This window comes from Glycomyces sp. NPDC050141 (genome assembly GCF_055586545.1).
Window position 1 is genome coordinate 1 of sequence record NZ_JBVJHZ010000046.1, and the last position, 44180, is coordinate 44180.

Below are 44180 nucleotides of genomic sequence, written 5' to 3' on the forward strand. Positions count from 1 at the left end.
AGAGGGGGAGGGGACGGAGGCCGTCCCCGCGCTGGGGGGGGGGGGAGGGGGGGCGGGGGGGGGGGGGGGGGGCCCCCCCCCCCCCCCCCCCCCCCCCCCCCCCCCCCCCCCGCTTCCACCCCCTGTGGTCATGCTTCCCAAGGACTCCCTGTCCGGGTCAGGCCTTGATGGAGCTCAGGACCTCGCCGGTGGCCGTTTCCGGCATCCGGTTGGCGATGTCCGCGAGCGTGATGATGCCGACGAGACGGTGGTTGTCGATCACCGGCAGCCGGGAGATGTGGTGCTCCTTCATCTTGGCCATCGTGATGTCGACGTCCTCGTTCGCGTTGGCGAGGATCAGGTGGCGCTGCGGCAGCTGGTCCACCGTGTAGGTCTCGGCGTCGTGGCCTTTCGCCATGACATGCAGGACCAGGTCCCTGTCGGTGACCATGCCGTGGAGCTTGTCGTCGTCCGCGCCGCAGATCGGCATCGAGCCGACGTCCATCTCGGCCATCATCCGGGCCGCGTTCGCGGCCGTGTCGTTGCTTTTGACGCAGGTGCATCCGGTGTGCATGAGATCGCGTGCGGTTGCCATGCTGGTCGTCTCCGTTCGTTGAGCCGTTGACACGAGTATCGTTCGCGTCGCTGTCCGATGCGGCGTTTTGCGGGTTCTCCGGATTTGTCAGGCCACGAGCCGCTGCGCGGCCCGCACGATCGCCGCCGCGTCGATCCCCGCCGCCGCCAGCTGCTCGGCCGGCCCCGCCGAACCGGGCATGCCGCGCACCGCCAGTTTGTGGAACCGCACGTCAGGGATCTGCCCCGCCACCGCGTCCAAGACCGCGTCCCCCAGGCCCCCGACCGGCCAGTGGTCCTCGACCGTGAGCACCCGGCCCGTATCCGCGGCCGCCTGCCGGATCGCCGCCGCATCCAGCGGCTTCACCGAGTACGCGTCGATCACCCGCACCGGGATGCCCTCGTCGGCCAGCCGCTCGGCCGCACTCAGGCTCTCCGACACGGTGATACCGGCCGCGACGATCACCGCCCTGTCATGCGGCGAAGCGACCAGGGTCCGGCTGCCGCCCACCGGGAACAACTCGTCACTGCGGTAGATCACCGGCGTCGCCGCGCGCGTCGTCCGCAGGTAGCTGATGCCCGGCAGGTCCGCCATCGTCGCCGTCAGATGCGCGCACTGGTTCGCGTCGCACGGGTACAGCACCACGCTGCGCCACAGCGCCCGGAACATCGCCATGTCCTCCAAGCCCATCTGGCTCGGCCCGTCCGCCCCGATCGACACGCCCGCGTGCGAACCGACCACGCGCAGGTCCGCGCCGCCGATCGCGGCCATCCGCAGGAAGTCGTGCGCGCGCGTCAGGAACGCCGCGAACGTCGACGCGTACGGAATCCACCCCTGCGACTGCAGCCCCACCGCCGCACCGATCATCAGCTGCTCCGCGATATAGCACTCGAAGAACCGGTTCGGGAACGCCTTCCTGAACGCCGCCGTCCGCGTCGAATCGGCCACCTCGCCGTCGACGACCACCACGTCCGGGTTCGCCTCCCCCAAAGCCACCAGCGCCGCACCGAAACCGTCCCTCGTCGCCACCGCGCCCCCCACCGGGAACGACGGCCGCACGAGCTGCCGCGACGGCACCGACCGCCTCGGCTCCGACGACCGCGGCGGATGCACGCTCACACGCGCCTCCCGCACGCCCCCGAGCTCCACCACCGCCTTCTCCGACTCGTCGAGCGGCCTCCCGTGCAGCCCCTCCTTGTCCTCCGCGGCCGCGACCCCCTTGCCCTTGCGGGTCCGCGCGAGGATCGCCGTCGGCCGGTCCTGGTGCTCCGCCTCCGCGTACGCCCGGTCGATCGCCGCCGGATCGTGCCCGTCGATCTCCACCGTGTGCCAGCCGAACCCGCCGATCTGCGCCGCATAAGCCCCCGTGTCCCACCCGTACCGGGTCGGCCCCGTCTGACCCAGCCGGTTCACGTCCACGATCGCGCACAGGTTCCCCAACCCGAAATCCGCGGCCGCCGCGAACGCCTCCCACATCGAGCCCTCCGCGACCTCCCCGTCACCGCACAGCACCCACACGCGCGCAGGCGAACCCGACAGGCGCGCACCCAGCGCCATCCCCACCCCGATCGGCAGCCCCTGCCCCAGCGACCCCGTCGCCACGTCCACCCACGGCAGCCGCGGCGTCGGATGCCCCTCCAGATCCGAACCGAGCCGCCGGTACGTCAGCAGATGCTCCTCGTCGATCACGCCCGCCGCGTGCAGCATCGCGTACAGCAGCGGCGACGCATGCCCCTTCGAGAACACCAGCCGGTCGTTCCCCGGCAGGTGCGGATGCTCGAAGTCGTAGCGCAGATGCCCCGCCAACAGCCCCGCCATCAGATCCGCCGCCGACATCGACGACGTCGGATGCCCCGAACCCGCCCGGGCCGACGCGCGCACCGCGTCCACCCGCAACTGCTGGCCGAGCTCGGCGATATCCCCGGTACGGGCCTCGACGACGCCCACGGCTCCTCCTCGTGTCGGCGGCCTGGAAGCTCAGGACTACCCGCGTCCACCCGCCCGAAACCGGGTGTCGCAGCGGCCCTCCCGGGTACCCGAACCATGCGGGTCCGCAAGGACTCCGCGGCGCGCCGCTCCGCCTGAGGATGCCCATAGGCGGGCGGGCGGCGCGCTCGAGTGAAGGGGGAGGAACGATGAACTCGCACTCGATGCCCGCCAGCGGACACCACTGGTGGGCGGCCGAACGCCGCCGCACCACCGCCATCCAGGACGGTGCGGCAGGAGTGGGCCTCGTGTTCGTGCTCGTCGGCGTACTCGGATTCCTGCCGGGCATCACCACGGACTTCGACAGCATGACCTTCTCAGGGTCCGACTCGGGGGCCGAACTCCTCGGCATCTTCCAAGTCTCCGTGCTGCACAACCTGGTCCACCTCGCCTTCGGCGTGCTCGGCCTCTTCCTGGCCTGGACCGTCCGGACCGCCCGCTGGTACCTCATCGGCGGCGGCGTCGTGTACCTGCTGCTCGGCATGTACGGCTTCCCCGTCGGCGACCAGCACGCGGGCAACTTCCTGCCCGCCAACACCGCCGACGACTGGCTGCACCTGGCGCTCGGCCTCGGCATGATCGTCCTCGGACTGTTCCTGCACGCCAAGCTCCCCAAGCAGAGCGAAGCGCGCGGCGAAGGCGACTTCGGCGAGACGGGCCGCGGCGCGGCCTGACCGCGCCCGGCAGAACGGCACTGCGGGACGGATTCCCGCAGCGCCGTCCAGGTGCGCCGCCGACCCGGCGCGGAGCCCTCTACGAACCGCGCCAGGCGGCGGGTGTCCCCGCAAGCCCGGCTTGCCGGAGAGGGCTACCCCGGCGCCGCCGAAGTATGCGCCGCCCCCGCCAGCCGCACCCCCGGGTTTCCCCCGACCCGAACAGGGAACCCGAACCCCACCCCACCCGGTCGAAACCGGACACCGACCCGAGACGGAGAGAGGTGAGGACATGGAGGTCCGACACGACCCCGAGGCCCGGGCCCGCGCCGCCGCGCGGGAACACGCCGAACGGGCCGACACCGACCACGGCGCCCATGAGCGGACCCGCCGCGGCAGGGGCCGCCACGACTGGGACGAACAGGACCGCTCGGTCGGCCAGATCGTCGGCGACCTGACGTCCCAGGTGGCGCACCTGGCGCGCGTCGAAGCCGCACTGGCCGCACGCGAGATCGGCGACAAGGCCAAACGCGGCGCGGTCGGCGGCGGCATGTTCGCGGTCGCCGGCGTCATCGCGTTCTACGGCGGGGCGGCGCTGGCCCTCGCGGCGGGCATCGCGCTCGCGCTGGTGTGGCCGGCGTGGCTGGCCGCGATCGCGACCGGCGTGGCGCTCTTCGCGGTTGCGGGAATCTTTGCGCTGGTGGGGCGCGCCAAGCTGCGCTCGGCCCTGCCGCCGGTGCCCGACGAGACGATGGAGCACGCCCGGGAGGACGTCCGGGCCCTGCGAGGGAGGATGGAGCGATGACCGGTTGGACGGTGCCGCCGAGTGCGGCCCTCCCGCCCGGCGCCGGGCTCGCGCCGCCCCCGGCGGTGGGGATGCCCTACCGGCCGGAGGACGAGCGGCCCGAGGTCGAGGAGAACCTTGCGCGGCAGCGCGAGTGGGCGAAGCAGGACGCCGAGGCGGACCGGCACAAGTCCACTGCGGACTTGGAGCGGGACGCCGCGCGGACCCGAGAGCGGGTCAACGACGCGGTGCTGGAGCTGCGGGCGAAGCTCGGGCTCGATCCCGATGCGGCGCATGCGCACGGGCCGTTCGCGCCGGTGCGGCGCCACCCGCTGACGGTGGCGATCGCGGCGGCTGGCGCGACGACGGCGGCGGTCTTCGGGGCGCACCTCATCCGCGACCAGCGCCGGTCGTCGAAGGCCGCGCGCGACGCGGCGCGGGAGGCGATCAAGGCGACCGAGCGGCGCCGCAAGGCGACGCGCAAGGCCGCGCGCAAGCGCTGGAGGGCGGCGAAGCACGCCTTCGGCGCGGCGGCGTTCGTCGTAGAGAAGCGTCGCAGGAAGGCGATGCGGCGACTCACGCATCGTTGAGTCTCACGCGCGACTGAGGCGACGGGAGCGGCGGGCCACGCCCCGCCGCGAAACGTGAGCGGAGAGTCTTCGCAAAACGGACAATGATGGGCCCCCGGTCTAAACCCTGACGCATGGGTACGACATTTCTGTGCGGTGGCGATGTCGGTCACATTCGGGGGTGGGGTTGCGGTTGGGAGGCGCCGGAATCGATCCGGTATTTCCGGTTCGGGGTCCCGATCGTCGGACCACTGCTGGTACCGAACGTGTGAATGCGTTAGGTTGTTGGGGATCCAACTCTGTGCATACGCCGCCCTCCAGGGGCGGAGCAGCAGGATGTGAGCGATCACTTTTTACTTGAGCACCTCGACGAACGAGTCGAAAACGAGCACCCCCAAGGAGGCGCAATGACTGGCAGCGACAACGGTGCCGTTGCTATCGGGATCGACTTCGGCACCCTGTCAGGCCGGGTCGTCGTCGCTTCGGTAGCCGACGGCCGCGAGCTGGCCAGTGCCGAGCACGTGTACGAGCACGGCGCCATCGAGGAGGCCTTGCCGGGCTCCGGCGTCCGCCTCGGCCGCAGCTGGGCGCTCCAGTCGCCCAAGGACTGGGTCGACGTGCTCCGCAACGCCGTGCCCGCCGCGATTGCCGCCGCCGGTGTGAGCCCCGACCAGGTCGTGGGCATCGCGACCGACTTCACCGCGTGCACGATCCTCCCGACCACCGCCGACGGCACGCCGCTGTGCGAGCTGGACGAGTTCAGCGACCGCCCGCACGCGTGGCCGAAGCTGTGGAAGCACCACGCCGCGCAGGGCCAGGCCGACCGCATCAACGCCGTCGCCGCCGAGCGCGGCGAGTCCTGGCTGCCCCGCTACGGCGGCAAGATCTCCTCGGAGTGGGCCTACGCCAAGGGCCTCCAGCTCCTGGAGGAGGACCGCGAGGTCTACGACCGCGCCGAGCGCTGGATCGAAGCGGCCGACTGGATCGTGTGGCAGCTGTGCGGCCAGGAGACCCGCAACTCCTGCACCGCCGGTTACAAGGGCATCGTGCAGGACGGCGAGCGTCCCTCCCGCGAGTACCTGGCCGCGCTCAACCCCGACTTCGCCGACTTCAACGCCAAGATGGAGCACCCGCTGCTTCCCCTGGGCGACAAGGCGGGCGAGCTCACCGCGCAGGCCGCCGAGTGGACGGGCCTGAACGCGGGCACTGTGATCGCCGCCGGGAACGTCGACGCGCACGTCACCGCCGCCTCCGCGAAGGCCGTCGGCCCCGGCCAGATGGTCGCCATCATGGGCACCAGCACCTGCCACGTCGTCAACGGCGAGAACCTGACCGAGGCCCCGGGCATGTGCGGCGTGGTCCGCGACGGCATCACCAAGGGCCTGTGGGGCTACGAGGCCGGGCAGTCCGGTGTGGGCGACATCTTCGCGTGGTTCACCAAGAACGGCGTCCCCGGCGAGTACACCGCCGAGGCCGACAAGCGCGGCATCTCGATCCACCAGTACCTGACCGAGCTCGCCGAGGGCCAGGCCGTCGGCCAGCACGGCCTCGTCGCGCTCGACTGGCACTCGGGGAACCGCTCCGTCCTGGTCGACCACGACCTGCACGGCGTCATCCTCGGCCTGGGCCTGCAGTCCAAGCCCGAGGACATCTACCGGGCGCTGGTCGAGGCGACCGCGTTCGGCACCCGCATGATCGTCCAGACCCTCGTCAAGGCGGGCGTCCCGATCAACGAGTTCGTCGCCGCGGGCGGCCTGCTGAAGAACAAGTGGCTCATGCAGACCTACTCGGACGTGCTGCGCATGCCGATCACGGTCCTCACCTCCCAGCAGGGCCCGGCCCTGGGCTCGGCGATCCACGCCGCCGTCGCGGCGGGCGCCTACCCGGACATCGTCGCGGCCGCCGAGGCCATGGGCAAGGTCGAGCGCAACGCCTACGTCCCCGACGAGGCCCGCGCCGACGCCTACGACGAGCTGTACGCCGTCTACGAGGAGCTGCACGACCACTTCGGCCGCGGCGGCTCCCGCGCACTGCACACGCTGCACAAGATCGCCACGGAGGCAACGAAATGACGTTCAAGACGACTGCGGCCGTCGAGGAGATGAAGGTCAAGGTGTGCAACCTGCACGCCGAACTCCTGCGCTGGGGCCTGGTGACCTGGACGAGCGGGAACGTCTCGGGCCGCGTCCCGGGCACCGACCTCATCGTCATCAAGCCGAGCGGCGTCTCCTACGACGACATGAAGCCCGAGCTCATGGTCGTGACCGACCTGGAGGGCAACATCCTCGACGGCGACCTCGCGCCCTCCTCGGACGCTGAGAGCCACAACGTGGTCTACCAGGAGATGCCCGAGGTCGGCGGCGTGGTCCACACGCACAGCCCGTACGCGACCGCGTGGGCCGCGCGCGCCGAGCCGATCCCGTGCGTCATCACGGCGATGGCCGACGAGTTCGGCGGGGAGATCCCGCTGGGCCCGTTCGCGCGCATCGGCTCCGACGCGATCGGCAAGGGCATCGTCGAGACCCTGCGGGGGCACCGCTCCCCGGCCGTGATCATGCAGAACCACGGCGTGTTCACGATCGGCAAGGACCCGAAGTCCGCCGTGAAGGCCGCCGTCATGGCCGAGGACGTGGCGCGCACCGTCCACATCTCGCGCCAGCTCGGCGAGCCGGTCCCGATCCCGCAGGCGGACATCGACAAGCTCTACGACCGCTACCAGAACGTCTACGGCCAGCAGCCGTCCTCCAAGGAGCAGTAAAGCAATGACTAAAGAACTCTGGTTCGTCACCGGCAGCCAGCACCTGTACGGCCCCGAGGCCATCGAGCAGGTCGCCCAGAACTCGGCCGACATCGTCGCCGGGCTCGACGGTGCGGCCGCGATCCCGGTCAAGGTCGTCGCGAAGCCGGTGCTGACCACCCCGGACGAGATCCGGAAGGTGCTGCTGGAGGCCAACGCCTCGGACTCGTGCATCGGCGTGATCGCGTGGATGCACACGTTCTCGCCCTCGAAGATGTGGATCTCCGGGCTCGGCGTGCTCCAGAAGCCGCTGCTGCACCTGCACACGCAGCACAACCGCGACCTGCCGTGGGCCGACATCGACATGGACTTCATGAACCTGAACCAGGCCGCCCACGGCGACCGCGAGTTCGGGTACATGCTCACCCGCATGCGCCACCGCCGCAAGACCGTCGTGGGCCACTGGGCCGACCCGCAGGTCCAGGAGCGCGTGGGCAACTGGTCCCGCGCCGCGCTGGGCTGGAACGAGGCCCAGAACCTCAAGCTGGTCCGCTTCGGCGACAACATGCGCTACGTCGGCGTCACCGAGGGCGACAAGACCGAGGCGCAGATCAAGCTTGGCGTCGAGGTCAACACGTACGGCGTGAACGAGCTCGTCGAGCGCGTCGCGTCCATCGAGGACAAGGCCGTCGACGACCTCGTCAAGGTCTACGAGGCCGACTACGACGTGGTGCCGGAGCTGCGCGAGGGCGGCGACCGCCACGAGTCGCTGCGCGACGCGGCCCGCATCGAGCTGGCCCTGCGCTCGGTCCTGGAGGAGCACGGCGCGAAGGCGTTCACGGACACCTTCGAGGACCTGGGCGCGCTCAAGCAGCTCCCGGGCATCGCGGTGCAGCGCCTCATGGCCGACGGCTACGGCTTCGGCGGTGAGGGCGACTGGAAGACCTCGATCCTGGTGCGCCTCATGAAGGTCATGGCCACGGGCCTGGAGGGCGGCACGTCCTTCATGGAGGACTACACCTACAACCTGGGCGCGGAGTCGCCGCAGATCCTCGGCGCGCACATGCTCGAGGTCTGCCCGACGATCGCCTCTGAGAAGCCGAAGGCGGAGATCCACCCGCTCGGCATCGGCGGCAAGGAGGACCCGGTCCGCCTGGTCTTCACCGCCCCGCCCGGCCCGGCGATCTGCGTGGGCATGATGGACCTCGGCACGCGCCTCCGCTTGGTGGCCAACGAGGTCAACACGGTCGAGCCCGACGAGGACCTGCCGAACCTGCCGGTGGCGCGGGCCGTGTGGGAGCCCCTGCCGGACCTCCAGACCTCGGCCGAGTCCTGGCTCACCGCGGGCGGGCCGCACCACACCTCGTTCACGCAGGCGTTCGGCCGCGAGGTCCTGGAGGACTTCGCCGAGATCTCCGGCCTCGAACTGGTCGTGATCGGCGAGGGCACCAACGCCCGCGAGTTCAAGCAGGAACTCCGCTGGAACCAGGTCTACCACCACCTCGAGGGCGGCATCTAGCAAGCGCAGCAAGCGAATCGGTCGGCGATCCGCTAGCAGACCGTAGAGGGCGGGACGGGCCTACCGTTCCGCCCTTGCGGTTCTGTCGACTCGGTCAGCGCCGCCGCAGCATTGACGGCAGCGTTGCGATCGCCAGCCAGATGAACGAGAGCAGCGGCAACACCACTACCGCGAGGATTGCGGCTCCCGGCACGATGAAGCAGAGGATGGCTTCGCCCTTGGCATCACTCAGCTGTTCGTCGAGGGAGACTTCGCGTCCGTATTGTCCGCCAGCTGAAACCTCATGACACGAGACCTGCTCGGAGGGGACGCAATCAACCTTGGGGTGCTCGAAGTGGTAGAGGCCGGCCAAGAGGAGGATAGTTCCGATCCCGGCGAGGGCAAGCCAGACAACGACGAACCGGACCATTGTTCTCGAGTTCTCTGCTCGCTTGGTCATGTTCGTCTCCCGCTCTGCGCCCCAACGGCTTCAGAGTACGAAGTTTCCTGAAAAGAGCAAGTGATGAGCTGAGACTTCTTCGGTCTCGGAAGGCTGCCCGCACCCCCGGCGTTTCGCGCGGCCTCGAGTCAGCCCAGCCTTCGTGCCCCGCTCAGCTTCGGCTTCCCAGGCGGTCCTTCACCCACTCCGCTCGCACGATCGCGTCCCAGGCGATCTCGGCGGCGCCCGTCAGCGGACCCGCTTCGCCCACGGTGCCCGGCACGATCTTCGGCGGCTCGTCGCGGCGGAACGCCATCAGGCCTTCGCGGCAATGATCCTCGATCAGCCCGCGCCGCAACCGGATCAGGTCCACGCCCATCCCCGACAGGCTGATCGCCTCCGGGTCGAGGGCGTTCGCGAGCGCCCCGAGGCCTTTGCCGAGCGCGGCCGCGTTGTCGTCCAGGGCCGCCGCCGCCTCAGGTTCCCCGGCTTCCGCGCGGCGCAGTATCTCTTGCGCCAGTTCGCGTCCGGTGCCGAAACCCGGCTCCTTCCCGAACCGCCGCACGAGCGCGTTCGCGCCCACGTCGAGGCTCCAGCAGCCGCGCACCCCGCACATGCACTCCAGTGCGGACCCGGTGAGCGGCATGTGCCCGAACTCCCCGGCGATGTTGTGCCCGCCGCGCTGCGCGTCGCCCGCAAGGAGGAGGGTGCCGCCGATGTCGAAGTCGATGTGGAAGTGCAGCGCGGTTCCCATGCCGCGCAACGCGCCCCGCCGGGATTCGGCGAGCCCGGCGAGTCGTGCGTCGTTGTCGATCACCGTGGGGGGCCAGTCGTCGCCGATGACGTCGTTGAGTTCCACCTCGCCCCAGCCGAGGTGCGAGATGTGCAGCCGGTGGCCGTCGCGGATCGGGCCGGAGGTCGCGAAACCGAGCATCGCCAGGCGCGGCGTCTCGTGCCGCGCGACGGCGGCGCGGATCTGCGTGAAGACGTTCGGGGTGCGGTCGTGCTCGCCGGTCTCGAGCTCGGTGATCGCGCCGCCGAGCCCGACTGAGGCGAGCGTCCACGTGTCCTCCCGAAAGTCCACCGCAAACGCCACGGGCCCTTCGGGATGCGGGACGAGGAGGGTCGTGGGCCGCCCGCGTGCGCCGCTTTCGGCGGGGACCTCGTGGAGGAGGCGGACCTGTTCGAGTTCGCCGACGAGCGCGGCGGCGGTGTTGCGGCCGATGCCGAGCAGCCGGGCGGCCTCGGCCCTGGTGAACGGCTCTGCGGCGTCGTGGACGGCGCGCAGCAGCCGGACCTGGTTGTGGACGCGGAGGTCGGCGCTGGTCATCGTCTGGGGCATGCAGGGATTATGCCAGCCGCCCGGAAATGTTTGTGCACAGCTTGAACATAATCCTTGACGATCACGCCTGAGCCTTGTTATGTTCTTATCGAGAACAAAAGAGCCGCCCCCGACCGCGAGGACCCCGCTGTGCCCACCGCAACGAAACCCCAGTACCCGCCCGCCCTGCGCCGCGCCCGCATCGGGCTGCACGGCGCCTTCGCCACCTCCGGCTTCGTCATGGGCGCCTGGGCCGCCTCGCTGCCCGGCATCGACGCCCGCCTCGGCCTCGGCGAAGCGAGGCTCGGCACCGCGCTCCTGCTCATCCAGCTCGTCGGCCTCGGCTCGATGGTCCTCGCGGGCCGCATCGCCGACCGCGTGACCAGCCGGAAACTGCTCCTGTGGACCGCGCCCGCCACGCAGCTCGTGCTCATCGCCCCCGCACTCGCCCCGAACTACACGTCGCTCCTCGCCTGCGCGGCCCTCTACGGCGTCGGCGTCGGCTTCATCGAGGTCGGCATCAACGCCCACTCGGTCGAGCTCGAACAGCGCTACGGGCGCCCCATCATCTCCGCTTTCCACGGCCTGTGGAGCCTCGGCAGCGCCCTCGCGGGCGCCGCCACCGCCGTCGCCCTCGGCATCGGCTTCGGCGGCCAGACCGTCCTCATCGCCCTGGCCCTCATCAGCGCGGTCGCCATGGCCGCCTTCACACGTCCGCTGCTGCCGCCCCCGGGTCGAGACAACTCCGGCGGCAGCAGCGGAGCCCCCGTCCGCCGCATCGGCGCGCTGCTCCTCGCCGCGCTGTTCGTGCTCGGCCTCGGTGGGCACCTCATCGAGTCCGGCGCGATCGACTGGGCGAACCTCCACGCCGCCAACGTCCTCGAAGCGGACGACGCCCTCGCGCCCCTCTCCTACACCGTCTTCGCTGTCGCCATGACCGTCTTCCGGCTCTTCGGCGACCCCATCCGCGCGAAGCTCGGCCCCGGCACCACGCTCCTGTGGGCCGGAACCACGGCCACCGCCGGATACGTCCTCGTCCTTGTCTCGGGCACGTCTTTCGGAGGCGCAGTCGGCGGTCTCCCCCTCGCCTGGGCCGGCTGGCTCCTCGCCGGGAGCGGCATCGCCATCATCGTCCCGGTCCTGTTCAGCGCCATCGGCGAAGCCGGAGGGACGCCCTCGAACGTCGCCCTCATCTCCATGTCCGGCTCGACCGGGCTCCTCATCGGCCCGGCTGCGATCGGCTACATCGCCGAGGCCACGAGCATCACGGCCGGGCTCCTCGTCCCCACGGTCCTGGCAGCGTTCGCCGCCTTCGCCGGGCCGCTCACCCTCCGCCGTCTCTTCAAGGACCGGGAGCCGCAGGCCGCCAAGGAGACCGCCTCGCTCGCATCGTGACTTTGCTCCAACACCGGCCGGACCCGTCGTGAACACGACGGGTCCGCGCGTATAGTTGCCAGCGCAGAAGGGGAGTAGCTCCCAACGCTGCGGTCGACATACTGGCTCTCGAGCCCGGCCGCACGGCCTCGGCTTCCGGGGCGAGCGAGACCTTCGACCAAGGCCGTACGGCCGGGTCGAGGTTCGCGACTGCCCTCCTCCCGGCGTGAACACTGGGAGGATCACCCTCAATGGACGCATTGCTCATCGCCGCAGGCATCGCCTTCGGCGCCGTCTTCGTCGGCGAGATGGGGGACAAGAGCCAGCTCATGGCCCTGACGTTCGCCACGAAGTACCGGATGCGCACGGTCATCCTCGGCCTCCTCATCGCCATCGGCGCGCTCATCGGCCTCTCCGTGGGCGTCGGCGCCGCCGCCGGGAACCTCCTGCCCACCGACTGGATCCGCCTCGCCGCGGCCGTCATGTTCATCGGCTTCGGCCTGTGGGGCCTCAAACCCGAGAGCGGCGGCGACGAGGAAGAGGGCCCGATCAAGGAGCGCCGCACCGGCCTGCTCACCGTCGTCACCGCCATGTTCCTCGCCGAGTTCGGCGACAAGACCATGATCATCGCGATGGGCATGGGCTCCAGCTACAACCCGTGGGGCGTGTGGATCGGCGGCACCGCCGGGATGCTCGCCGCCGACCTCCTCGCCGTGTTCGCGGGGGCCTGGGTCGCCAAGCGCATCCCCGAGAAGGTGATCCGCTACGTCTCCTCCGGGCTGTTCCTCGTGATCGGCGTCCTGCTGGCCATCGAGGCCGTGACGGCGCTCGCCGACTAAGCTGGCGGGCATGCCGAAACCGGACGCGAACGCGGACACCGCCGTCATCTACACCGACGGGGCGTGCTCCGGCAACCCCGGCCCGGGGGGCTGGGGGGTCTACTACCAGTGGGGCGGGCACGAGAAGGAGCTGTACGGCTCCGAGAAGGGCACCACGAACAACCGCATGGAGCTCATGGCCGCCATCCAGGCCCTGGAGACCCTCAAGCGCCCCATGGACGTCGTGCTCTACACCGACTCCTCGTACGTGCGCAACGGCATCACGTCGTGGATGAACGGCTGGAAGCGCAACGGCTGGATCAACTCCAAGAAGGAGCCGGTGAAGAACGCCGACCTGTGGCGCCGCCTCGACGAGGCGGCCGCCCGCCACACGGTCGACTGGCGCTGGGTCAAGGGCCACGCGGGCGACCCGGGCAACGAGCGCGCCGACCGCCTCGCCTGCAAGGGCCGCGACGAGGCCGCCGGGCGCCGCTGAGCCCGCTTATTCCCCTCGGGGGTGGCTGCGGGCTCCCGACGGCCGCTATCCGGCCCGTTTGCCCGCTCGCTGCGTTGTCGGCCCTCCCGATACAACACCGGTATCGGGAGGGCCTTCCGCCTTGCGAGCGAACAAACGGACTCGGATACCGACTCGCCGGGAGCCCGCAGCCACCCCCGCGCCGCGAACTCCACACCGCACCCGGCCCCCGCTCCCCGGCCACGATGAGAATGGAACAATCAGCACCATGAGCGACCAGGTACCGTCACGATTCTCCGGAGGCGTCGACCTCAGCACCCTCGCGGCCGCCGCCCAGCAGCAGGCCGCGCAGGCCCAGCAGGGCGGCCTCCCCAGCGGGGGCGTCCTCGCGATCGACGTCACCGACGCGACCGTCCAGACCGAGGTGCTCGAACGCTCCCTCGACGCGCTGGTCGTCGTCGCGTTCTGGGCCGACCAGGTGCCCGAGAGCCTCCAGGTGCGGGACGTCCTGCAGCGCCTCGCGGCCGAGGCCGGGGGCGCGTGGGTGCTCGCGAAGGCCGACGTGCTGCAGAACCAGCAGCTCGCCGCCGCCCTCCAGCTGCAGTCGCTGCCCGCGGTCGTCGCGCTCGCGCAGGGCCGCCCGCTCGACCTGCTCCAAGGCCCGCAGTCCGAGCAGGGCCTGCGCCAGTGGATCGGCCGCGTCACCCAGGCCGCCGGGCTCGACGTGCCGCAGCCGGTCGACCCCGAGCTCGCCAACGCCGAGAACCTCATGGTCGACGGCGACCTGGACGCCGCCGAGGCCGCGTACGACAAGTACCTGAAGAACCACCCGGCGTCCGGCGAGGCCGAGGCCGGGCTCGCGCAGGTGCGGATGCTGCGGCGCGTGGGGGCACTGCCCGACAACGCCGTCGCCATCGCCGACGCCGACCCGAACAGCATCGACGCGGCCCTCGCCGCCGCCGACCTCCAACTGCTCTCCGGGCAGGCCGAGGCCGCCTACGAGCGGCTGATCGCGCTCGTCGCCAAGAACTTCGGCGACGACCGCGAGCGCCTGCGCAAGCGCCTCGTCGAGCTGTTCACCGTCGCCGGGACCGACGACCCTGCGGTCGCCAAGGCCCGCCGCAAACTCAGCGCCGTCCTCTTCTAAGACCAAGCGCCGCAAGACGAAACGGACCTCCGCGCCACACCGTGGCGCGGAGGTCCGGCCGTTCGGTGGACCTCCGGAACTGGTGCCGGGGCGGTCGGCTGTGACAAGCTGGTGTGCAGTGTGGGAGGTGAGCGTTGCCAGCGACTCGGACGAGACGCATCGCGGTCCTCGACGCGCCCTCCAACCTCGGGCTGCGCCCGCCCACCCCCAGCACCGTGCCCGGCTGCGCGAAAGCCCCCGGCGCCCTGCGCGACCACCGGCTCCTCGCGCGGCTCAACGCCGTCGACGCCGGATGCCTCACCCCGCCCCGCTTCGACGCGTCCCAGTGGCGGCCCGGCGACGGCGTCGGCCAGGCGAAGGCCATCGCCGAGTACACCCGCCGCCTCGCCGACCGGGTCGAGCGGCTGTGGCAGGAGCGGCGCTTCCCGCTCGTCCTCGGCGGCGACTGCTCGATCCTCCTCGGCACGGTGCTCGCGGCCCGGCGCCGCACCGAACGCGACCGGCAGGACCGCGGCCTGGTCTTCATCGACGCCCACTCCGACTTCCGGCACCCCGGCAACTCGCAGTACGTGGGCGCGGCCGCCGCCGAGGAGCTGGCGCTCGCCACCGGCCGCGGCCAACCGGACCTGACCGACATCGGCGGCCTGCGCCCGTACGTCGACACCGACCACCTCGTGGTGCTCGGCCTGCGCGCGGACGACCCGCACCGCGTCGAGCTCGAAGCCTCCGGCGTCGCCATGCGCACCGTGCCCGCGCTGCGCGCCAACGGCGTCGGCCGCTCCGCCGAGTGGGCCCTGGACTCCCTCGGCGACGTGGCGACGTTCTGGCTCCACGTCGACACCGACGTCCTCGACCCCTCCGTGATGCCCGCCGTCGACGGCCCCGCGCCCGGCGGGATCTCGCTCGGCGAACTGAGCCAGATCATCACCACGTGCGCCGCCGACGACCGGTGCGCAGGCATGGACCTCACCGTCTTCGACCCCGACTACGACCCCGACGGCGAGTACGCGAAGGCCCTCACCGACCTCCTCGTGGAAGCCCTCCAGTAACCGCGGGAAGAACCCGAAACCGCTGAACCGCCGCGCCGATTCCAGTACTGCTATTGGGAGCACCTGGAGGAGGAGCGCACATGGCATCGAGACCGGCGGACGCGGCGGCACGCCGCAACCGGGTGTTCGCGCTGCTTCTCGCCGCGTGCCTGCTCGCGCTCGGCGCGGTCGCGTTCGCGCTGCTCAGCCGCGGCACCGGGACCGACCCGGTCTACATCGCCGTCGCCGGGAACATCGACGACTCGGGCCAGAACAGCCACGTCGAATCCGACCTCCTCCCCGGCGTGCGCATCGCCGTCGACAAGGTCAACGCCGCAGGCGGGATCGACGGCCGCCACGTCGAACTCCTCGCCTACGCCGACGGCGACGACCCCCTGCGCGCCAAGGCCAACGCCGAGACCATCGCCGCCGACGACCGGATCGCCGCCGTCATCGGCCACACCAGCACCGCCGCCTCGATGGCCGCCTACCGCGCCTACGCCAACGCCGGCCTCCCCGTGATCAGCCCCGTCGTCACCAGCGACGCCCTCACCGCCGACCGGCCCTGGTACTTCCAGGGGATCTTCGACGACAGCCAGCAGGGCATGTTCCTCGCCGCCTACATCGCGAGCGTCCTCGACCTCGACCGCGCGACGGTCGTCTGGGGCGACGACGGCTACGGCAGCGACGTACGCGCGGGCTTCACCTCCGCCTACCGGGGCCAGGTCACCGACCTGCCGCTCACCCTCGACAGCGCCAGTCTCAACACCCCCGGTCTCAGCAGCGGCACCGCGGCCGCGATCGACACGCTCGTCGCCCAGATCGCCGCGAACCCCGACCACGGCGCCATCGTCCTCGGCCTGCGCCCCGACGCGGCCGAGCGGATCATCCCCGACCTGCGCGCCGCGGGCGTCACCGAACCGATCATCGGCGGCAACAAGCTCAGCTCCGAGGCGTTCACCGCCGATATCCACCAGGCCCTCGTCGACCAGGACGCCACCGAAACCGAACGCGCCGCGCCCGTCTACGCCACCGCGCCCATGCTCACCGACTCCCTCACCGGCGCCGCCCTCGAATTCGTGCAGACCTTCGTGAGCCGCTACGGCTACGTCCCCGACTGGCCGGCCATCACCGGCAGCGACGCCGTCACCCTCATCGCCACCGGGCTCGCCGGAACCGACCCCGACGACACCCCCGCCGCCCGCGACGGCCTCCGCGCCGCCTGGGAGGCCATGACCCTCCCCGAGACCGCCGCAGAAGGCCTCACCGGCCCCCTCTACTTCGAGGACCGCACCCTGGTCCGCCCGGTCCGCATTGGCGTCTACAACGGCACCAGGCCCGTCTCCGCGCCCGTCCAGCTCGTCCCCTACGACCCCGCCTCCGGCCAGGACCTCGCCGCCGAACTCGCCGCGGGCGAAGCCGTCGAGTTCGAACAGGAAGTCCTCATCCCCACCCAGATCGTCAGCACCGGCTTCAACATCAACGAGATCCGCGACCTCAACACCCAGTCCGGGACGTTCACCGCCGACCTCTTCCTGTGGTTCACCTACACCGGCGGCGACGAGGTCACCGACGTCTGGTTCCCCAACGCCGCCGACAAGAACCTCGGCCTCGGCGAACCCCTGGAGTCCAAACAGGTCGGCGACACCAAATACCGGCTCTACCACGTCGAAGGCGTCTTCGAAGCACAGCTCGAGTTCCGCTCCTTCCCCTTCGACCGGCAGCACCTGCCGATCGTGCTCCAGCACCGCACCCTGCCCGACAGCGCCGTCGTCTACGTCCTCGACGCCACCGTGCGCGAGCAGACGCAGGAGGAGCGGCTCACCAGCGCCGGCGACTCCAGCAGCACCATCGACCGCATCCCCAACTGGCATGTGGACACCCTGTTCTTCCACTCCGAGACCGTCGGCACCACCGCGAACCTCGGCGACCCCGAACTGGACAGCTCCGGCATCCACTACAGCCAGTTCGTCGCGGAGATGGAGGTCAGCCGCGACGTGGGCGGCTTCCTCGTCAAGAACCTCCTGCCGCTGTGCCTGCTCGTGATGGCCACGTACGTGTCCCTCTTCCTCGGCTACGACGCCGTCACCTCGCGCGTGTCGATGGCCATCACCGGCATCCTCAGCTCCGCCGTCATGCTCAACTCGGTGACGAGCGTGCTCCCCGCGATCAGCTACACCGTCGCCATCGAGTGGCTCTACTACCTCTTCATCCTGATCTGCGTGGGCCTCCTCGTCGTCGACCTCGTCGGCTCCTCCTGGGCCGCCAAGGGCCGCAAACGCCGCCTGCGCTGGCTCACCATGGGCTCCCGAATCGCCTACCCGGTCGTAGTCCTCAGCGCCGCCGCAACCTACTGGATCGTCTTCTCCTAGAGCACTTCCAATAAATGCGTTGATCTTTCACGTTCCGACGTAGGACTATTGACCCCGCAACTCGGCGCCGGTTGTCCACAATGCCCCCTCTGAGAGGAGCCCTTCCATGTCTTTCACCGACCTCAAGTCCAAAGCGGCTCCGATCCGCCTGTGGGGCGACGTCGACGCGGTCGAACCGCAGGCGCTCGGCCAGCTCCACAACATCGCGAAGCTGCCGTGGGTCCACGGTGTCGCCGTCATGCCCGATGTGCATTACGGCATCGGCGCGACCGTCGGTTCCGTCATCGCCATGCGCGGTGCGGTCTCTCCGGCGGCGGTCGGCGTCGACATCGGCTGCGGCATGACCGCGCAGCGGACCTCGCTCACCGCCGAGGACCTGCCCGACGATCTCGGGCGGCTGCGCTCGGCGATCGAGGCGGCCATCCCGGTCGGCCAGGCCATGCACAAGAGCTCGGTCGACACCGGTCACGTCAAGACGGGCCTGCACGGCTGGCACGAGTTCTGGGCGGGCTTCGGCGAACTGGCGCCGCAGGTGGCGCGCCGGACCGAGGCGAAGGCCATGAAGCAGCTCGGCACGCTAGGTGGCGGAAATCACTTCATTGAAGTATGTCTATCTAATGACGGTGCGGTCTGGCTGATGCTCCACTCCGGTTCCCGGTACGTCGGCAACGCCCTCGCGCAGCACCACATCGAGAAGGCGAAGGGACTGCCGCACAACGCGAACCTGCCCGACCCCGACCTGGCGGTGTTCGTTTCGGACACCCCGCAGATGGAGGCCTACCGGCGGGACCTGTTCTGGGCGCAGGAGTACGCGCGGCGCAACCGGGCGATCATGATGGCGCTGTTCCGACAGGTCGTCAAGAAGAAGTTCGCGAAGGTCCGCTTCGAGCCCGAGATCTCGGTGCACCACAACTACGTGGCCGAGGAGACCCACGACGGCCAGGACCTGCTGGTCACCCGCAAGGGCGCGATCCGGGCGGGCCTGGGGGACATGGGGATCATCCCCGGTTCGATGGGCGCTTCGAGCTTCATCGTGCGCGGGCTGGGGAACGGGGACGCGTACGAGTCGGCCTCGCACGGCGCGGGGCGGAAGATGAGCCGGAACGCGGCGAAGAAGCGCTTCACGGCCGAGGACCTCATCGCCCAGACCGAAGGCGTGGAGTGCCGCAAGGACACCGGGGTTCTCGACGAGATCCCGGGCGCCTACAAGGACATCGAGGAAGTCATGGCGGCGCAGACCGACCTCGTGGAGGTCGTGGCGCGGCTGCGTCAGGTCGTCTGCGTCAAGGGCTGACCTTCGACTGGTGAAGGGCCGGACGGGAAACCGTCCGGCCCTTCGGCTTGCGCTGCGCGCATGGTCTGCTTCGTCAGCTCGCCGTCTGCTCTGCTTCGGCCGGCTCGCCGGTACGGCGCTTGCGCAGGGCGGTCCAGGCGGCTTGGAGGGCTGCGGCCACGGCGCCGACGGCGAGCACGCCGGGCGCGAATATCTCGATCCCCATGAACCCGGGCGGGACGGCGTCCGGGTCGTCGCTGTAGAACAGCCAGGGGCTGCCGATCGCGATGGCGGCGAGCAGCACTGCGCCGAATCCGTACGCGATCCGTCGGGCGGGCCGCCGCCAGGCCGCGAGCGCCAGCAGGGCGGCCGCGGCGGTGTAGACGAGCGCGAGCCATCCGGCGGGGGACTCGGGGTCGACGGCGCCGCTGATGTAGAGCGTCAGGACGAACAGCGACATCGCCAGGACCACGAGCGCGCCGGCCTCGGCGAGGAACGAGCCCGAGCCGGTGCGGGGGCGCTTCCAGACGGCCAACAGGAGCCATGCCGGGGGCATCGCCAAGAGCGTGATGAAGATCGGGGTCACGAGCGCTTCGCCGAGAGACCAGTCCGAGCCGGTCCAGATGTACCCGAACCAGGCGTAGAAGGTGAGCACCCAGCAGACCGGCGCCATGATCCACGCGGTCCGCTTCAGGACGCGGTTCCCGGCGCACAGCGCGGTGGCGACGGCCGCCCAGAGCGCGGCGAAGCAGGCGATGACGCCGAAGGCCGCGTCCATCGGCGCGACGTAGTCGTTGAAGACGCTCATTGCGACTAGTGCGACGGCGAGCGGCCCGGTGATCCAGGCGATGCGGTGCTTGGCGGCGCCGCCGGTGGTGTTCGGTGCGGTGGTCATGGGGCCAGTCTCCGGGGCCTCCACCACCGCCGGTTCGGCGAATCGGACACTGATTGTCGGTTCCCTACAACGGATCTCGGGCCTTCGCCCGGTTTGGGACCGGAATTTTCTAGGTTTCCTCCAACCGGGCGGCGGCGATGAGCGGCATGACGACCTGGTCGAGGATCTCGTCGATCACCGTCTCGGGAGCCGGGCGGCCCTTCATGAGGAAGTGCTGGGTGAGCAGGCTCGGCGCGAGGTTCACGATGCGGGGGTGGAGTGCCTCGGGCCGTACGGTGCCGTTCGCGATGCCGGTCTCGAGAATCTTGGCGAAGACCCGGATGCGGGGCTGCTCGATGGCTTCGCGCAGCCGCTCGTCCTCCTGCTCGGCGGTGGCGCGCAGTTCGCCCACCCAGCCGCGCATGGCCTCGCCTCCGGGACCGGCCTGGTTCTCGGTGATGCGGCGCATGACGTGTGCCATGTCGGCCCTGACGTCGCCGCTGGGTTCGAAGACCGTGTCGACCTCGGTGGCCTTGTAGCGGGCGGCGGCGCGGACGAGGTGCGCGCGGTCGGGCCAGCGCTTGTACAGGGACGCCTTGCCGGCCTTGGCGCGGGCGGCGATGGCCTCCATGCGCAGGTTGGCGTAGCCGACCTCGGCCAACTCCTCGAGCGCGGCCTCGAAGATGGCGCGTTCGAGGTCGCCGCCGCGTCGGCGGCTCGCTGTGGAATCGGTCACCGGGCATCCCTTCGGTAGTGAACGATGCGTTCACTAAATGCTAGCGTCAGATAAGAGACGCAGCGTTCACTCCACTGCGTCGCTCACGTCTCCGGCCGCCGGGCCCTTCGACCCCCGGCCCTCCTCCAGCAACACCCTAGGAGGCCGTCTCTTGACCGCCGCAACCGCCGCTCCGGCGCCGATGACCCACCGCGAAGTCCTCCGGGCGCTCTCGGGCCTGCTCATGGTCCTGTTCGCAGCCATGGTCTCCTCCACTGTGGTCTCCGTCGCGCTCCCGCAGATCGTGGGCGACCTCGAAGGCACGCAGTCCCAGTACACGTGGGTCGTCACGGCGACCCTCCTGGCGAGCACCGCCTCGACGCCGGTGTGGGGCAAGCTCGCCGACCTGTTCGACAAGAAGCGCCTGCTGCAGGTGGCGATCGGCATCTTCGCGACCGCCTCGCTCCTGTGCGGCCTGGTCGAGAACACGGGCCAGCTCATCGCCCTCCGCGCCGTCCAGGGCCTGGGCATGGGCGCGCTGCAGGTGCTCGTGCAGGTCATCATCGGCGCGATGGTGAGCCCGAAGGAACGCGGCCGCTACAACGGCTACCTCGGCGGCGTCATGGCCGTCTCCACTGTGGGCGGTCCGCTGCTGGGCGGCGCGATCACCGACACCGACTGGCTCGGCTGGCAGTGGTGCTTCTTCCTGGCTGTCCCGATCTGCGTTGCCGCGTTCGCGATGCTCTCGCGGACCCTGCACCTCGCCGAGGCCAAGCGCACCGACGCCAAAGTGGACTACCTCGGCGCGACCCTCATTGCGGCGGGCGTCAGCCTGCTGCTCCTGTGGGTCACGTTCGTGGGCAACGACTTCGACTGGATCTCCTGGCAGACGGCCGCCATGGTCGCCGGTTCGGCGGTCCTGCTCGGCGCGGCCGTGGTCGTCGAGACAAAAGTGGGAGAACCGGTCGTCCCGGTGCACGTCCTCAAGCGCCGCGACCCGGCCCTAGCCACCGTGGCGAGCCTCGCGGTGGGCATGGCCATGTTCGGCGGCGCGGTCTTCCTCGGCCAGTACTTCCAGATCTCGCGCGGCTTCTCGCCCACCGAGGCGGGCCTGCTGACGATCCCGATGATGTTCGGCGTCATGGTCGCCTCGGCCGTCGCCGGATGCCTGGTCTCCCAGACCGGGCGGGTGAAGCCGTACATCATCGCCGGGACCCTGGTCCTGACCGGCGGGTTCGCGATGCTCGCGACGATCGACCACGAGACGAACCTGGTGTTCATGGGCGCCGGCATGTTCCTCGTCGGCACCGGCGTCGGCATGTCCATGCAGAACCTCGTGCTCGTGGTCCAGAACTCGGTCCCGCTGCGCGAGCTCGGCGCCGCCTCCGGCGCGATCACGTTCTTCCGCTCGCTCGGCGGCACGGTCGGCGTCTCGGTCCTCGGCGCGGTCCTCGCCAACCAGGTCGCCGACAAGATCGCCGACGGCCTTGCCGCCCTGGGCATCCAGGCGACCGGCGGCAGCGCCAGCCTGAACCTGGACGCCATGCCCGAACCGGTCGCCGAGATCGTGCGGGCCGCCTACGGGGACGCGACCGGGCACCTGTTCCTGATCTCGGCCTGCATCGCCGCCGCCGGGTTCGTGGCCGCGCTGTTCCTCAGCCCGGTCCAGCTCCGCGAGACCGTCGACCTCGCCGAGGAGGAACCCGCCCTCGCCGGCAGCTGACCGGAACGAACACGGGCCGGGCCTGGGCATCGCGCTCAGGCCCGGCCTTCGTTTACGCCGTACACATTCTTGTGTATGGTGTAAACATGAGTTCGACTTCCGACCGGATCGCCGTCGTCGCAAAGGAACTGGTCACCGAAGGCGGCAGCGCCGCCGTCAGCATGCGCAAGATCGGCGACGCCCTCGGCCTGTCCCCGATGGCCGTCTACCGCCACTTCCCTAATCGCGAGGCCCTCCTCGCGCGCGTCGCCGACGACATGTTCACCGACGTCCACGACCGCCTCAGCCGCAAGGCGATCCCGCCCGACACCGTCGAAGCCCTCCACGGCGCCGTCGACGACCTCGTCGACCTCGCCCTCGACCGCCCCCGCCAGTTCGCGTTCATGTTCATCGAACCCCGCGAAGGCGCCCGCACCTTCCCCGGCGACTTCAGCGTCGGACGCTCCCGCCTCTTCGGCCTGCTCACCGGCATCATCGACACCGGCATCGACAACGGCACCCTCGCCCCCGCCGACTCCTGGAAGATCGGCCTCACCCTCACCGCCAACCTCTACGGCCTCGCCGCCCTCTATCAGGGCGGCCGCATCGCCCTGGACGACAACGGCTTCCGCGACCTGTGCCACGACTCCCTCGAAAGGCTCCTCAATGGCATCCTCGCTTGAACGACCCCTGCCCTGGGCACTCGGCGCCGCCGCCGCGACCGCCCTCATGTACGCGTTCGGCTTCGCCCTCGACCCCGTCTCCTGGCTCATGTGGACCGCGCCGGTCCCGCTCCTGCTCGTCCTGCCCCGCATCGGCTTCTGGACCGCCCTCCTCGCGGCCGAACTCGCCTGGCTCGGCGGCACCGCCCGCATCTGGTACTACCTCGCCGAATCCCTCGAGATGCCCGCCGTGTTCCTCATCGTCTCGGCGGTCATGTTCACCGGCATGTACACCGCCGTGACCCTCCTCTACCGGGCCCTGATCCGACGCGGACGCCACTGGTTCGCCTTCCTCGCCATGCCCTCCGGCGTCGTCGCCGTCGAATACCTCGGCTCGGTCGTCAACGCCGAAGCCGGCGGCGAATGGTGGAGCTTCGCCTACACCCAGGCCGACAACACCGCAGTGCTGCAACTGGTCGCAGTGACCGGCATCTGGGGCCTGACCTTCCTGCTCACGGCCGTCCCGACCGCCGCTGCGACCCTCCTCGCCCCCGGCATGGAACGCAAGGGCCGCATCGGCATCGCCGCCACCGCGGCCGCGTGCCTCGCCGCGACCCTCGCCTTCGGACTCGCCAGGCCCGTCGACCAGGGCGACACGATCCGCGCGGCCGCCCTCGCCCTCCCCACCGACGAGGACTCCATCCGCATCGACACCGACAAGGCCGAGGCGCTGTTCGCCGACTACCGGGCCGAGATCACCCGCCTCGGCGACAGCGACGACATCGACGTGCTCGTCCTGCCCGAGAAGACCTTCCACCTCACGATGGAAGAGTCCGGCCCCTACCTCGACCGCTGGTCCGCGCTGGCCGCCGAAGCGGGCATCGACCTGGTGTTGGGAGTCGCCTTCGACTACGGCGACGACGTGTTCAATGCGGCCGTATGGATTCCCGCCGACGGCTCCAGCATGGGGGAGTACCACAAGCAGCACCTCATTCCCGGCCTCGAAGACTGGATGACCGCCTCCGCAACCGGCCCCGAGTTCGTCGGCGAGCAGCGCTGGGCGCTCACCATCTGCAAGGACCTCGACCACACTGCGACCATCGCCGAATACGGCGACAACGACGCCGGACTCGTCCTCGCCCCGGCGCTGGACTTCACTGTGGACGGATGGTGGCACAGTCGCGTCGCCGTCACGCGAGGCGTCGAGCAGGGCTTCTCACTCGTGCGGGCCGGACAGATCGGCCTCATGACCGTCAGCGACGCCTCAGGTGAAGTCCTCGCCGAAGACGAGCGGCTGGCCGTCGCCGACGTTCCCACGGGCAACGTGGAGACGGTCTACGGCTACCTCGGGAACTGGTTCCTGATCCCGGTGCTGGTGATGCTGCTGGCAGGCATCGCCGCCGCGATCCCCGGACGCTACGACTCGATCCGGCGGATCGGGCCGGGGAGCACCGCGATGAGGCGCGCGAGGTCGTCTTTATTGGCGCCCACGGTGCTCACCCTGCGGCGGTCGCCGTTCGGCAGTTCACGCATGATGTGCCTGCCGTCGAAGTAGACGCGCTCGCCTTTCGGGGCGCCGATGCCCTTGGTGCCCGGGCCGACTGCCATGAAGACCGTGAGGGCATTGGTCTCGGTGTCGTACCGGTACCGCGGGCGGAACAGCGATCGCACGCCGCCCGCCAGGAACGCGAGGCCCGCGATGGCGAACGGCCCCATAGTCGGCACGAACGGCATCAGCAGCGACAGCGCCGCGCAAATCAGCAGCACGATACCCATGGCGCACATGACGACCGACCACCGGCGGGCGAACCGGATCACGACCTGGCGGGACACGGGCGAAGGGGAAGTATCAGGGGTGGAGGACATCACGACTCCGATGGGCGAGGAGCGGAAGGGAACCCCAGGATAGCGACTCGCCGCTCAGGATGCCCGAGAGCAGCGAAGCCGAAGCCGAATGCCGCACTCTCGCAGCCGGGTTGCTGCAGCGTCGCCGTTTGCGTTGACGCCCGCGCAACGGTCCGTGCGGTGGACTGGTCCCCTCCGGCCGGGTCCCTCCCGGCCGCGGCGAAAGGACGGACCCGATGGAGACCTTCAAGAAGGCAGCGATGTGGGCGGGCATCGCCGCCACCGGACTGATCGGCATCGTCCTGCTCGGGGGCGGCAAAGTGCAGTCGGGAACGCTCCTGATCCTCACGGCGTTCGCCATGGCGGCGCCGTTCAAGCGGCGCAGGCTGCCCCTCTGGGTCCGCATCGGACTGATTATTGCGGTGTACACCCTCGTGGCCTGGAACATCTCCACCACAGAACTTCCCGCTCCCTCAGACGGGATGACGGTGGGGTGCAGGACTGAGCACGCCGACTGGTACACGCCCACCGGGATCGAGTTCATCGACCAGCTGCAGTACATCTTCAGCGGATTCCTCGCCCAAGCGGAGCCGTCCTAGCACCGTAAAGCCCGCAACGACGAAGGCCCGGGCGCATCGCGCCCGGGCCGACTCGTGTATCCGGGGGTCAGGCCTGGGGGAGTACCGAGATGAGGCGGGCGAGGTCGTCGCGGTTCATGCCGGTCATGCTGACTTTGCGGGGGCCGCCGTTCTGGCGGGCGCGCATGACCTTCGACTTGGCCGGGTCGAAGTAGATCCGCTCGCCCTTGGGCGCGCCGTAGGAGCGCATGCGGTACCCGAAGGGGTGGAACAGTTCGAGGGCCCCGGTCGCGGTGTCGTAGGAGGCGTACGGGCGGGTGAACGAGAGGATGCCCATGATCAGCAGCAGCGGGCCGAGGATGAGCCAGACGCTGAAGCGGCCGACGAGGAGCGGCAGGGTGCCGAGCACCAGCAGGAGGCCGCCGACGACGATGTTCAAGACGGAGAGTCCGGTGCTGTACTTGACCGTGACGATGTAAGGGTTGGGCTGTGCGCTCACTGGAGTTCCTCATGGTGAATGCGGGGGCAAGGGAGCGCCAGGATATCGCACGGATGCGAGACCGGCTCAGTAGTTGTTCCACTCGGATTCGACGCGGTCGAGGATGACCGGGTGCATGAGCGTGGAGGGCTCCATGTCCATGCGGTCGCGGTCGGGCGGGAACACCTGGGCGGCTTCGATGAGTTCCGGTGTGAGGGACTGGAACGGGCCGACCGCGGTGTCGAGGCCGAGGGCCGGGGCGTCGCCGCCCGCCTGGACGAGCTGGTAGCCCCAGTCGCCGAAGCTGGGCACCGACACCCAGTACGGCGTGGGCGCGTACCCGGCCGCTTCGAGGGTGGAGCCGATGGTCCAGAACGTCTTGGGCGCGAAGTACGGCGAGCCGGACTGGACGACCATCCGGCCGGTCTCATTGAGGTGGTCGGTGGCGAGCCCGTAGAACTCGACGGAGTAGAGCTTCGCGGTCTCGGTCGCGTCGGGGTCGGGCATGTCGACGATGATGGTGTCCCACGCGCCGGTCTGCTCGCGCAGCCACGTGAACGCGTCCGCGTTGACGACGTTGACGCGGGGGTCGTTCATCGCGCCGTGGTTGAGGTCCACGAGGTCGTCGAAGTTCTGGGCGAGGTCGGTGACGGCGCCGTCGAGGTCGACCAAGGTCACGGTCTCGACATCGGGGTAGCGCAGGATCTCGCGAACCGCGAGGCCGTCGCCGCCGCCGAGGACCAGGACGTTCGCGTGCGGGCCGTTCATGGCCGGGTGCACGAGCGCCTCGTGGTACCGGTATTCGTCCACAGAGGAGAACTGCAGGTCGCCGTTCAGGTAGAGCCGCAGGTCCTGTTCGCCGAACGGCGACGCGGCCTCGGTCATGACGATCTGCTGGTACTGGCTGTCCTCGCTGTACACGATCGGTGCCGCGTACAGCGCCTGACGCGCGTTCGCCTCGAACCGGTCGGTGTACACGAACGCCGCGACGAGCAGCACCGCCGTCAACCCGGCGACGAGCGTGAGGAGCTGCTTGGCGGCCTTCGCGAGGTCGTCCTTGAACAGGATCCACACCAGCAGCACCCCGGCCACGGCGTTCACCGCGCCGACGATCAGGGCGCCCTGGATCTGCCCGAAGAACGGCAGCAGCACGAACGGGAACGCGAGCCCCCCGATGAGCCCGCCCAGGTAGTCCGCCGCGTTCAGATCGGCGACAGCCGCACCGGCGGCCTGCTCCCGGATGCGTTGCAGCAGTTCCATGAGCAGCGGGATCTCCGCGCCGATCAGCAGGCCGATCGCGGCCGCGACGACCACGAGCGGCAGGCTGTACAGGTCCGTCCACGAGAACGCCGCGTACAGCAGCATCACGCTGAACCCGCCCAGGAGCGCCAAAGCGAGCTCCACGGCCGCGAACGCCAGCGCGGGCCAGCGCCGCAGCGGCTTCGCCGCGAGCGCCCCCAGGCCCATCGCGAACACCATGACCGCCAGGACGATCGACGCCTGCTTCGCGGTGTTCCCGACCAGGTAGGCGCCCAAGGTGATGAGCGCCAGTTCGTACACGAGCCCGCACGCCGACACCGCGAATGCGGTCGCGAGCAGGCCGAAGCGCGCCAGGCGGACCCGGCGCGCCGACATCACGTTCTGAGGGGCGGCGGTAGCCGTCAAGACAGCGCCATCGCGATGACCCCGCCCAGGGCGAGGTGCATCGCCGAGCTGACCCACACGGCCGGGTGCGGTTCGGCGTCGACGACGAGCGCGCCGAGCTTGCCGGGCGTGATCGCGTCGAGGATCAGGAACGCGACGGCCATGGCGCCGATCCCGATGACGCCGAACACGAACGTCGACACGACGCCCTGCACGAGGTTCCCCTCCGACGCCCAGATCGCGCCGACGACGATCAGGCCGACACCGATGAGGTTGGAGGAGAGCAGGAGCGCGGCGTTGCGGTTGCGCTGCGCCCAGATGAGCTCCCCGAGCTTTCCGGGCGTGAGCCAGTCGACGACGAAGAATCCGAGGATCATCAGGGCGATGCCGATGACGCTGTAGGCGATCGCGCCGACGACGTCGCCCCCGAACCCTCCGAGCACCTGGTTTCCAAGAGCGAACATGATGGGCTGCCTTTCCTTGTCTGGGTTGGGTTCGGGTTATTTGCCGGAGCCTGGTCCGCCGCCGCGGAACGGCGACGGCGGGGACGAGGACCAACCCCACAGGATGAACACCGAGGAGTAGTGGTTGTAGCCGCTGCGGTAGTCGTGCAGCAGGATCTTCGAGCCGCCGTTGTAGGGCGAGATGGCCACGATGTGCTTGGAGTACTGCAGGTAGTACGTGCCGCCGGAGGACCGCTCCTGGCGGGCCTCGGCGTCGTCGTCGATCGCGTCGGCGACCACGGAAGGCGACTGCGGCGACGTGTACGCCTTGCCGCCGCCCTCGTCGAGGTTCGCTGCGCGCGTGTAGTGGTCGCGGATGGTGTCCGTCGGGTTCGAGAAGTTCGTGTTCATCAGGAACACGCCACCGCAGCACAGGACGAGCACGACGATGATCGCCGTCCAGTGCTTCCAGTTCAGGCCGCGCGTCGCGGGCGGCGGTGGGGGCTGCTGCGGGTTGCTCATCGGTGGTCCTCGGATCGTCTCGACGGGGAGTCGGTTCAGCTTAAGGGCGCGGTGCCGCTAAACGGGTACCACGGTGCTGTGGGTGGTCACCACCTCGCCGTACTGCGGGTAGGTGTGGACGGTCCGCCACGACAGCGGCGCCGTCCCGGTGACCTCCAGTGCGGTGAGCGCGTCCAGGTCCTCCCCGAACACGCCCACGAGCAGGTCGGGCTCGCCTGTGCCGTTGCTGTCTCCGCCAGTGCGCATGACGGCCCGGTCCCTGAGGGACCGGACCCGCTGGCGCAGTTCGGGAACGGTGAGTTTCTCGACGGTGCACGCGTACCGGTGCCGCCAGCCGCCGACGCGCTGGCTGAACGCTTCGGGGAGGTCGGGGGCGAGGTCGTCGCGGTAGGCGAGGGTCTCGCTGATGAGGCCGTCGGGGGTGGCGACGACGGCCTGGTGGCTGGCGCCGAGGAGGCGCAGGGAGAGGCGCAGCGGCCCGGCGTCGCGTTCGAGGAGGTCGAGGACCGGCATGGACGGGGCGTCGGGCCGGAAGGTGAGCGAGGCGGCCGAGACGTCGACGAACGGCACCTCGATATGCGCTATCAGTTCGGGCTCCCTGGTCGGGGTGGGTGGCGGGGGATCAGACGTCGTCGCTCTGGTGGTAGATCGTGACCTGGTTGCGGTCCAGGGTAAGCCCCTTCGCCACTTCCCATTTGGCGTCGTCGCCGTAGGCCTCGAAGGAGAGCTTCTGGCCGTCGGGGCCGGCGTAGTCGTGGTAGCGGAGGGTACCGGTGGGGGCGAGGCCGGTGGTGGCTTCGCTCACGTACTTCGCCTTGCCCTTCTCGTCGGACCTGAACGAGACGCCTTCGTGACTGAGTTCACGCGGTCCGGGCTGGAGGTCGGTATCGGTGACCTCTTCCCACAGGACCATCTCGATGTCGGGGTCGGCTTCGACCGACAGCCAGCGCTTGACGCCGGTGCCGGTGTCGAGGAAGTGCTCGGCCCACTGGTAGTCGCCTTCGGAGAGGCGCAGGGTGCCGCGGACGGCGAGGGTCTTGCCGTAGAGCTCGACGAGGTCGGCGGCCTTGATGCGGCGGGGGTCGCCGCGGAGGACGTCGGTGTCGGCGTCGGCGAACGGGTCGGCCGGGGCGGGCTTGGCGGCCGCTTCGTTCTTGCGGTTGTTCCTGCGCCACAGCCACCAGCCGACGAGCACGGCGGCGGCGATGAGCAGGAGGATGATGACGGCGTCCATGGCGTTGGCCTTCACAGGTGGGTGCGGGATGGTTCCTTGACGTCACTCTACCGCCAAGTTGGCAATACCGGTGTAACCGCAGTGTCGTCTTGGAGCCCTACGATCCCGGTGGCTGGAACCACGATCTAGCCTGTAGACGGCCCACGACGAGGTGGGCCGAGTCGATTCGGACTGGAGATCGAGACGTGTTGGCGTTCATCGGCGACGAAGAGTTCCGCGAGACCCTCCCCGACCGGGAGGAACTGCTGGCCGAAGCGGCCAGGTTGGCCGGATCGGACGAATCGCTGGCGAGGCTGGTCGAGCTTTACTGGAGCCTCGTGTCCGACGACGATCTCGTCGGCCGCTCCGCCCACCAGCTCCTGGAGACCACCGCCCACCACCGCCGCATGGCCGAGCTGCGGGAGCCGGGCCAGGTCGCGCTGGAACTGGACTGCCCCGAAGACGCCGACGGGCCCGACGCGGCCTCGTCGACGCGGGTGGACATCGTGTGCGACGACTCCCCGTTCCTGGTGGACTCGCTGACGGGCCTGTTCAACAAGCACGGCGTCGACATCTCGGTGTTCGTGCACCCGATCGTCCCGGTCCGCCGCGACGCCGAAGGGGTGCTGCAGGAGGCCCCGGCCTCGGGCGGGCGCGCCGAGTCGTGGATGCACATCGAGACGCAGCGCGTCGCCGACGCGGCGTTCCTCGCCGAGCTCGAGGCCGACCTGCTCGAAGTGCTGTCCGATGTGGATGTCTGTGTCGCGGACTGGCAGGCGATGCGGGCCAAGGCCCTGCAGATTGCCGAGGACCTTGACCGGGCCGCCACCGGCGCCGAAGGCACCACCCCGCTGCCGGTGCCGCCCAAAGACATCGACGACACCGTGGAGCTCCTGCGGTGGCTCGCGGACGACAAGTTCACGTTCCTCGGCTTCCGGCAGTACCGGCTCACCGGTTCGGGCGAGGACGAGGCGCTGACGCCCGTGGCCGAGACCGGCCTGGGCCTGCTGCGCAAGGCCTCGACCGCGCCCCGCCCCCTCTCATCGTTCAATGTGGACGCCCGGTCGCAGATCAGCGCGAAGCGGCTCCTGGTCATCACGAAGTCGAACGCCCGCTCCACGGTGCACCGCACGTCCTTCATGGACTACGTCGGCGTGAAGACCTTCAACGCCGCCGGGGAACCCGACGGGGAACTGCGGTTCCTCGGCCTGTTCACCTCCGCCGCGTACCTCTCCAGCGTCACCGAACTGCCCGTCGTGCGACGCAAAGTGCAGGACGTGCTCGCCCGCTCGGGCGTGACCCTCTCCTCCCACTCCGGGAAGGACCTCGTCACCGCCCTGGAGACCTACCCGCGGGACGAGCTGTTCCAGGCCCGCACCGACGACCTGTACACGACCGCGATGGGCGTCCTGCGCCTCGCCGGGCGCCGCCGCCTGCGCCTGTTCGCGCGCCGCGACGTCTACGGCCGCTTCTACTCCTGCCTCGTCTACCTCCCGCGCGACCGGTACAACACCGAGAACCGCACGAAGATCGAGGAGATCCTGCGCCGCCGCCTGCGCGGCGTCGACATCAACTACGACGCCCGCGTCACCGAATCGGTGCTCGCGCGCCTGCACTTCGTCGTGCGCATCGACCCGTTCGCCGAGCACCCCCCGGTCGACGTCGAGTCGATCCAGGCCGAGCTCGCCGACGCGACCCGCTCCTGGGTGGCCGACCTCTCCTTGCAACTCGACCACCATGTGGGAGAAGGGCAGGCGCGCACGCTCTACCAGGACTACGCCCAAGCATTCCCGCCCGCGTATCGGGCTGAGCACTCGCCGATCGATGCGCTGAAAGACATCGGGAAACTGGAGATGCTGCACGAGCCGGGCGACATGGAGCTCCAGCTCTTCCGCCGCACTGGTGAGACCAACGTCCACTTCAAGATCTACTCCTTCGGAAGGCCCGTGGGGCTCTCCGAGGCCATGCCGGTCTTGCGGCACCTCGGCGTGCGGGTCTCGGAAGAACACCCGTACCACATCACACGTGCTGACGGCACGATCCACCTGCACGACTTTGGACTCGAACTGCCCGGCCAAGCCGCCGAATCGGTTCCGTCGCTGCAGATCCCGTTCGAGAACGCCTTCCAATCCGTCTGGGCAGGCGAGGCCGAATCGGACCGGTTCAACGAGCTGATCATCGCCGCCGGGCTCACCTGGCGGCAGGTCGTGGTACTCCGCGCGCTCGCGAAGTACCTGCGCCAGTGCGGATTCGTGTTCTCCCAGGCCTTCATCTCGTCCACATTGGGCGACTACCCGGAGATTGCCGCGAACCTGGTGCGGCTCTTCGAAGCCCGCTTCGACCCGCGCGTCGGCGCCGACCGCGACGCCGCCGTCGCCCGCATCGACGCGTCGCTCGCCGAAGGCCTCGCGGCCGTCCCGAACCTCGACGCCGACCGCATCCTGCGCGCGTTCCTCACACTCATCCGCTCGACCCTGCGCACCTCCTACTTCCAGCGGGCGACCTCGGGCCGCCCCAAGGAGTACGTCGCCTTCAAGTTCGACGCCCGCGCCATCGACTTCCTCCCCAAGCCCCGCCCCATGTTCGAGGTGTTCGTGTACTCCCCGAACTTCGAGGGCGTCCACATGCGGTACGGGCGGGTCGCACGCGGCGGCCTGCGCTGGTCGGACCGCAAGGAGGACTTCAGGACCGAGATCCTCGGGCTCGTGAAGGCCCAGGAGGTCAAGAACACCGTCATCACGCCCGTCGGCGCCAAGGGCGGGTTCGTGCTCAAACGCACCGAGTTCAAGGACCGCGCCGAGTTCCAGGCCGAAGGCGTGACCCGGTACCGGGAGTTCATCTCGGCCCTGCTGGACATCACCGACAACCGCGACGCCGACAACACCGTGGTACCGCCGCCGAACGTGGTCCGCCACGACGGCGACGACCCGTACCTCGTCGTCGCCGCCGACAAGGGCACGGCTACCTTCTCCGACATCGCGAACGGCGTCGCCGCCGAGTACGGGTTCTGGCTCGGCGACGCGTTCGCCTCCGGCGGCTCGGTCGGCTACGACCACAAGAAGATGGGCATCACCGCAAGGGGCGCATGGGAGTCCGTGAAACGGCACTTCCGTGCCGAAGGCCTGGACACGCAGGCGCAGGACTTCACCGCGGTCGGCATCGGCGACATGGGCGGCGACGTCTTCGGCAACGGCATGCTGCTCTCCGAGCACATCCGGCTCGTGGCCGCGTTCAACCACATGCACATCTTCATCGACCCGAACCCGGTCGCCGCCGCATCCTTTGCAGAGCGGCGACGCCTGTTCGACCTGCCCCGCTCCACCTGGGCCGACTACGACCCGACCCTGATCTCCGTGGGCGGCGGCGTGTGGGAACGCTCGGCCAAGTCGATCCCCGTCTCCGAGGAGGTGCGGGTCGCACTCGGCATCGACGCCGACGTCAAGGACCTCACCCCGCCCGAGCTCATTCGCGCGATCCTCACCGCCCCAGTCGACCTGCTCTGGAACGGCGGTATCGGCACCTACGTGAAGGCCTCGACGCAGACCGACGCGGACGCGGGCGACAAGGCGAACGACGCGGTGCGCGTCAACGGCGAGCAGCTGCGCTGCCGCGTCGTCGGCGAAGGCGGGAACCTCGGGTTCACGCAGCTCGGCCGCATCGAGTACGCCATGAACGGCGGCCCCGAAGGCGCTGGCGGGCACATGAACACCGACTTCATCGACAACTCGGCGGGTGTGGACACTTCGGACCATGAAGTGAACATCAAGATCCTGCTGCGCTCGGCCGCGCTCACCGGCCGCGTCGACCCGGGTAACCGCGACCGTTTGTTCCTGGACATGGCCGACGACGTCGCGCAGGCCGTGCTCGCCGACAACTACGGGCAGAACATGGCCCTGGCCAACGCGAAGCGCCTCGGCACGCGGCTCCTGCCCGTCCACATCAGACTGATGAAGCACCTGGAGAAGACCGTCGGCCTCGACCGCGAGATCGAGGGCCTGCCCAGCGACAAGCAGCTGAAGGAGCGGGTCGCCACGGGCACGGCGCTGACCGAGCCCGAACTCTCCGTGCTGCTCTCGTACGTGAAGATCTGGGCCAAGCGGGCCGTGCTCGACTCCGGACTGTCCGATGAGGACTGGACGACGCCGGTGCTGCGCGAGTACTTCCCTGCGCCCCTTCGCGAACCGTACGCCGACCTCATGGCCGACCACCCGCTGCGCCGCGAGATCGTCGCCACCGCGGTCGTCGGCGAGGCCGTCAACCGGGCCGGAACGACGTTCCTGTTCCGGATCGCCGACGAGACCGGCGCCGACGTCGCTGACGTCATCCGCGCGTATGTGATCATCCGCGACGCGTTCGGGCTGCCGGGGCTGTGGCGGCGGATCGAGGCGCTGGACAACCAGGTGCCGCAGGCGGCGCAGATCGCGGGCATGCTCGTGATCCGCAGGCTCCTCGACCGTGGCGTGCGGTGGCTCGTGCAGCACCGGCGCGGGACGCTCGACGTGGCCGCGGAGTCGGAGCGGCTGCGGCCGGGGCTCGCAGTGCTGCAGCCGCGGCTGCCGGAACTGCTGCACGACTCCGAGGCGGTCGGGTTCGAGGAGTTCGCCGACGAGCTGGAGGAGCAGGGCATGCCCGCCGAGATCGCGCGCGACGCGTCCGCGCCGATCTTCGGGTTCGGGCTGGTCGACGTCGTCGAGTGCGCGCGGGTGAACGAGACCGACCTCGGGGAGACCGCGGAGGTGTACTACGGGATCGCGGCGCGCGTGCACCTCGACGCGATCCTCAACGAGATCTCGGCGCTGCCGCGCACGAACCGGTGGCAGACGCTGGCGCGGTCGGCGCTGCGGTACGACCTGTACGGCGCGATGGCGGGCCTGACCGCGAGCGTGATGCTGGCGAAGCCGGGCACGGACCCGGCCGAGGCGGTCGAGTCGTGGGCCGAGCGGAACGCCGCCGAGATCGAGCGGATCCACGAGGCGACGGCCGAGGCCGCGCGGTCGGACGAGAAGCTCGCGGTGCTGTCGGTGTCCCTGCGCCAGATCAGGAGCCTCGTCGAGACCGACGGGGAGTAAGCGGGGGAGACCGGGGGTTTCGCGGGCAGGGGCAGAGCCCCTGAGCGCCGTGTCTCGGGCCCCCGGTTTACACCCTGGCATAGGGGTACGACATTCTCGGCCGACCGGCTGCGGTCAGGCGGGCCCGGCGGCGGCCGCGAAAAATGCGGCCGCTCGGCGGGGCCCGGACCGTCCGCTGGGCGTTTACCGATCACGCGTTCGGCTTTCGCGCGCTAGCTGAAGGCGTGACGTGTGGGCCCCCGTGGATAATGTGGGCTCGGAGGAGAAGGAAGTACGAATGCCGAAGAGCCACACCCCCGGGGTGCCGAAACTGCTGCGCGTCCTCAACGACCAGGCCGCGCTCAAGCTCCTGCTGGAGGACGGCCCCCAGACCCGCGCCCAGCTCGCTGAGCGGACCTCGATGTCCAAGGTCACCGCCTCGCAGATGATGGAGCGCCTGCAGACGCGCGGCCTCGTCGAGGTCGTCGGCTCCAAGTCCGGCGGGCGCGGCCCCAACGCGTCCCTGTACGCGGCCGTACCGACCTTCACGTACGTCGTCGGCGTCGAAGTGGGCCCCGTGACCACCAAGGCGTCCTGCGCCGACTTCACCGGCCGCATCGTCGGCCGCGCCGAGATCGACGTCGAGCACTCCACCGACCCGGTCGCCGTGGTCCGCCGCGTCGTCACCGACTCCGTCGCCGACGCGGGCGTCGAGATGTCGAAGGTGCAGCGGATCGTCCTCGGCACCCCCGGCGTCATCGACCCCGCCAGCGGCGACATCGGCTTCTCCTGGAACCTCCCGGCCTGGCACCGCGGCCTGCGCACCGCCCTGAACGAGGAGTTCACCCCAGCGGTCGAGATCGAGAACGACGTCAACCTCGCCTGCCTCGCCGAGCAGCGCTCCGGCGGCGCGGGCGGCGCCACCGACTTCGTGTACGCCTGGTTCGGCGGCGGCCTCGGCCTCGGCGTCATCCTCAACGGGCGCCTCTACCGGGGCGCCAGCGGCGCGGCGGGCGAGATCGGCTTCCTCCCGGTGCCCGGCGGCGACCTGCCCACCGGCGGCGTCGTCACCCGCCTGTCCAAAGGCTCCTACCAGCGCGTCATCGGCGGCGACGCCGTCCTCGACATCGGCGCCAAGCACGGCTTCGAAGCGGTCGAGCCCGAAGCGGTGCTCACTGCCGCGATCGCCGCGGGCCCGGAAGGCACCGCCTGCCTGGACGAGATCGCCCGCGGTATCGCCCTCGGCATCGTCGCGGTCTGCGTCCTCCTCGACCCCACCGTGGTCGTCCTCGGCGGACCCGTCGGTTACGCGGGCGGGCTCGAACTCGCCGGACGCGTCGCCGCCCAGACCGCCCAACTCGCCCCGGTCAACCCGAGCGTCGTCGCCGGCTCGGTCGTCGACGAACCGGTCATGCGCGGCGCGATCCTCCACGGCCTCGACGCCGTCCGCGAAAGCCTCTTCGACCAGTAGCCGAAGCGCCAAATACGCGAAACGAAACGCCGCCCGCGGGATGCCGCGGGCGGCGTTTCGTCTTATCGCTCTTCAATTCGCAGTGATATGTCACGCGGCACGCATCACACACCACCGTTCGACAACGGCGGAGCGACCGCGCTTCTAGGCCCAGTGGTACATCACGCATCACGCATTACCGCGACTGCGAGGCCGCAGTGGTACATCACGCGTCACATGGCACGCACTACTGCCCAGCGGCGGCTATGCCACGTCGCGGCGGTGGAACGCCCAGGTCGCCAGCGCAGCGAACCCGAACACGATGCCGCCCAGCAGCAACCCGGCCTCGCTTGAGGTGATGACCATGATGTCCGGCTGGGACGCCATGTAGTCCGACCAGTCCTGCAGCTCGATCCTCCCGTCGATCCACGCCGCCACCCACGTGTACAGCGACAGGCGCTCCGGGAACGCGAGCCGCATCGCCGAACTGGCGATCTGCACCAGCATCTCGCCGATGATCAGGTAACCGGCGATGATCCCGCCCGAGATCGCGGTGTGCCGCCCCAGCATCGCCAGCGACGCCCCGAGCACCGCCATGCCGACCGACAGGATCCCGGCCCGCGCGAACTTCTCCAAGTTCTCGTTCCACCACGCCGCGTTCAGGTCGCCGACCTCGCCGCGCGCGGCCGCCGTCACGTACAGCAGCCCGAACGCGAGCAGCATCAGCACGAGCACCGCCGCCGCGCACACCGCGCTGGCCGCGCCGAGCTTCGCGCCCCACACCTTCATCCGGTTCGGGTGCCACAGCAGCAGGTTCGCCATGCTGCCGCTCGACCACTCCGCGCCGATCGCCGACGAGGCGAGCATCATCATGATCAGACCCGCCACGATCGCCACGCCGATGAGCAGCAGCGGGCTCTCCTCGGCGAAGTCGAACGTGTAGACCCAGATGAGCTGTTCGGCGGTCACAGCGCCGGTCACGTCCGCGCACAGCTCCTCGTGCGACATGTCCTCGTAGTACGAGTCGTCGTCAAGCCACGCGTAGTCGGGCCCCTCGAGGTACGACTCGTCCTCGATGCACGACTGGAACTCGAAGTTCTCCTCGTTCATCATGTCGGCCTCGGACTGCGCGGCGGCCAGCTCGGCCTCCGTCGGGCCCTTGCTCGACGTCGCCCAGAACACCCCGGCCAGCACCAGCACGCCCGCCACCGCGAGGATGCCGAAGACCAGCGACAGGCGGCGGCGGGCGATCCGCCGCAGTTCGGCTTTGAACAGGTTCACTGCTCGGCCCCTTCCGGCTCGACCTCGATAGTCACGTCGCCCGCGGCGACCGGCACGGCAGGCGCCTGCGGCACCGCCACCGACTCCCCGATCTGGACGGTCTGGCCCGGCACCGGCGCGGTCCCGGTCAGCTCCAGGAACACCGACTCCAGGTTCTTCGTCTCAGTCCGCAGCTCGGACAGGTAGATACCCGCGTCGGCGAGCGTCTTCGTCACCCACGCGGGCTCCGGCGCTCCCTGGACCACGAGCCGGTCCCGGTCGACCGCGGCCGACACCGTCCGCCCCGCATCGAGCGCGCCCGAAGCGGCCGCGAGGGCCTCGGCCGCCTCCGGCAGCGAGGCCGCGTCCGGGAACCGGACGGTCAGGCTCGCATCGCCGTGCCTGGCGATGATCTCGGCGACGCTGCCGTCCACGATGCGCCGTCCCCTGGAGACGATCGTCATGGAGTCGCACAGCTGCTGCACCTCGGAGAGCAGGTGCGAGCTGACCACGACGGTCACGCCCTGCGAATGCGCCAGCCACTGCAGCAGCTCGCGCATGTGGTGGATGCCGGCCGGGTCGAGGCCGTTCGCCGGCTCGTCCAGGATAAGCAGCTGCGGCTGCTTCAGCAGCGCCTGCGCGACCGCGAGGCGCTGGCGCATGCCCAGCGAGTAGCCCTTGACGGAGGCCTTCGCCGCGTCGCGCAGCCCGACCTGCTCCAGGACCTCCTCGACGCGGGCCTTGGAGACGCCCGCGCTCTCGGCGAGCAGCTGGAGCGTCAGGCGCCCGGAGAAGTGCTTGAAGAACTGCGGGGACTCGACGACGGCGCCGATGCGGCCGACCACCTCGGGCAGGCGCTGGGGCACCTCCTCGCCGAAGATGCGCATGGTCCCGCCGTCGACGCGGATGAGACCGAGCAGGGCCCGCAGGGTCGTGGTCTTCCCGGACCCGTTGGGGCCCAGGAAGCCGTGGACCTGGCCGGCGGCGACCTCGAGGTCGAGGCCGTCCAATGCGTTGTGCGGCTGACGGAAGGTCCTCTTGTAGGTCTTCCTCAGCCCCGATATTTCGATGATGGGGGGCATCTGCTCATTCCAGTTAGGACTTGCGTGGTCAGGGTGTCCGGCCGCGCGGGGCCGGGGCGGCCGCCGTCGGGGAACGGCGTCCCTAGTGCAGACGCCGTCGGACGCGGCGCCGTTGCACGCCCCGGCGACTCGCTCCGGGACGCGGTCGGGCCGTTCGCCCGTGTGTCGTAACACCGCCGCCGAGGCCCGCCCGCGACCGGCCGCCGGGACCACGTGGTTTCATTGACCCGTGGCTCAGTCTGAACGCGTCCTCGACCTGTCCGGCGTCACCGTCCGACGCGGCGGCAACCAGCTCCTCGACGGCGTCGACTGGCAAGTCGACGCCTCACAGCGGTGGGTCGTCCTCGGCCCCAACGGCGCCGGGAAGACGACGCTGCTCAACCTAGCGGCCGCCCGCAACCACCCGACCTCCGGCGTCGTCGAGATCCTCGGCGAGCGGCTCGGCCGCGTCGACGTGTTCGAACTGCGCCCGCGCATCGGCCTCACCACCACGCAGGTCGCCGACGCGATCCCCAATGACGAGAAGGCCTTCGACGTCGTCCGCACCGCCGCCTGGGGCATGATGGGCCACTGGCGCGAGGAGTACGACCCGCAGGACGACGAGCGCGCCGCCTCGCTCATGCGCTGGCTCGGCGTCGCCCAGCTCAACGACCGCCTGTTCGGCACGCTCTCCGAGGGCGAGCGCAAGCGCGTCCTCATCGCCCGGGCGCTCATGACCGACCCGGAGCTGCTGCTCCTCGACGAGCCCGCCGCAGGCCTGGACCTGGGCGCGCGCGAAGCGCTCGTGGCGACCCTCGCCGGACTCGCCCGCGACGAGGCCGCCCCCGCGCTCGTGCTCGTCACCCACCACGTCGAGGAGATCCCGCCCGGGTTCACCCACGCGCTGGTCCTCTCCGGCGGCGGCGTGATCGCCGCAGGCCCGATCGCCGACGCGCTCACCTCGGAGACCCTCTCCAAGGCCTTCGGCCTCCCGCTCACCCTCACCGCCAACGGCAACCGCTACACCGCCACCGCCGCCTGACCCACACGGCGTGAACCACGCCACCCCAGCAGCAAACCGGCCCGAAAATGTCGTACCCCCGAGCAAGGGTTTAGCCCGATCTCATTTACGGCTCGCAAGCTTCGCCGAGGCCGGGCCCGAAACACGGCCCTCAGCGGCTCGGCTCCTGCCCTGAAAACGCGTCTGAAAGCGAGCGTGTTTCGCGCAAGCGGCTCGGACCTTGCCCGAAAATGACTGTGACTCGCGTCTGCCGGAATGTCGTACCCGCATGTCAGGGTATTTACCGGGGGCCCGAAATACGGCGCTCGAGGCCTCTGCCCCTGCCCTCGTTTTCCCCTCCCCGAGGCTGCCCTCACACGCGCAGCGCTCGTCGGCCCCGCGCAACCTCGGTTAGGCTGACCCGGTGAGATTTCGGTGGTGGCGTGCGACGGTCGTGACGGCCGTCGCCGTTTTCGCGCTCGTCTACCTCGCCGGACTGACCCGCCTCGGCGAAGCCGAAGCCGACCAGCTCCACGCGGTCCCCGTCCTCGCCGCCGACCCCACCGGTGAACTCGCGGCCCTCCGCGCCGACGCCCCCGTCACCGGCACCGACCCGGCCGCCGCCCTCGAAACCGCGCTCGCCGACCCCGCGCTCGCCGCCGCCCTCGTCGCCGCCGAACCCACCGCCGACTCCGGCGAACTCGGCGCTGCCCTCGCCGACCTCTACAACGCCGGCGGCGACCTCGACCCCCTCGACGTCAACGCCTTCTTCACCGGCCTCGGCGAAGACGCCACCGACTGGCTCGCCGTCCTCTACCCCACCGTCGTCGCCGAGATGCCCGGCGCGCCCTTCGACGCTCGCATCACCGCCAACCAGCTCATCCTCCAGGCCACCACCGCCGCCTCCACCGCCTACGACAGCCCCCCAAGGCCATGGACCGACGAAGCCGAACGCCCCGCACGCGAAGAACTCCAAGCCCTCGTCGGCACCGACCGCCAGTTCCTCTACCTCGACCCCTACAACAACAACGGCGACGGCTCCTGGATCGAGGTCGTCGGCGACCTCGACACCGCAGCCAACGTCGCCGTCCTGGTCCCCGGCGGCTCCGCGGTCCTCTCCAGCGAGAACTTCGAGCTCTACTACAACCGCGCCAAGTCCTTCGTCGACGCCGCCGACGGCGAACTCGCCATTGTCGTCTGGGCCGCCGCCTCCTGGCCCTCCGGCTGGATCGAGGAATCCTGGGCCTCCTGGTCCCAGGTCGCCGCCGAGAGCCTCGCCTCCTTCACGTTCGACCTGCGCAACCAGATCGGCGACGACACCCCCCTCACCCTCGCCGGGCACTCCTACGGCGGCGCCGTCATCGGCTACGCCGAAACCTACGACGTCGCCGCCGACCAGGTCCTCCACATCGCCTCCGCCGGCATGGGCAACGACGTCTACAGCCCCGCCGACTACACCGAGCCCTGCCGCCCCCGCTACTCCATCACCGGCCCCGGCGACCCCATCTCCTACGTCCAGGGCATGCCGTACGTGCCGCTCCTGGGCCACGGCGCCGACCCCGACGACTTCCCGGGCAACCGCAACCTCGTCACCGGCAACCTCTCCGACGACCCCGGCGCCGTCGACGACTACGGCCTCAGCCTCGCCGACCAGGGCATCTCCGGCAAACCCGTCGAAGGCGTCCACTCGCACTCCGAGATCTTCTACCCCGAGTCCGACGCCTGGAACAACATCCTCAAGGTCCTGCTCAACCAGACCCCCGAACTCGCCGACGAGCAGCCCGAAGCCTACGAAGGCTGCTCCTAGCCCGGGCAACGCGAAACGGGCGCGGCCCACGGCCGCGCCCGTCCCGTACAACCTCTGCCTAGTCGCGCTCCAGCAGCAGACCCAGGTGCTTCTCCACCACCGGCAGCACCTCTTCGACGGTGACCTCGCGGCCCAGCTCCTGCGACAGGCTCGTCACGTCAGCGTCCGTGATCGCGCACGGCGCGATCCGCTCCCAGTAGCTCATGTCCGGGTTGCAGTTCAAAGCGAACCCGTGCATCGTCGTCGCCCACCGCACCCGCACGCCGATCGCGCAGATCTTCCGCTCCGGACCCTTGTCGTCCTCGGGCAGCCACACGCCGGTCCGGTCGTGCATCCGCCCGCGAGCCGAGGTCACCCCGAACTCGTGGCACACCGCCGCGATCGTGTCCTCCACCCGCCGCACATAGCCGACCACGTCGACCTTGTTGCGCATCTTCATGATCGGGTAGCCGACGATCTGCCCCGGCCCGTGCCACGTGATCTGGCCGCCCCGGTCCACCGTCACCACCGGCGTCCCGTCCTGCGGCAGCGCCCACGTCTCCGTCCGCCGCCCGGCGGTGTACACGCTCGGATGCTCCAGCAGCAGGACCGTATCGCCGACCTCGTCGTCGATCCGCCGCTGCTGCAGCTCCTTCTGGTAGTCCCAGGCCTCCTGGTAGTCCACCAGGCCCCGCCGCTCGACGGTGATCTTCCCGCCTGCGGCGCTCACGGTTCCCACGGTTGCGGTCATGGATCGACACTAATCCCCGCACCGCCCCCGCGGCCACCGGACGCCGTTTGCGTCACGCTTGTTCCAGTGCCGGGTCGCACCCGTTATGCGCCAGTCGTTCTTTATGATGCTGTTACTTAATTGCCGACTAGTTGCGGCTCTGGCCGCCCCGCTAACCGCGCGTGAGCTGTCACACTACTATTTCCAGGTAATCAAGACAATCCGCTCGCCCAGCGCCACTCGAGGGTTGCACGACAACAGGGACACGAATGGAAGCAACGCAGCCGAAGACACCGATGGTCAGCATCTCCGGCGTCAACAAGCACTTCGGAGACCTGCACGCGCTCAAGGACATCGACCTGACCGTGGAGGACGGCGAGGTGGTGGTCCTCATCGGACCCTCCGGCTCCGGCAAGTCCACCCTGTGCCGCACGATCAACCGGCTCGAAACCGTCGACTCCGGCGACATCACCGTCGGCGGCAAGCCGCTCCCGGCCGAAGGCCGCGCGCTGGCGCACCTGCGCGCCGACGTCGGCATGGTCTTCCAGCACTTCAACCTCTTCGCGCACCTGACCGTGCTGCAGAACATCACCCTGGGGCCGATCAAGGTGCGCCGCACGCCGAAGGCGAAGGCCGAGGCGCGCGCCCGCCAGCTCCTGGAGCGCGTGGGCCTGTCGGGGAAGGCTGACGTCTACCCGTCGCAGCTCTCGGGCGGCCAGCAGCAGCGCGTGGCGATCGCCCGCGGCCTGGCGATGGACCCGAAGCTCATGATGTTCGACGAGCCGACCTCCGCGCTCGACCCCGAGATGATCAACGAGGTCCTCGACGTCATGCAGGACCTCGCCCGCGAGGGCATGACGATGGTCGTGGTCACCCACGAGATGGGGTTCGCGCGCCGCGCGGCCAACCGGGTCGTGTTCATGGCCGAGGGCCAGATCGTCGAGACCGCCGCGCCCGACGAGTTCTTCGACAACCCGCAGACCGAGCGCGCCCAGGACTTCCTGTCCAAGGTCATGACCCACTAAAAGCAACAGCACCACCACACTGTCGCCCCCTTGAGGAAAGGAAACACCTATGCGCACGTTGAAGAACTCGCGCCGCACCGCGGTCGCGGCAGCGGTCGCCGCCGTGGCCATGTCCCTGGCAGCCTGCTCCGGTGAGGCCAGCCAGAACCAGGAGGAGCAGGAGGAGCTCCAGGAGTCCGTCGGCGACTACTCGCTGACGCAGGCCGAGAGCATTCCCGACGGCCTCATCAAGGACATCCAGGACAAGGGCAGCATCACCGTCGGCGTCAAGTTCGACCAGCCGCTCATCGGCCAGAAGAACACCGCGACCGACAAGATCGAGGGCTTCGACGCCGAGATGGCCCGCCTGCTCACGCAGTACATCTTCGGCTCCGTGGACGAGGAGGGCGACGACGCGAACCTGAAGTTCGTGGAGACCACCTCCCAGAACCGCGAGACGTACATCAACGACGGCACTGTCGACGTGGTCATCGCGTCCTACTCGATGTACCCCGAGCGGCTCGAGAAGTTCGACTTCGCCGGCCCGTACTTCGAGACCGGCCAGAACGTGATGGTCCAGGCCGCCAACACCGACATCAACTCGGTGGCCGACCTCGCGGGCAAGGACGTCTGCATCGCCGAGGGCTCGGGCTCGATCGACAACCTCGCCGCTGAGAACCCCCAAGCGAAGATCACGCCGCTCGCCGACTACGCGGCGTGCGCGCAGGCGCTCGAGAACGGCCAGACCGACGCGGTCAGCACCGACGAGACCATCCTGTACGGCTTCACCGTCGACAAGCCCGACACCTACCGCGTCCTGGACTCGTCGAACATCTTCACCGAAGAGCCCTACGGCGTCGGCATGAAGCTCGGCGAGACCGACGCGCGCCTGTTCGTCGACGACATGATCGAGGCGATCACCGCCAACGGCGACTGGCAGAAGGCGTTCGACCTGACCTTCGGCGCCGCCGGCATGCCGACGCCCGCGGCCCTGCCCGTCCCGGACCGCTACGAAGCCAAGTAACCGGTAGCCCGATACCGTTCGGCGGGGGGGGGGGGGGGGGGGGGGGGGGGGGGGGGGGGGGGGGGGGGGGGGGGGGGGGGGGGGGGGGGGGGGGGGGGGGGGGGGGGGGGGGGG

General features: G+C 69.9%; 38 protein-coding genes. 23 read left to right on the forward strand and 15 right to left on the reverse strand.

Annotation, left to right across the window (positions count from 1 at the left end):
• Window positions 1-157: 157 nt before the first annotated feature.
• Window positions 158-574 carry a CBS domain-containing protein gene (locus ACZ60M_RS21975; protein ID WP_465420822.1) on the reverse strand — a complete coding sequence of 139 codons (417 nt, stop codon included), beginning with the start codon at window positions 572-574 and terminating at the stop codon, window positions 158-160.
• 87 nt (window positions 575-661) lie between these two features.
• Window positions 662-2500, reverse strand: a complete 1839-nt coding sequence (locus tag ACZ60M_RS21980; RefSeq protein WP_465420824.1) for a transketolase — start codon at window positions 2498-2500, stop codon at window positions 662-664.
• A 203-nt stretch (window positions 2501-2703) separates the two neighbouring features.
• Here ACZ60M_RS21980 and ACZ60M_RS21985 point away from each other — a divergent pair, with 203 nt between their 5' ends.
• The 6 genes from ACZ60M_RS21985 to araA all read left to right on the forward strand — a co-directional run bounded on the left by ACZ60M_RS21985 (window position 2704) and on the right by araA (window position 8801).
• Window positions 2704-3213 (forward strand): DUF4383 domain-containing protein, encoded by a 510-nt coding sequence (locus tag ACZ60M_RS21985; protein ID WP_465420885.1) that lies wholly within the window; start codon window positions 2704-2706, stop codon window positions 3211-3213.
• A gap of 271 nt (window positions 3214-3484) precedes the next feature.
• Window positions 3485-3997 (forward strand): phage holin family protein, encoded by a 513-nt coding sequence (locus ACZ60M_RS21990; RefSeq protein WP_465420826.1) that lies wholly within the window; start codon window positions 3485-3487, stop codon window positions 3995-3997.
• Window positions 3994-4566: a hypothetical protein gene (locus ACZ60M_RS21995; protein WP_465420828.1), complete on the forward strand. Its 573-nt coding sequence runs from the start codon at window positions 3994-3996 to the stop codon at window positions 4564-4566. Before ACZ60M_RS21990 ends, ACZ60M_RS21995 begins: the two co-directional genes overlap by 4 nt.
• A 386-nt stretch (window positions 4567-4952) precedes the next feature.
• Window positions 4953-6617, forward strand: coding sequence for a ribulokinase (gene araB, locus ACZ60M_RS22000; RefSeq protein WP_465420830.1), 1665 nt, complete (start codon window positions 4953-4955; stop codon window positions 6615-6617).
• Window positions 6614-7303, forward strand: a complete 690-nt coding sequence (locus ACZ60M_RS22005) for an L-ribulose-5-phosphate 4-epimerase (protein WP_465420832.1) — start codon at window positions 6614-6616, stop codon at window positions 7301-7303. Before araB ends, ACZ60M_RS22005 begins: the two co-directional genes overlap by 4 nt.
• Window positions 7304-7307: 4 nt before the next feature.
• Window positions 7308-8801, forward strand: a complete 1494-nt coding sequence (araA, locus tag ACZ60M_RS22010) for an L-arabinose isomerase (RefSeq protein WP_465420833.1) — start codon at window positions 7308-7310, stop codon at window positions 8799-8801.
• A gap of 94 nt (window positions 8802-8895) precedes the next feature.
• Here araA and ACZ60M_RS22015 read toward each other — a convergent pair whose 3' ends face one another.
• Window positions 8896-9240, reverse strand: a complete 345-nt coding sequence (locus ACZ60M_RS22015; protein ID WP_465420835.1) for a hypothetical protein — start codon at window positions 9238-9240, stop codon at window positions 8896-8898.
• A gap of 151 nt (window positions 9241-9391) precedes the next feature.
• Window positions 9392-10561, reverse strand: coding sequence for an ROK family transcriptional regulator (locus tag ACZ60M_RS22020; RefSeq protein WP_465420837.1), 1170 nt, complete (start codon window positions 10559-10561; stop codon window positions 9392-9394).
• Between the two features lie 129 nt (window positions 10562-10690).
• Between ACZ60M_RS22020 and ACZ60M_RS22025 the strand changes: the two genes are divergently transcribed.
• From ACZ60M_RS22025 to ACZ60M_RS22055, 7 genes are all read left to right on the forward strand, one after another.
• Entirely contained in the window at window positions 10691-11935 is a 1245-nt protein-coding gene (locus ACZ60M_RS22025; protein WP_465420839.1) for an MFS transporter, read from the forward strand.
• A gap of 230 nt (window positions 11936-12165) precedes the next feature.
• A complete protein-coding gene (locus ACZ60M_RS22030; protein ID WP_465420841.1) occupies window positions 12166-12753 on the forward strand; it encodes a TMEM165/GDT1 family protein in 588 nt (195 codons plus the stop codon).
• Window positions 12754-12763: 10 nt separating this feature from the next.
• Window positions 12764-13228, forward strand: coding sequence for a ribonuclease HI (gene rnhA, locus ACZ60M_RS22035; protein ID WP_465420842.1), 465 nt, complete (start codon window positions 12764-12766; stop codon window positions 13226-13228).
• A gap of 247 nt (window positions 13229-13475) precedes the next feature.
• Window positions 13476-14354 carry a tetratricopeptide repeat protein gene (locus ACZ60M_RS22040; RefSeq protein WP_465420843.1) on the forward strand — a complete coding sequence of 293 codons (879 nt, stop codon included), beginning with the start codon at window positions 13476-13478 and terminating at the stop codon, window positions 14352-14354.
• 134 nt (window positions 14355-14488) lie between these two features.
• Window positions 14489-15403, forward strand: coding sequence for an arginase family protein (locus ACZ60M_RS22045; RefSeq protein WP_465420845.1), 915 nt, complete (start codon window positions 14489-14491; stop codon window positions 15401-15403).
• A gap of 80 nt (window positions 15404-15483) precedes the next feature.
• On the forward strand, window positions 15484-17754 hold the full coding sequence (locus ACZ60M_RS22050) for an ABC transporter substrate-binding protein (protein ID WP_465420847.1): 2271 nt from the start codon (window positions 15484-15486) through the stop codon (window positions 17752-17754).
• A 106-nt stretch (window positions 17755-17860) separates the two neighbouring features.
• A complete protein-coding gene (locus tag ACZ60M_RS22055) occupies window positions 17861-19048 on the forward strand; it encodes an RtcB family protein (protein WP_465420848.1) in 1188 nt (395 codons plus the stop codon).
• A 73-nt stretch (window positions 19049-19121) separates the two neighbouring features.
• Here ACZ60M_RS22055 and ACZ60M_RS22060 read toward each other — a convergent pair whose 3' ends face one another.
• Both ACZ60M_RS22060 and ACZ60M_RS22065 read right to left on the reverse strand, forming a co-directional pair.
• Window positions 19122-19922, reverse strand: a complete 801-nt coding sequence (locus ACZ60M_RS22060; protein ID WP_465420850.1) for a hypothetical protein — start codon at window positions 19920-19922, stop codon at window positions 19122-19124.
• 109 nt (window positions 19923-20031) lie between these two features.
• On the reverse strand, window positions 20032-20637 hold the full coding sequence (locus ACZ60M_RS22065; RefSeq protein ID WP_465420852.1) for a TetR/AcrR family transcriptional regulator: 606 nt from the start codon (window positions 20635-20637) through the stop codon (window positions 20032-20034).
• 181 nt (window positions 20638-20818) lie between these two features.
• Between ACZ60M_RS22065 and ACZ60M_RS22070 the strand changes: the two genes are divergently transcribed.
• The 4 genes from ACZ60M_RS22070 (at window position 20819) to ACZ60M_RS22085 (ending at window position 25424) form a co-directional block, all read left to right on the forward strand.
• Window positions 20819-22339: an MDR family MFS transporter gene (locus ACZ60M_RS22070; RefSeq protein ID WP_465420886.1), complete on the forward strand. Its 1521-nt coding sequence runs from the start codon at window positions 20819-20821 to the stop codon at window positions 22337-22339.
• A gap of 86 nt (window positions 22340-22425) precedes the next feature.
• Window positions 22426-23001, forward strand: a complete 576-nt coding sequence (locus tag ACZ60M_RS22075) for a TetR/AcrR family transcriptional regulator (protein ID WP_465420854.1) — start codon at window positions 22426-22428, stop codon at window positions 22999-23001.
• Window positions 22985-24535 (forward strand): nitrilase-related carbon-nitrogen hydrolase, encoded by a 1551-nt coding sequence (locus ACZ60M_RS22080; protein WP_465420856.1) that lies wholly within the window; start codon window positions 22985-22987, stop codon window positions 24533-24535. Before ACZ60M_RS22075 ends, ACZ60M_RS22080 begins: the two co-directional genes overlap by 17 nt.
• Window positions 24536-25061: 526 nt before the next feature.
• Entirely contained in the window at window positions 25062-25424 is a 363-nt protein-coding gene (locus ACZ60M_RS22085; RefSeq protein WP_465420858.1) for a hypothetical protein, read from the forward strand.
• 67 nt (window positions 25425-25491) lie between these two features.
• Here ACZ60M_RS22085 and ACZ60M_RS22090 read toward each other — a convergent pair whose 3' ends face one another.
• From ACZ60M_RS22090 to ACZ60M_RS22115, 6 genes are all read right to left on the reverse strand, one after another.
• Complete coding sequence (locus ACZ60M_RS22090; RefSeq protein ID WP_465420859.1) at window positions 25492-25902, reverse strand: hypothetical protein; 411 nt, start codon at window positions 25900-25902, stop codon at window positions 25492-25494.
• 66 nt (window positions 25903-25968) lie between these two features.
• Window positions 25969-27516: a polyamine aminopropyltransferase gene (locus ACZ60M_RS22095; protein ID WP_465420888.1), complete on the reverse strand. Its 1548-nt coding sequence runs from the start codon at window positions 27514-27516 to the stop codon at window positions 25969-25971.
• 26 nt (window positions 27517-27542) lie between these two features.
• Complete coding sequence (locus ACZ60M_RS22100) at window positions 27543-27989, reverse strand: DUF350 domain-containing protein (protein WP_465420860.1); 447 nt, start codon at window positions 27987-27989, stop codon at window positions 27543-27545.
• Between the two features lie 36 nt (window positions 27990-28025).
• The gene (locus tag ACZ60M_RS22105; protein ID WP_465420862.1) at window positions 28026-28490 is read right to left on the reverse strand and encodes a DUF4247 domain-containing protein; all 465 of its coding nucleotides are present in this window, start codon (window positions 28488-28490) and stop codon (window positions 28026-28028) included.
• 57 nt (window positions 28491-28547) lie between these two features.
• Window positions 28548-29060, reverse strand: coding sequence for a DUF2617 family protein (locus tag ACZ60M_RS22110; protein ID WP_465420864.1), 513 nt, complete (start codon window positions 29058-29060; stop codon window positions 28548-28550).
• A 52-nt stretch (window positions 29061-29112) separates the two neighbouring features.
• Window positions 29113-29724, reverse strand: a complete 612-nt coding sequence (locus ACZ60M_RS22115; protein WP_465420866.1) for a DUF4178 domain-containing protein — start codon at window positions 29722-29724, stop codon at window positions 29113-29115.
• Between the two features lie 185 nt (window positions 29725-29909).
• Between ACZ60M_RS22115 and ACZ60M_RS22120 the strand changes: the two genes are divergently transcribed.
• Window positions 29910-34772 (forward strand): NAD-glutamate dehydrogenase, encoded by a 4863-nt coding sequence (locus ACZ60M_RS22120; RefSeq protein WP_465420868.1) that lies wholly within the window; start codon window positions 29910-29912, stop codon window positions 34770-34772.
• Between the two features lie 277 nt (window positions 34773-35049).
• Window positions 35050-36222, forward strand: coding sequence for an ROK family protein (locus ACZ60M_RS22125; protein WP_465420870.1), 1173 nt, complete (start codon window positions 35050-35052; stop codon window positions 36220-36222).
• A gap of 243 nt (window positions 36223-36465) precedes the next feature.
• Here the strand turns inward: ACZ60M_RS22125 and ACZ60M_RS22130 are convergent, their stop codons facing one another.
• Both ACZ60M_RS22130 and ACZ60M_RS22135 read right to left on the reverse strand, forming a co-directional pair.
• Complete coding sequence (locus ACZ60M_RS22130) at window positions 36466-37482, reverse strand: ABC transporter permease subunit (RefSeq protein WP_465420872.1); 1017 nt, start codon at window positions 37480-37482, stop codon at window positions 36466-36468.
• Window positions 37479-38543, reverse strand: coding sequence for an ABC transporter ATP-binding protein (locus tag ACZ60M_RS22135; RefSeq protein ID WP_465420874.1), 1065 nt, complete (start codon window positions 38541-38543; stop codon window positions 37479-37481). The genes ACZ60M_RS22130 and ACZ60M_RS22135 overlap by 4 nt, the downstream gene beginning before the upstream one ends.
• A 229-nt stretch (window positions 38544-38772) precedes the next feature.
• On the opposite strand from ACZ60M_RS22135, the gene ACZ60M_RS22140 reads away from it, so the two are divergent.
• Window positions 38773-39564 (forward strand): ABC transporter ATP-binding protein, encoded by a 792-nt coding sequence (locus tag ACZ60M_RS22140; RefSeq protein WP_465420876.1) that lies wholly within the window; start codon window positions 38773-38775, stop codon window positions 39562-39564.
• Between the two features lie 382 nt (window positions 39565-39946).
• Entirely contained in the window at window positions 39947-41329 is a 1383-nt protein-coding gene (locus tag ACZ60M_RS22145; protein WP_465420878.1) for an alpha/beta hydrolase, read from the forward strand.
• Window positions 41330-41387: 58 nt separating this feature from the next.
• On the opposite strand, the gene lipB is transcribed toward ACZ60M_RS22145, so the two are convergent.
• Complete coding sequence (gene lipB / locus ACZ60M_RS22150) at window positions 41388-42059, reverse strand: lipoyl(octanoyl) transferase LipB (protein ID WP_465420880.1); 672 nt, start codon at window positions 42057-42059, stop codon at window positions 41388-41390.
• A gap of 248 nt (window positions 42060-42307) precedes the next feature.
• Here lipB and ACZ60M_RS22155 point away from each other — a divergent pair, with 248 nt between their 5' ends.
• Together ACZ60M_RS22155 and ACZ60M_RS22160 are read left to right on the forward strand one after the other, a co-directional pair.
• On the forward strand, window positions 42308-43063 hold the full coding sequence (locus tag ACZ60M_RS22155) for an amino acid ABC transporter ATP-binding protein (protein WP_465420881.1): 756 nt from the start codon (window positions 42308-42310) through the stop codon (window positions 43061-43063).
• A gap of 49 nt (window positions 43064-43112) precedes the next feature.
• A complete protein-coding gene (locus ACZ60M_RS22160) occupies window positions 43113-44066 on the forward strand; it encodes a glutamate ABC transporter substrate-binding protein (protein WP_465420883.1) in 954 nt (317 codons plus the stop codon).
• The last annotated feature ends 114 nt before the right edge of the window (window positions 44067-44180 follow it).

Coding starts and splice junctions, on each gene's coding strand:
- araA (WP_465420833.1), top strand. CDS start 7,308: ATGACTAAAGAACTCTGGTTCGTCACCGGCAGCCAGCACCTGTACGGC.
- ACZ60M_RS22085 (WP_465420858.1), top strand. CDS start 25,062: ATGGAGACCTTCAAGAAGGCAGCGATGTGGGCGGGCATCGCCGCCACC.
- ACZ60M_RS22160 (WP_465420883.1), top strand. CDS start 43,113: ATGCGCACGTTGAAGAACTCGCGCCGCACCGCGGTCGCGGCAGCGGTC.
- ACZ60M_RS22015 (WP_465420835.1), bottom strand. CDS start 9,240: ATGACCAAGCGAGCAGAGAACTCGAGAACAATGGTCCGGTTCGTCGTT.
- ACZ60M_RS22060 (WP_465420850.1), bottom strand. CDS start 19,922: ATGACCACCGCACCGAACACCACCGGCGGCGCCGCCAAGCACCGCATC.
- ACZ60M_RS22155 (WP_465420881.1), top strand. CDS start 42,308: ATGGAAGCAACGCAGCCGAAGACACCGATGGTCAGCATCTCCGGCGTC.
- ACZ60M_RS22005 (WP_465420832.1), top strand. CDS start 6,614: ATGACGTTCAAGACGACTGCGGCCGTCGAGGAGATGAAGGTCAAGGTG.
- ACZ60M_RS22055 (WP_465420848.1), top strand. CDS start 17,861: ATGTCTTTCACCGACCTCAAGTCCAAAGCGGCTCCGATCCGCCTGTGG.
- ACZ60M_RS22020 (WP_465420837.1), bottom strand. CDS start 10,561: ATGCCCCAGACGATGACCAGCGCCGACCTCCGCGTCCACAACCAGGTC.
- ACZ60M_RS22135 (WP_465420874.1), bottom strand. CDS start 38,543: ATGCCCCCCATCATCGAAATATCGGGGCTGAGGAAGACCTACAAGAGG.
- ACZ60M_RS22095 (WP_465420888.1), bottom strand. CDS start 27,516: ATGTCGGCGCGCCGGGTCCGCCTGGCGCGCTTCGGCCTGCTCGCGACC.
- ACZ60M_RS21995 (WP_465420828.1), top strand. CDS start 3,994: ATGACCGGTTGGACGGTGCCGCCGAGTGCGGCCCTCCCGCCCGGCGCC.
- ACZ60M_RS22115 (WP_465420866.1), bottom strand. CDS start 29,724: ATGGACGCCGTCATCATCCTCCTGCTCATCGCCGCCGCCGTGCTCGTC.
- ACZ60M_RS22075 (WP_465420854.1), top strand. CDS start 22,426: ATGAGTTCGACTTCCGACCGGATCGCCGTCGTCGCAAAGGAACTGGTC.
- ACZ60M_RS22040 (WP_465420843.1), top strand. CDS start 13,476: ATGAGCGACCAGGTACCGTCACGATTCTCCGGAGGCGTCGACCTCAGC.
- ACZ60M_RS22030 (WP_465420841.1), top strand. CDS start 12,166: ATGGACGCATTGCTCATCGCCGCAGGCATCGCCTTCGGCGCCGTCTTC.
- ACZ60M_RS22070 (WP_465420886.1), top strand. CDS start 20,819: ATGACCCACCGCGAAGTCCTCCGGGCGCTCTCGGGCCTGCTCATGGTC.
- ACZ60M_RS21975 (WP_465420822.1), bottom strand. CDS start 574: ATGGCAACCGCACGCGATCTCATGCACACCGGATGCACCTGCGTCAAA.
- ACZ60M_RS21990 (WP_465420826.1), top strand. CDS start 3,485: ATGGAGGTCCGACACGACCCCGAGGCCCGGGCCCGCGCCGCCGCGCGG.
- ACZ60M_RS22080 (WP_465420856.1), top strand. CDS start 22,985: ATGGCATCCTCGCTTGAACGACCCCTGCCCTGGGCACTCGGCGCCGCC.
- ACZ60M_RS22125 (WP_465420870.1), top strand. CDS start 35,050: ATGCCGAAGAGCCACACCCCCGGGGTGCCGAAACTGCTGCGCGTCCTC.
- ACZ60M_RS22050 (WP_465420847.1), top strand. CDS start 15,484: ATGGCATCGAGACCGGCGGACGCGGCGGCACGCCGCAACCGGGTGTTC.
- ACZ60M_RS21985 (WP_465420885.1), top strand. CDS start 2,704: ATGCCCGCCAGCGGACACCACTGGTGGGCGGCCGAACGCCGCCGCACC.
- ACZ60M_RS22100 (WP_465420860.1), bottom strand. CDS start 27,989: ATGTTCGCTCTTGGAAACCAGGTGCTCGGAGGGTTCGGGGGCGACGTC.
- araB (WP_465420830.1), top strand. CDS start 4,953: ATGACTGGCAGCGACAACGGTGCCGTTGCTATCGGGATCGACTTCGGC.
- lipB (WP_465420880.1), bottom strand. CDS start 42,059: ATGACCGCAACCGTGGGAACCGTGAGCGCCGCAGGCGGGAAGATCACC.
- ACZ60M_RS22105 (WP_465420862.1), bottom strand. CDS start 28,490: ATGAGCAACCCGCAGCAGCCCCCACCGCCGCCCGCGACGCGCGGCCTG.
- rnhA (WP_465420842.1), top strand. CDS start 12,764: ATGCCGAAACCGGACGCGAACGCGGACACCGCCGTCATCTACACCGAC.